Here is a 57,671-nt window from a genome sequence, read left to right as displayed (position 1 = left end):
CCCGTCTTGTCATACTTCACGGCACGGCGCTGGATGCACTCCTGCGCCACATCGAGTGTAATGTGAATCAGCCCATCTCCACTCCGTTCCGTTGTGAGAATACCAAGCTCGATCGCATTGAGCGCCGCGCGCGCGTCTCCGCCTGCCATATCGGCCAGAAAATCCAGAGCCTCGTCCGTCGCCTCCGCGCGATAGCTTCCCATGCCCTTTTCCTTGTCATGGATCGCCCGCTCTAAAAGCTCGCGGATATCCGCATTTTCCAACGGTTTCAGCTCAAAAATACGTGATCGGGAAATCAGCGCCCCGTTGACCTCAAAATACGGATTCTCCGTCGTCGCACCAATGAGCAGAATCGTCCCGTCCTCAACAAACGGCAGAAGATAGTCCTGCTGCCCCTTATTAAAGCGGTGAATCTCGTCAATAAACAGGATCGTGCGCTTTCCGTACATCCCCAGCGCATCCTTGGCATCCTGCACGACCTGTTCCATATCTTTTTTCCCCGCCACCGTCGCGTTGAGCTGCTCAAAACGCGCGCTCGTCGTGTTGGCAATCACGCGCGCCAGCGTCGTTTTGCCCGTTCCGGGCGGTCCATAAAAAATCAGCGATCCGAGCTTATCTGCCTTGATCGCCCGGTACAAAAGCTTATCCTTTCCTATGATATGCTTCTGTCCCACCACCTCGTCAAGCGTGGACGGGCGCAGCCTGGATGCCAGCGGCGCCTCCTGCTCGATCGTATTTTTCCGCATATAATCAAATAAATCCATCGTATCCTCTCAATCAATCAGACATTCTTCTATTGTAACAAAAGTATATCCCTCCGCCGTCAATGTGTCAATCGTCTCAAGCGCAGCATCGACCGAAGTCTGATATGCATCATGCATCAGCACCACCGTGTGAACCGCCGCATTTTTGCAGATATGCTTCACAATCCGCGCCGTATTCCGGTTTTTCCAGTCCAGCGTATCGACGTCCCAGAACACCGGCGTCATCGACACTCTCTCCTGAAGCTCCGTACTCCATGAACCATACGGCGGACGTATGTATTCCGGACGTTTTCCCGTGACCGCCTCGATCCAATCGGCCGTCTCCCGAATCTCCTCCACGCTCTTTTCAATCGGCTGGCGCGCCAGATCCACATGTGCCATGCAGTGAACCCCGATGAGATGACCGTCTTTAGCCATCTGTTGCACCAGTTCCTCATTACCCGGAATATTTTCCCCGACCAGAAAAAAAGAGGCTTTCACGCCCCTCTCGCGCAAGCCGTCCAGCAGCTTTTTCGTGTACACCCTGTGCGGTCCGTCGTCGAAGGTCAGCGCCAGCTCCCCGCCGGAAAAGCATTCCGGGGAGGAAACCGTCTGGTCCGTCTGGTCCGCCTGCTCCACTTCCGCCAAATCTTCCCACTGCATCCCCACTGCCAGCCTGCACACGATTCCTAAGAAACACAGATCCAGCAGCACTGCCGTGCACAGGCAGAGCAGTTTTTTCCTCATGGAACCCTTATTTTGAATGATCCGATTTACCATTTTAGACGTGTCAGCCCTGAACTGTGACAGGGCATCCCCTTTATATTTGCGTTTCCGCTTCCATGTATTATATGAACGCAAAAAAGGATCCAGACCTCCGCATTTCTGTCAGGTCTGAATCCTCTTTTTCTATTTAATGTGCTCTCAGAATCTTTCCGCCAGCCGCAAAAGCAAGTGTAGGAAAGACTCCGAGCGTACATTTTAACCTACTAGCGCCGAAATACCAAAGTAGGACAGCACCACGATACCAAGCACAATCCGATAATATCCGAAAAACTTGAAATCATGCTTGCGGACATATCCCATCAGGAACTTGATCGAGTACACAGACACGCCAAATGCGACCACCATACCAAGAACCAGATAAATGAACTCCGCGAAAGAAAATCCGCCGCCCTGAATGAAAAATTTCACAATCTTTAAAAAACTCGCACCGAACATAACCGGAATCCCAAGGAAGAATGAAAATTCTGCCGCCGCCGGACGTGAACAGCCGATCAGCATCGCGCCCAGAATCGTCGCGCCCGAACGGGAAGTACCCGGAATCATCGCCAGCACCTGGAAACAGCCGATCAGTGCCGCTGTCTGGAACGAAATCTGCGTCACGCGCTCAATCGGAAAATGACGGTGTACGTTTCGATTTTCCAGTACGATAAACAAAACGCCGTAGAGAATCAGCATCGCTGCTACGACATAGCCGTTCATCAGTTTATCCATGAAATGGTCAAGCGGAAGCCCAATCACCGCTGCCGGAATGCAGGCTATAATAATTTTTATCCACAAACGAATTGTACCGCGCTTCTGCGCCATCGATTTGTGCGGTGAAAACGGATTCAATTTATTGAAATACAGCACCATAACCGCCAGAATCGCACCCAGCTGGATGACAACCATAAACACTTCCCGGTACGCCTCGCTGACATCCAGATGGATGATCTCATCCACCAGAATCATATGCCCGGTACTGCTGATCGGAAGCCATTCCGTGAAACCTTCCACGATTCCCAGTACAATTACCTTTAAAATCTCAACAAAACTCATGTCTGCTCCTTCCTACACGTTTTCTATCTGCCAGTCGATCGGGGCAACACCATGTTCTTTTAAAAATTCATTGGTCTTGCTGAATGGCCGGCTGCCGAAAAATCCGCGGTACGCAGACAGCGGGCTCGGATGCGGTGCTTCGAGAATCAGATGCTTTGGATTATTAAGCATCGATTTCTTCGCTTGTGCCGGACGTCCCCACAGAATAAATACCATCGGACGGTCCTGCTCATTTAAGATCTTGATCGCAGCGTCCGTAAACTCCTCCCAGCCGATTCCACGGTGGGAATTTGCCTGATGCGCGCGAACGGTCAGAACAGTGTTCAGCAGCATGACTCCCTGCTTCGCCCATTTCGTCAGATAGCCATTGTTCGGGATGTAGCAGCCGAGATCATCGTGCAATTCCTGATAAATATTCACCAGGGACGGCGGGATTTCCACATCCGGCTTTACCGAAAAGCAAAGCCCATGCGCCTGTCCCGGACCATGGTAGGGATCCTGACCTAAAATAACCACCTTTACCTCGGAAAGAGGGGTAAAATCAAATGCATTGAAAATATCATTCGCATCCGGATATACAACATGCGTCTCATATTCCCGTTTCACAGTATCGTATAACTTTCTGTAATATGGCTTTTTAAACTCTCCGCTGAGCGGAGCCAGCCAGTCATTACTGATTGCTCCCATTGCCCTATCCTCTCGTCCATGTCATTTTCTGTCGTTTTCTGTCAAACGATGGTTCCATTTTAGCACAATCGAAGCGGTTTCTCAAGTTTTGCTTCCCAAATGTCCCCTCCGCAGATAAGTGGACGTTACTGTTCACGCATACGTGCCCAGTAACTAAGTGGACTCTCAATCGCAGGAAGGAAAATTGCGGATAAAGCCGACCGAATTCTGCGGAATCGATACGGTCCTCTCCTGAATATCTCCGACAATCTGGTAAAACTTCTGGTTTATCCGATACATATGCGATTTGCGGTTAAAAAAGACCGTCTTTTCAAAGGGCCAGCGGATGACGGTCGGCGTCTTGAAATCCACTCCCAGCTCGAGAATCAGAAGCGCATGGTTTAAGGTTCCAGCCAGCCATTCCCGGTAGAGATTCCAGCTTTTCAAATAACCTTCCTCGATATACGGATTCGCCAGAACTGTGTTTTCTGTCAGCGGCGCCCCACAGTGCGGGCAGATACCATCCGCCACCTCGCCGCGCTCCCAGATATCCTTCGTACAGCCTTTCGAACACTGAAGCCAGTTCACATTACCGCACGGCGCCGTGATTTTCGCTTCATCCAACGAACTTTCAAAGATGCGCGCATCCTTTGCGGTTGTCACGATAAAATAATCCTTCCCCTCTGTCATCGATGCCAGCGCCCGGTATGCCTCCTGTACCTCCGCGCCTCCCGCCTTCTCCCATTCGCTTCCAAGCCCAATCAGCAGAAATTCGCACGCCTTAAGCCGTTCCCGAAGCGTTTTAAGTTCCTCATCTGCTGCCGTTTCATTTCTTGTCTTCTCTGCCATCTTGATTTGATTCCCCCGTTTAAAAAAGAGTCTGCATCTTCGCGGAGCGTTTTTTTATTTCATAGGACGCAATTTCCCATGAAATAAAAAGAGCCCGGCATGCGCTCACGCACACGCCAGACTCTCCATCTGTAATGCAATTAGCTCTATGCGAAATTACTTAAATTACTTTAAGGTAACTTTAGCGCCTTCAGCCTCTAATTTAGTCTTGATGTCCTCAGCCTCTTCCTTGGAAGCGCCAGCCTTAACTACCTTCGGAGCACCGTCAACTACTTCCTTAGCCTCTTTCAGACCAAGACCTGTAGCTTCACGAACTACCTTGATAACTTTAACTTTGTTCGGGCCAACCTCTGTCAGCTCTACGTCGAACTCAGTCTTCTCTTCTGCTGCCTCAGCTGCACCTGCTGCTGCTACAACAACGCCTGCTGCTGCGGATACACCGAACTCTTCCTCGCAAGCTTTTACTAAATCGTTTAACTCTAATACGGATAATTCTTTGATTGCCTCAATGAACTCAGCTGTTGTTAACTTTGCCATTTTAATATTCCTCCTGTGATTGAATTTTAAATCGACCTTATGCGGCCTCTTGCTTTACTATGCGGCTCTCACGCACCTTACACCCTGCTTTGCAGGTAAGGGTCTTATGCCTCCTGCTGCTCTGCGATCTGTTTGATAACACGAGCGAAGTTTGTGATCGGAGACTGCATGCTTCCAAGAAGTTTTCCAAGAAGAACTTCTCTGGACGGGATGGTTGCGATAACCTGCATGCCCTTTGCATCGTAGTAAGTATCCTCTACAACGCCGCCCTTGATCTCAAGCTTGTCTGCTTTTTTAGCGAACTCAGCTAAAATTCTTGCCGGAGCTGTAGCATCCTCTTTGGATACAGCCAGAGCGGTCGGACCCTCCAGATTCGGCTCCAGAGCCTCGAACGCGGTACCCTTAGCAGCGAAACGAATCATGGTGTTCTTATATACTTTATAAGTAACACCAGCTTCTCTTAACTGCTTACGGAGCTGTGTGTCCTGCTCAACTGTCAGTCCACGGTAGTCAACTACTACTGCGCCCTTAGCGCCGTTGAATAATTCTGCGATTTCAGCAACAACCGGCTGCTTTAATTCAACTTTTGCCATGATTGGTTTACCTCCTGTTTTATTTCTATAACCGCCTGGTAAACGTTTTCTGTAAAATAAAATCCCTCCGTCACTCGCAGGACAGGGGGATAGAAATATACAACGATATCAGTTCCCTCGGCAGGCGTATTAACCTTATGCCTTTCGGCACCTGCTGTCTTCGGCAGTTAAACACGATAAGTACTATAACATAGAAGTCAAGGGTTGTCAATAGACCTATTAACTTTTTTTATTTTGTAAAAATGCAGCCGCAACCTCCATATCCTCCGGCGTTGTCACCTTGATATTCCGGTAAGAACCTTCGGTCAGGCGCACCTTGTGATCGGTCATCGTCTCGACCACCATCGCATCATCCGTCACTCCCTGCTGGTACTCTTCCCGACTCATCATCTTGTCATACGCCGCGCGGATCAGCGGGTAAGTAAATCCCTGCGGTGTCTGAATCATCCAGACATGCGCCCGTTCCGGCGTCACAGAGGCAAATCCGTCCGCATCCACCAGCTTGACCGTATCCTTTGACGGCATGCCTGCCACTGCTGCGCTATAACTTCGTATATCTGATACGATACGTTCAATCATCGGCTCGTCCACAAACGGACGCGCCCCGTCATGAATCAGGACGCAGTCCCCCTCCCCATAGGAAAGCTGGCTGCCGAGCGCCTTTAAACCCTCGTAGACCGAATGGTAGCGCTCTTTTCCGCCCGCAACGATAGCGCGCACCTTGGAAAATCCATATTTTCCTACAATCTCGTCCCGGCAGTACGCGATCTCATCCGCCCCGGTCACCAGAATCACATCATCGACCCGGCTCTCCTCAAACGCGTGAAGTGCATACCAGATGACCGGCTTTTCCTCCAGAAGGAGAAACTGCTTCTGAATCTTGCTTTTCATCCGTTTTCCCTGTCCGGCTGCCAGAACGATAGCGGCGGTGCGGGTCGGATGCGGTGTAATTTTCTCTTTCCCAAATTGATCCAATGTATGTTCCATCTCGTTTCTCCTCCATGCCAGAACGATCTCTTAAAACACTCTTTTTCCACTTTTTGTCAAATCAATATTTTAAAAAAACTAACCGCAAAACAATTCTTCCTGAAAAAATTTGTATTATCTCTCGCCCAGCTTCAAATTCGGCACCGCATTCAGATCCCAGCCTGCGCGCGCGCCCTTCTTATATTCATAGTACGCCGCCGCGCCGATCATCGCCGCATTGTCCGTACAGAAGATCGGTGACGGATGGAAAAACTGGATGCCCGCCTCTTTACAGGCCTTCTCCATGCCCGCCCGGAGAGCGGAGTTAGATGCCACACCACCGGCGATCGCCACGCGCTTATAGCCATGCTGTTTCGCCGCCTCGATCGTGCGCGATACCAACACTTCCACAACCGCATTCTGGAACGAAGCCGCCAGATCCGGCACATTAATCTCCTCGCACATCATTTTCGCATGGTTAATATAATTTAAGACCGCCGATTTTAAGCCGCTGAAGCTGAAATCATATGGATTGTCGCCCACTTTTGCCCGTGGAAACTCAATCGCATGTGGATTCCCCTCTTTTGCCGCCTTATCGACCTTCGGGCCGCCCGGATAACCGAGCCCGACCGCGCGTGCCACCTTGTCAAACGCCTCGCCTGCTGCATCGTCTCGGGTGCGTCCCAGAATCTCAAATTCGCCATAATCTTTCACAATCACCAGATGTGTATGTCCGCCTGACACGATCAGGCACATGAACGGCGGTTCCAGATCCGGATTTTCGATGAAATTTGCCGATACGTGCCCCTCGATATGGTGTACGCCGACCAGCGGCTTCTTCGCCGCATACGCGAGTGCTTTGGCTTCCGCCACACCGACCAAAAGCGCGCCAACCAGCCCCGGACCGTAGGTAACTGCAATCGCCGTCATCTCCTCCAGACTCATATGTGCCTCTGTCAGCGCCTCTTCAATAACCTGGTTTATCTTCTCGATATGCTTTCTCGACGCAATCTCCGGCACAACGCCGCCAAACAGCGTGTGAAGATCGATCTGGGAAGATATGATATTGGAAAGAACGGTACGTCCGTTTTTCACGACTGAAGCTGCCGTCTCATCACAGGAACTCTCGATTGCAAGAATGTAAACATCTTCTGATGAGTGTCCGTTTTCTGTATCATGCACGGAAATCTCTGCCCCCGATACCGGAGCTTTCCCTGGTCCCTGTTCCAATGCTTCTGAAACTGGCATTTCCATCCGTTCTTCCTTCTTTTCTTCTATATTCTCTCTCTTTTCTTCCGTCTGCATCGCCCTTACTCCTCATCAAATCCCAGCTCTGCCGTCCAGCCATCGCGGGCGGCTTTCGCTCTCGGGAATATCTCACGCACTTTATCCATATAATCATCCGGACGGATGAGCGACGGGCTGTAATGAGTCAGCCACATTTCCTTCGGCTGGGCCTCCTTCGCCAGATGCGCCGCCTCCTGGAATGTCATATGCTTGTATTCTCTCGCCTTGGCTTCTTTCCCGTCCTCGCCGTACATGCCTTCACAGATAAACAGATCCGCATCCTTCGCGTACTCCGCAATTACCGGAAGCGGTCTCGTATCGGTACAGTATGACACCTTGATTCCCTTCCGGTCACCTCCGAGCACCATATCCGGTGTCAGCGTTCTGCCTTCCTCCTCGATCGTCTCCCCCTTCTGCAGGCGGCTCCAGAACTTCTGCGGAATCTCCTGCGCCCGCGCGCGTTCCACATCGAACCGTCCCTTTCTCGGAATCGAAATCGAGTACCCATAACAGGTCACATTATGGTTGACCCGATACGCATCGATCACATACGGTCCAATTTGAAGCTGCTGTCTCGGCTCCGTCAGCTCGATAAACTCAAGCGGAAACGGCAATTCCGGCGCGATCGTCCGCAGTGCCGTCACCACGCGTTCCAGTCCCTTCGGTCCAATCATCGTGATCGGCTCCGTCCGCTCCGCATTTCCCATCGTCAACAAAAGTCCCGGCAGACCGCTGATATGATCCGCGTGATAATGTGTAAAACAAATCACATCCACCGGCTTCGGGCTCCAGCCCTTTTCTTTCAACGCAATCTGCGTGCCTTCCCCGCAGTCTATCAGCAAATTGCTGCCCGAGCAGCGGACCATCAAAGCCGTCAGCCACCGATACGGCAGCGGCATCATCCCGCCCGTTCCCAGCAAACATACATCTAACATGAAACATCCTCTTTTCTATTAAATAAATGATTCATAATAAATCTTTTTAATTAAAAGTCATGCAAAAAGCTGTCAAAACAGCTTTCCCCCTAACTCCCATATCATTTAATAATATCATAAAGAAATACTATGTTGCAAGCCAGAAATTCAGCAATCCAATTCACTGGAGAGACGCAGATGGCGCACCGCCTGTCCCGCGTTTCTCCGTTCCCCTCACGACTCTACAATAGTTCCGTCCTCTCCTCCTTATCTGCCTCAATCAGAAATTCCCGCGTCACTCCATCATAGCACTCCTCGCACAGATCAAAATGATGCACCTCCCCATCTTTCTCCGAAAAATAGTCCCATGCCACATCAAAATGCGCCGCTCCTTCGCGCAGAATGCCATCTTTCACCGCCAGCTTCTTTCCGCACCGGTTGCAGACAACCGACAGAAGAATGCCGCTCTCTCCATATTTTCTCATGCTCTCCTCGCCTTTCTCTTCTATATACGCAAAATGGAGAAGCCATGTCCTCCACAGCTTCTCCATCATTATACTGTTTTTTATACCGGTTTTTAAGCGGAAAGTGCTGGAAATACTTACAGTACCTTATATCCCTTCGATGTCAGGCAGATGCTGACCTCCCTCACATCGTCCGTGTGAAGCACCATAACCGGCTTGCCAGAATCACGATTGAAGGAGAGATACAGGTAATCTACATTGATATTGCTCTCTTCGAGGGAAATTAACAGACGGTTGAGTGCTCCGACCTCGTCATCCAGTTCGACGCCAAGCACCTCTGTCAGACGGCAGAGATAACCAGCTTCCGCCAGCACTTTCTCCGCGTGCTCTGGATTAGAAACAACCATACGGATAATACCGTACTCCGCACTGTCATTCGTGATCGAACCCCAGATGTTAATATTCTCCTTCTGAAGAAGGGATGTAATATTCTGTAAACGTCCTTTCTTATTCTCTGCAAAAATAGATACCTGACTCAGCATATGAACCTCCTACCGTTCTTTTCTTTTAATTTAACGCTGTAAAGTGTTACGCTTTTATCTGTTAAACAGTATACTCATTTCCATTTCATCTGTCAATGCTTTTTCCGCTTCTTTTCCAATAAATCAGCGCATCTTCCGTCGGCCCGCTGTAATAATTCTTCCGAACCGCCTCTTTCTGAAAGCCATACGCCTCATACAGCGCAATCGCCGGGGCATTGGATGCACGCACCTCCAAGGTGATATCCTCGACGTTTTCTTCCTCTGCTTCCCTTAACAGCCGTTCCATCAGAAGCCGCCCATAGCCGCGCCCCCGGCACGCGCCGTGAACCGCGATCCGCATCAGCTCGCCTTCCCCGGCAATGACGCGGAAATTGCTGTAGCCACAGACGGTTTCATCCTCTTTCAGCACCCAGGCTTTATCCCAGCTGCTCGTCAGCAGATCCTGTAAAAGCTTCTCCGACCATGCATCCGAAAAGCATTCCAGTTCCAGTGCCCGGACCGCAGGAAGATCCCCCGGCTGTAAATCCACTATCTGAACACGAAGCTCTTTTTGCGTTCCCGTTCCTGCCGCCATTATTTCTTCTCCACGACCACAATACCGGCTGCCAGCTTATCCATCTCGCCCTGGCGCTCTGCGACCTCGCGCTCGCGCTCCGCCTGCGATTTCCGCAGATAATCCGGCTTGTGCTCGGCTGCCGTCTCGGTCTTTCCCTCTGCCAGATACACTGCGCCAAGCGCTGCCACCGCCGAAGCTCGCTGACGGCTCGCCTGTGCCGGTGCAAACGAATACGGCACCTTCATCTCTTCCTCGATCACCGCCCGGTTGACCGGCACACCGTCCCCCAGGAAAATCACGCGCTCGCCGCGCTCATTTAACTCGGCAATCAACGCATGGATATCCGTAATGCACTGTTCTTTCACAATCTCAAACTTCTCTTCATACCGATAGAGCCCCGTGTACACCTGCTGCCGTCTCGCATCCAGCATCGGGCAGATGAGCGCCGAAGCCCCGTACAGACAATATCCCATCGCATCCATCGTCGGCACATGGATCAGCGGCTTCCCAAGCGCCAGTCCCAGCCCCTTCGCTGTCGCAGAGCCAATCCGAAGCCCCGTAAAAGATCCCGGACCGCCGGATACTGCGATTGCATCGATGCTTTCCAACGGCACCTCCAGCATTTTCACAATCTCATCAATCATCGGAAGAAGTGTCTGCGAATGCGTTTTTTTCAGATTCACCGTATATTCCGCCGTGATCACATCATCCGTAACAATAGCAACCGATGCCACCAGGGATGCGCTTTCGATTCCCAAAATTCTCATTTTCTCTTTCCTCCTGTCGCCGGCTACTGCTCGTTTACTGAAATTTTCCGGTAATCAAAGCCCTTTTCCAGATCCTTTTCAATCGTGATCTGGATCGGATGTTCCGGCAGGATCTCGCGGATGCGCTCCGACCATTCGATCAGGCAGATGCCCTCGCCGTAGAAATAGTCCTCATAGCCAATCTCATCCATCTCGTCCACATCGCCGAGACGATATACATCAAAATGGTAGAGCGGCAGGCGCCCATCGTCGTACTCCTGCACGATCGTGAAAGTCGGGCTGTTGACCGGTTCCTGAATTCCAAGTCCCGCGGCAAACCCCTGGGTAAAGACCGTCTTTCCTACGCCCAGATCACCATTCAAACAATACACCTGCCCTGCCTGGGCTTCCATTCCAAGCTTTTTTCCAAACGCATACGTCTCTTCCGGGCTGTTTGTTTCTATCATCATGCTCGAATTCCTCTTCTCTTTTCCTGCGGCAGATTTCTTGTGAGCATACTGAGAAAAATCTGCTCCTCCGAACCTCTGAACACGCGCTTCGGCATCAGGTATGCCTTGTCCCGATCCAGGTAAAGCACATAGATTCCCGCGATCTTTTTCACTTTTACCAGCTTATCCCAGCTGATCTCGCCCTTGCTGTTCGCCTGGCGGGTACGGATGCCCTCGTCTCCAATATGAAATACAATCTCAGCGCCCTTTTTCGCATCCCCGGCGGTGTGCTCTGCCTGTTTCCAGATTGCAAAAATCTGAAAGCCTGTCAAGGCAATCACACCCAGAATCACCAGGTTCGTCACCTGCGTTCCCAGACGTTCCTCGCTGGCTGCCGCCGCAATAATGACGAGCACCGTCAGTATGATGCTTCCGATTCCACGCATTCCCGCCCAGAAATTGTACATCGAATAAATAAAAATCTCTTTTGGCTGTATTTTTACACGTAAGTCCATTTTATCTTCTCCCTAATTTTCTATGCCTTATCCGCCGCCCCATTCCAGTCAGCGCTCCTGCATCCTATACCAACGGCTGAATCTGCCGTGGTTTACTTCGTCTCCCGGATTTTCATCGTCAGCGAAATGCGCTTCTTCGCCACATCAACCGCCAGCACCTTGACCTCCACGATGTCCCCGACGCTGACCGCCTCCAGCGGATGCTTGATATAGCGGTCTGTCATCTGGGACACGTGAACCAGACCATCCTGATGCACGCCGATATCCACAAACGCACCGAAATCAATGACATTCCGCACGGTTCCTTTTAAAATCATGCCCGGCTTCAAATCCTTCATTTCCAGCACATCCGTGCGGAGAATCGGCTTCGGCATCTCCTCACGCGGGTCGCGCGCCGGTTTTTCCAACTCGCTCACGATATCGAGTAAGGTCGGCTCGCCGATCGAAAGCTCTTTTGCCAGCTTTGCCGTATCCGCGATCTCCTTGCGGATATTGCGGATGCCGCCCGCCGCGATCTCCTTCGGATCATGTCCAAGCTGCTTTAAAAGTGCCTCCGCTGCTTTATAGCTCTCCGGGTGCACACTCGTCGCATCGAGCGGATTCCTGCCGCCCTGGATCCGCATAAATCCGGCGCACTGTTCATACGCCTTCGGTCCCAGCTTCGCCACCTTCAAAAGCTCACGGCGCGTTGAAAATGCGCCATTCTCCTCCCGATATGCCACGATATTTTTCGCAATCGTCTTGTTAATGCCGGAAATATAGGCGAGCAGCGGCGCCGATGCCGTATTCAGATCCACGCCGACCTTATTTACGCACGTTTCCACCACGCCCTGCAGCGCCTCGCTTAAATTTTTCTGGTTCATATCATGCTGGTACTGACCGACTCCAATGGATTTCGGATCAATTTTTACCAGCTCCGCCAGCGGATCCTGCAGGCGTCTCGCGATCGATGCCGCACTTCTCTGTCCGACGTCAAACTGCGGAAATTCCTCCGTCGCCAGCTTGCTCGCCGAATAAACCGACGCGCCCGCCTCATTGACGATAACATACTGAACCTTCTCCGGAATTTCTTTTAAGAGTTCCACGATGATCTGCTCAGATTCTCGGCTTGCCGTACCATTCCCCACTGAGATCAGGGAAATGCCGTACTTGCGGATCAGCTTTTTCACGATCTCCTTCGACTCTTCCACGCGGTTCTGCGGCGCAGTCGGGTAAATGACCGTCGTATCGAGCACTTTTCCCGTCTCATCCACAACTGCCAGCTTGCAGCCCGTCCGGAATGCCGGATCCCAGCCGAGCACCACGCATCCTGCGATCGGCGGCTGCATCAGGAGCTGTTCCAGGTTCTTGCCAAATACCTGAATCGCGCCGTTCTCTGCCGTTTCTGTCAGCCCCGCGCGGATCTCGCGCTCGATGGCCGGTCCGATCAGGCGGCGGTAGCTGTCCAGAATCACTTCTTCCATCACGCGCGCCGCATCCCCATCCGGGCGGATAATCAGCTGTTTCTCCATATACCGGACAATCTGCTCCTCCGGCGCTATAAGCTTCACGCTCAGAATCTTCTCTTTCTCACCGCGGTTGATCGCCAGCACACGGTGTCCCGCCAGCTTTTTGACTGGTTCGGAGAAATGATAGTACATCTCGTACACCGACTGTATCTTCTCATCCTTTGCGGATGCCTCCAAAAGACCGTCCTGCATCGTCTTTTTACGTGCGTAGTTGCGGTATTTTGCCATCTCGCTGATCTGCTCAGCCAGAATATCACGCGCGCCGTCTATTGCCTCTGAAACATCTGCAACACCCTTTTCTTCCGACACATACTTCGCCGCCTCCGCCTCCAGGCTGCCGCCCGCTTCCTGCTTGTAAATCCAGACTGCTAACGGTTCCAGCCCTTTCTCACGGGCAATTCCGGCACGGGTGCGCCGTTTCGGGCGGTACGGAAGATAAAGATCTTCCACCGCAACCAGCGTCACCGCATCGCGGATCTGTTTCTCCAGCGCCGGAGTCAGCTTCTCCTGGGCGCGGATCGCACCGATCACCTGCTCCTTTTTATCCTCCAGATTCCGAAGATAGCGCAGTCGCTCATCTAGCTGGCGCAGCACCTCATCATTCAGGGAACCGGTCGCCTCCTTGCGGTAGCGCGCGATGAACGGGATCGTGTTTCCCTCATCGATCAGCTTTACCGCCGCTTCGACCTGATTTCTCCCTATCTGAAGCTCTTCTTTCAATGCCTGTATAATATCCATGCAAAAACTCTCCTTCAATATCAATACGCTGTTTAATCATACCATTCCAGCGCATATTTCGCAAGTCAATGCCTAACTGGACAAGCGGCTTTATTCATGATACACTTTTATCGGATTCAATCCGCCAGATGGGCATAGATTTTGTTTTGCCCTATTCAGCGGCTGTCTCTAATTTTCAGAAAAGGATGTAGCTGTTTTCTTTTTTCACAGTTATGAAAGGATTAGATATACGATGAGTTATTACGATGAAACACCTTCTCCGAAGGAACATTCAGATACAAATGAAACCCGGCGCAATCGTTCGCGCCGCTATGCCACGATGTCAATGATGTGCGGCATCTTCGCATTTTTCTCCCTGTTTTTGAGTTTTTCCGCCGCGATTCTGCTCGGAATGTCGGCGAATGTACTGTTTGTCCTATCCAAGGAGGAAGGACAGCCGCGGCGCGGCAGCGCAGTGGTCGGGCTGATACTGGGAGTTATGTCTACCATCTTTGGAGTAGTTGAGTTTTTCTGCCTGATCCAGGTGTACCATATGATTACGGATCCGCAATATGCGCCGTTTTTTGATCAGGCAATGGAGTTGTATGAGAGTTTGATTGGTCCGTTACAATAAAATGATTGGCAAGGGGACCTTTTTCTGTGTATTTCTTGCGTTAAAAAGCACACCGCGTCATGAATGACTTTGGCGTGCTTTTTACTTTATATCCTATTTTGTATAGCGAATCGTCTGGCGGATATCTTCCTCGAATGCCGCTGCCAGTTTCCGGAAGCGTGCTTCGGTCATTTCTCCGGTTACGACCGCAAATTCGTCCATCTCCGGGAGTTCGATGGTTTCTGCCTCACCGAAGGCTGCACGCACATCGGCAAGTTTGTCGGCTGATTTGCCTGCCAGTCGGAGGAAGTAGCTGAAGGTTACTTCGCCCATCGGTGCAACTGGCTGTTTTTCGTCGGTCCAGCCGGTCGGGATGTTGTCTTCCATGTGTCCGGCGATCTCTACGATGTCGCTGACGACTGCGCTGGCGGTCGGGAGTTTTCCGGCGCCGCTGCCGTAGAACATGACGGTTCCAAGTGTATTGCCGCGAACCATGACTGCATTGTATACGTCATTGACTGCAAAGAGCGGATGATCCGGTCCGATCATCATCGGGCATACATAGACGCTGGCTTTATTGCCTTCCATGCGGCTGGTTCCAAACAGTTTAATCGAAGTTCCCAGCTTTGCCGCATATTTGAAATCAGTATCGGTAATCTTTGTGACGCCCTCGGTCGGCACATCTTCGTAATTTACTTCTTTTCCAGTTGCCAGTGAGGTAAGAATCGTGATCTTGCGGCAGGTATCGTAGCCTTCTACGTCTGCCTCCGGGTTGCGCTCTGCATATCCGAGTTCCTGCGCTTTCTTCAGGGCTTCCTCAAAGGTCTGACCTTCTCTTGCCATCTTGGTAAGGATGTAATTGGTTGTACCGTTTAAGATACCGCTGATTTCCTCGATCTTCTCGCCTGCAAGAGACTGGGTCAGCGGACGCAGAAGCGGGATGCCGCCGCCTACGCTGGCTTCAAAGAGGAAGTTTAAGTTCTTCTCGCGTGCAATCGCCAGAAGCTCGGTGCCGTGTGCCGCTACAAGTGCCTTGTTGGAGGTCACAACGTGCTTACCGGCTAACAGGCACGCTTTTGCAAACTTGTATGCCGGATTGACGCCGCCCATCGCCTCCACAACAATCTCTACTTCTTCGTCTTTTTCAATGATCTCAAAATCATGAACAATCTGCGCTTCGTGCGGATCACCCGGAAATTCACGCAGATCCAGAATATATTTTACTGCAATCTCTTTGCCGGTTTTTTCTGTGATTTTGTCTTTGTTGGTTTCTAATACTTCTACGACTCCGGAACCAATTGTTCCATAGCCCATCACTGCTACCTGAATCATAATCTTTACTCCCTGGCTATAATTTTTACGTTGTGTACTCCCGAATTTTCTTCCATCTCTTCGACCATATGCGATATATTTCCGGTATCCGAACGGACTTCCACGCTGAGTGTCAGCGTCGCCACATTGTTGACCGGAATACTCTGATGAATCGTCAGAATATTTGCCTTGTAAATCGCTACGATATGAAGAAGATCCGATAAAAGTCCCTGTTCATCATCCATCTGCAGCACCATGGTAATCGTCTTGCCCTTGGCGTTGTCATAAAATGGAAAAATATCGTCCTTATACTTGTAAAAGGAACTCCGGCTGATCCCCAGCTGGTCGGTCGCCTCCTGAATCGTCATCGCTTTTTCTGACGCAATGAGCTTCTTCGCTTCCGCCACCTTCAAAAGGACTTCCGGCACTGCTTTCTGCTTTAACAGATAATACTTTGTTTTTTCTTCCATTCCATCTCCGCTTGTGTACGCACCAGAAATACATTTGTGTTTACCAGAAAGATATTATCACATTTATTGACACTCTGCAATCTATTTTTTTCATAATAATCGAATTGTATCTGTAAAAAAACAGCCTGAACTGACGGCACTCGACAGAGTGTTTTCTTCTCTGTCAAACTTTTGTGCCGCCAATCCAGGCTGATTTATCTTCTTTTACGCCTCTTCTGTCTTCTGGTTTTTCAGGCTGATCCACTTTAAATACGCACTGATAAACAGATCAATATCTCCATCCATCACCGCGTTCACATTGCCATTTTCAGCGTTCGTCCGGTGATCCTTGACGAGCGTGTACGGCTGCATAACGTAGGAACGGATCTGGTTTCCGAAGTTGATGTCCTTGACATCGCCGCGGATGTCGGACAACTTCTCGGCATTTTCCTGTTGTTTGAGCAGGTACAGCTTTGCCTTTAACATCTGCATCGCCTTGTCCTTGTTCTGGAACTGGGAACGCTCATTCTGGCACTGTACGACGATACCGGTCGGCAGATGCGTGATACGGATCGCGGAGGACGTCTTGTTGATATGCTGTCCACCGGCACCACTCGAGCGATAAGTATCGATCCGCAGATCGTCCGGATTAATCTCCACATCCAGATCTTCTTCAATATCCGGCATGACATCACAGGAAACGAATGAGGTCTGACGCTTGCCAGCCGCGTTGAACGGGGAAATACGGACCAGACGATGGACGCCTTTCTCCGATTTCAGGTAGCCGTAGGCATTTTCGCCGTTGACCTGCAGTGTGATGGACTTAAGTCCCGCCTCGTCGCCATCCAGGAAATCAAGCACCTCGGTCGTAAAGCCCTTTTTGTCCGCCCAGCGCTGGTACATACGATACAGCATACTGCACCAGTCCATCGCCTCGGTACCACCCGCGCCCGCGTTCAGCTTGAGGATCGCGTTGCAGCCGTCGTACTCGCCGGACAGGAGTGTCTTTGTGCGGAGTTCTTCCAGCTCTTTGACGAACTCATCTAACATCTCCTGAATCTCCGGAATCATCGCCGGGTCATTTTCCTCATAGCCCATCTCAATCATGACCTGGATATCCTCATACTGCTGTTCAAGGTGCTTGTAGCCATCCACGGTATCTTTGAGATTTTTCGCCTCACGGACCGTCTTGGTCGAGCGCTCCGGATCATCCCAGAAGCCCGGTTCTTCCATTGATTTGTCAAGCTCCGTGATGCGGCGCTCCTTATTTTCCAGATCCAGGGAATCCTTGACCTCTTTCAGCGTCTCATCGTAGGTTGATAATGTATACTTAAACTGATCTAATTCAACCATGCTCTCACCTTCTCCATTCTCATCTATCTGCTGCCATTTTCCTCAACGGTTCAGCATTCTTTCAGTTATATTTTGTTACGGATCACACACATATAGACCGTAACTCTTTTTTATATTTGGAAAAATTCCCGGAACCAGGTATTTCGCCATAGTTTCGGGAATTTTCTGCACAGACTGCTGTAAAATCACGGCAGCCTGCCTTCTTTCATCTATTAATTCTTCGCGTACAGCTTCCGTCCACAACACTGTTTGTACTTCTTGCCGGAACCGCATGGGCACGGATCGTTCGGGTAAATCTTCTTCTCCTCACGCTTCTTCGGTGCCTGCACGGTGCTGTCGTCACGGTTGGTTCCCGTTACCTTGGCAGCCGGTTCACGCTCGACCTTCTGCTCTGCACGGATGTGGAACAGAATACGGACGGTATCCTCACGGATCGCTGCCGTCATGCTGTCGAACATCTCATAGCCGCTCATCTTATACTCAACCAGCGGGTCTCTCTGACCATATGCCTGCAGACCGATGCCTTCGCGCAGCTGATCCATATCGTCGATATGAGCCATCCACTTTGCATCAACCACTTTCAGAAGGATCACGCGCTCCATCTCGCGTACCTGTTCCGCGCTTGTAAACTCTGCCTCGCGTGTCTCATAAAGCTTCGTTGCCGCCTCTTTGAGCATATGTTTCAGCTCATTTTTCTTCATATGCTGCTGATCTTCCGTCAGCTGAATCGGCTCTAACGGGATAACCGGAAGCAGCAGGGAATTTAACTCGGACAGATCCCACTCAGCCGGTTCCTGCTCATCAGAGATGGACATATCTACGGCGTTTTCTACGATATCCGTGATCATCTTCATGATAACGGAACGCATATTCTCGCCATCCAGTACACGGCGGCGCTCTGCGTAGATTGCCTCACGCTGCTCGTTCATAACCTCGTCGTATTTTAACAGGTTCTCGCGGATACCGTAGTTGTTGGTCTCAATCTTCATCTGTGCCTTCTCAATCGCCTTGGAAAGCATCTTGTGCTCGATCTGCTCATTCTCCGGTACGCCCATGGCGTTGAACATATTCATCAGACGCTCTGAACCGAAGAGACGCATCAGATCATCCTCCAGGGACAGGTAGAAACGTGATTCACCCGGATCGCCCTGACGTCCGGCACGACCGCGCAGCTGGTTATCAATACGTCTGGACTCATGACGCTCTGTACCGATAATCTTTAAGCCGCCCAGTTCTCTGGAAATCTCATCCAGCTTGATATCCGTACCACGGCCTGCCATATTAGTCGCGATCGTAACGGCACCGTGGATACCTGCATCTGCTACGATCTCAGCCTCCAGCTCATGGAACTTCGCATTTAATACCTTATGCGGAATGCCGCGTCTTGTCAGCATCTTGCTCAGAAGCTCGGAAGTCTCGATCGTAATGGTACCAACCAGAACCGGCTGTCCCTTTTCATGGGCTGCTGCCACTTCCTCGACAACCGCATGGAATTTCTCTTTTTTCGTCTTATAAACCGCATCCTCGTAATCAATACGCTGTACCGGGCGGTTCGTCGGGATGGAGATAACGTCCATCTGGTAAATGTTACGGAACTCCTTCTCCTCAGTCTGTGCCGTACCGGTCATACCTGCTTTCTTATTGAACTTATTAAAGAAGTTCTGGAACGTAATGGTAGCCAGTGTGCGGCTCTCACGGCGCACATGTACGTGTTCTTTTGCCTCAATCGCCTGATGGAGACCATCGGAATAACGGCGTCCCGGCATGATACGTCCGGTAAACTCATCGACAATCAGAACCTCGTCATCTTTTACCACGTAGTCTTTATCGCGGAACATCAGGTAGTTGGCACGCAGTGCCAGAATGATGTTGTGCTGGATCTCCAGGTTCTCCGGATCCGCCAGGTTTTCGATGTGGAAGAAATCTTCGACCTTCTTCACACCAGCCTCGGTCAGGTTGACTACTTTATCTTTCTCATTGACTACAAAATCGCCTGTCTCCTCGATCTCCTCGCCCATGATGGCTGCCATCTTGGAAAATTCCGCTGATTCCTCGCCCTTTTCCAGCTGACGTGCCAGAATATCGCACACCTCATAGAGCTTCGTGGACTTGCCGCTCTGTCCGGAAATGATAAGCGGAGTTCTCGCCTCATCGATCAGGACGGAATCGACCTCATCGATAATCGCATAGTCCAGATTCCGCATAACCATCTGCTCTTTGTAGATCGCCATGTTGTCACGCAGATAATCGAAACCAAGCTCATTGTTGGTAACGTAGGTAATATCACAGTTGTAAGCTTCCCGGCGCTCGTCGGAATTCATCGAGTTTAAAACCACGCCGACCGTCAGACCGAGGAATCTGTGAACCTCGCCCATCCACTCTGCATCTCGTTTTGCCAGATAGTCGTTGACGGTAACGATGAATACACCCTTTCCAGCCAGCGCATTTAAGTACGCCGGTGCGGTGGAAACCAAGGTTTTACCCTCACCAGTACGCATCTCTGCGATACGTCCCTGATGCAGGACGATACCACCGATCAGCTGAACCGGGTAATGCTCCATATTTAATACTCGTCTCGCCGCCTCACGCACGGTTGCAAATGCCTCCGGCAGAAGGTCGTCCAGCGTCTCGCCGTTCGCAAGGCGCTCTTTGAACTTGCGCGTATTGTCACGCAGTTCATCATCCGATAAGGCAGTCATCTGCTCGCGCATACCTAGAATCTTATCCACGATCGGGCGGATCAGCTTCAGCTCGCGTTCGCTGTGGGTACCAAACACTTTCTCTATCAGATTCATGCTTTTCTCTCCTATTTCTTACATTCTAAATCTAGTTATTTTATTTCATTCCATCATAAATGATATGTTTTAATACATAAAGATCATATAGGCATAGTTATACAATCTTATTTATTCTAACACTAACGGGGATTTTATTCAATGATTTCATTATTTTTTTACATTTACGCTGCGCTCGCGCCCGGCTGAGATAACCCGAACCTGCCGTATCCGGAAAATCCCAGCCATAAAATAAGCCCCTCCATACACGAACAAAAGGACCTGCTTACCTCGCTTCCAGCATGGTAAACAAATCCCTGTTTCTATGAAATATATCCCCCGAAAATACCTATTTATTATTTTGCTTTTTTCAGTTCCTCAATCCCGCCGCCTGCTTCCAGAATCCGGGAAAATTCTTCTTCTTTTGCCGCGGACTTCTCCGCTTTTTCAAGCACTTCCTCGACAAGCTCATTCGGAACAATGCAGACACCCGAACCGTCTGCCACGATCAGGTCGCCCGGCATGACAAGGCAGCCGCAGAGGCTGACCGGTCCGTTCACTTCTGCACACTCCATGCGGTATTTTCCGGTCATCGGCGTCACGCCGCAGGAAAAGACCGGGAAATCCATCCGGCTGATCTCCTCCGTATCGCGGCAGCTTCCATAGGCGATGCAGCCAGCAAATCCCCGCACTTTTGCCAGATGGCAGCTCTGTCCGCCGATGTTGGAATATTCCAGATTTCCGCCGAAATCCGACACCAGCACATCGCCCGCCTCGCCCAGATAGAAAATATCCTTCGTGGACATCAAAATCTTATCTTTGTCTCGCTGTCCCTGCGTCGCCGTCTTGCGGGACGGGATGCTGCGGACCGTGACAGCTGTTCCCACCAGGCGTGAGCCTGCCTTGACTGGCTTTAAGCAGGTGTTTGGAACAGCACCGTGAATGCCGTAAGTATCCAGAATGTCCGATACAGCCGTACTCATATCTTCCAGCGCATAGTAGCGGTCAATCACCTCTTTGCTGGTACGTGGAATCTGAATCTGCACAATCTTTTCGCGCGGAACTGTGCCCCAGATGCGCCCTTCTGCCTTATATTTTTCATAATCAGCGTCTCTCTGCGCCTGCATTTCTTCTATATTCATAGACTCTCTTTCCCTTTCTTTTAAACTATTTCTCACGTTTTGGCTGTTTCAATCTTTCGCGACTGATTATACGCCCGCAGTCCCCGCCCCATCGGGCATCCGGGATTCCGGGCGTACAGACAGGATTCAGCGTCTACTCACAATACTCACAAGCAACCGCCCGATTCCCATTTTTATTTTGTGTTTTTGTAAAAGTTAATCAAGCTTCCCGCCAGCAGAACTTCCTTCTCCGCCTCGGTCACATCCTTGAGAGCCAGCATAAGCTTCCGGCTGCTGCCGTCTGTTCCGATAACGGTTGCTTCAAATTCCTTTGCACCCTTTTCAACTGCTTCACGGATACCCGGCAGATATACATACTCGCCAGCTTCCAGATTAATTTCCGCCTCATCACAGGTAAATGGAAGGATACCCCAGTTGACGCAGTTGCTGCGGTAACGCTTGGTTGCGTACTCGATACAGATGTCAGCCAGACCGCCAAGCACCTTCTGACAGCTTGCTGCATACTCACGGGCAGAACCATCACCCGGACGTTTTGCATACAGTACGGACCCAATACCGGTTGTCTGCATCAGCTCCTCAAGCGATGTTGTAACGCCAGCTGCCTGCAGTACCTGATAAAATTCACCAGCCTTAGCGCTGTCACCAGCCAGACGAGCCTTCTCATACTCCTGTGCCGCTTTCGCACGGCCAACATACTTCGGATCCTTACGAATCAGGGTAAATTCTGAAATCTTGTACGGATTAGAACGATAGGAGGCTGTCTCACCGGACGGAATCAGTTCGTCTGTGGTTGTCACTTCGTCACGGATTACGCTGGCTACCTGTAATAACAGATTTTCTTTTAACGGCTCCATCTCCGGCCAGTCCTTGATGGACGGTCCATAAACGATCTCTGTCTCCGGTTTTGCTTTTCCAAATCCATTGTATACAATGTTCTCGTAAATGTGCTCATTGAATTCATAGGATGGTGTTTCAAATACAACCGGGCAGTTCTCTGCAGAGGTTAAATAGCCGCCATTAAATGCAGTTGCCGCGATTGACTTGGAATCCATCAGTGCAACCGATGCGATCTGACCGGTTGCCGGGTTGCTTCCCTCACGGTTCGGGAAGTTACGAGTGCTATGACGGATACAGAAATCATTGTTTCCAGGTGCATCCGATGCGCCGAAGCACGGTCCGCAGAATGCTGTCTTCACACGCACCCCATATCCCATCAGGTCATTTAAGACACCGATTTTGTTTAACTCATACATAATCGGCTGAGATGCCGGATAAATATTGAATGGGAAGGTTCCCAGTCCTTTGTCCATCTTCTTCGCGATCTGGTCAACCGCATAGATATTTTCGAAGGAACCGGCTGCACAGCCTGCGATCGCCGCCTGATCAACCTTGATCTTGCCGTCATGAATCTTAGAGCAGAGATCCAGATGAATATCCTTGTTATTCTCGAAAACACGCTCTGCCTCTTTTTCTACCATCTTTAAATATTTCTCCGGTTCAGCGATGACATCCGCTAACGGATATGCATTGCTTGGATGGAACGGAAGCGCAATCATCGGAACGATCGTATCCAGATTTACCTCTACTACGCCGTCATAGAGTGCTGCATTGCCCGGAACCATCTCCTTGAAGCCCTGCGGACGTTTGTGAATCTCGAAATACTCTTTTACCTTGTCATCGGTCTCCCATACAGAAGACAGGCAGGCAGACTCGGTTGTCATCGTATCAATACCGTTTCTGAAATCCATTGAGAGGCTGTGTACGCCCGGTCCAATGAACTCAAGGACTTTATTCTTCACAAAATTATTCTTAAATACCTTGCCGATGATGCTCAAAGCCACATCCATCGGACCAACCCACGGCTTCGGGGTACCGGTTAAAAGAACGGCAATCACACCCGGATAGTCGATCTCATAGTATTTTCCCAGCATTGCCTTTGCAAGCTCCGGACCGCCTTCGCCGATGGAGACAGAACCCTGTGTACCATAACGGGTGTGGGAATCGGATACAATCGACATATCGCCGGAGTTAACGATCATCTCACGCATGTACTGATGGATGACTGCCTCATGCGGCGGAACGAAGATACCACCGGATTTGCGGCAGGCAGATTCTGCATATTTGTGGACATCGGTGTTAATAGTACCTCCGACTGCACACAGACAGTTATGGCAGTTTGTAAATACACACGGCATCGGGAACTCTTTCAGACCGCTTGCGTAAGCTGTCTGGAGAATGCCGACGTAGGTATTGTCATACACACCCATAGAATCAAACTGGATTTCCAGATGTTCCATATTGTCTGAGTGATTGTGTTTTGAAAGCACCTGCCAGGTCAGTGTTTCTTTCTTTGCTGCTTCTTCAGAAAGCTTTGCAGCTTCCTCTGCACTTGCAATGTGATCGTTATTTATAATGAATTGTTTTCCCTCATGTAAGGTTACCATATATGTACTCCTTTCGTTACGATTCGTGCCAATCGAATCATTCTCATTTTTCTGCTAAAAATCGGCTTTTCAATTCAAAAATATCTCGGCTTTTTTCTCTACCGGGTCTTAAATACTATGCAGACGGGGCTCTCCGTTTCTACTACCACCGGATTTTCCTGTAAACTTCCATTCTCATTTCTCTTGAAGCATACAATGGTGTCTGTTACCTCATTGGCTGCAGCAACCCACTCTCCATCCGGACTGACAGTCAAAAATCTTGGCTGTTCACCGCCGGTCTTAATGTTCTGCATCCAGCTCATCCGGCCTGTCTCAGCGTCAAGATGGTACACGCTCACGCTGTCATGCTTGCGGTTCGATACGTACAGGGTCTTTCCCTCTGCATCCATATCGATAGCGCTCGCCCAGCCGTCTCCAGCATAGTCCTCCGGCAGACTCGTCAAAATCTGCATCGGCTCCAGCGTTCCCTCGTTCTCATCAAACCGGTACGCCGCTACCGTACTGTCTTTCTCATTCACGCAATAGCAGAAACGGTTGCTCGGTGCAAATACGCAGTGTCTCGGCTCTGCCCCTGTGCGTCCCTTGATGGCAAAATGCTCTCTCAGTGTTCCTTCTGTTCCGTTTGTTTCAAATAATGTAATTTTTCCGACACCCTGAAGCCGTCCCTGGGATGGAACTGCCAGCCAGCGTCCGCTCCGATCAAGCATCGTCTGATGCGGATGGGAAATATAACCCGGACCGCCGTTACCGGAAATGAAATACAATTCCTTGATTTTTCCAAGACTTCCATCCTCCAGCACCGGAATCAATGAAACTGCACCGGTCTGTAAATTTGCCACATACAGCCATTTTCCGCTTCTATCAAGCACCAGATGCACCGGATTCGTTCCGTGTGTGCCCACTGTATTGCAGTAGACAAGATTTCCATCCGGCTGGATTCGATAAGCGCTGACTTCGCTGTAATCACCATGAATGGTATACAGCATGTCCTGTGCTTCATTCAGACAAAAATAGGACGGATTAACCGGACCTTCTAAAAGTCCAACCGGTTTCCAGGTTCCATTTTCTATCTCAAAAATACGGATGCCTTTGCCGCGGGCGTTACGCTCCTTGGTGGTGCGGCATCCTACATATGCGAACTGTTTCATGATAGATTCTCCCTATCCTTTCCTTAAACTTCCACTTAACGTTTGTTCAGAAACCAGCCTGTTCCATTTTCAAAACCAAATCCATTCAAAATGGCATTCCGTTTTCTGAACTTCCGCTTTCTCCTCTTGGCTCTGTCAATTATCCAACAAAACTTGTCACTCCGATAAAGGTCAGTACACACACAATCACAACGACTGTCGCGGACAGTGCGAACAGAGTACCGAACATCTTCTGCTGCTCCTTATCGCTGCAGTCCGTCTCCTGTGCATAGCTTGCCAGAATCAGGCTGCCGCCGGTTGAAAGCGGGCTGATACCTGCAACAGTTGCGCTGCACACGATTGCAGTGATAATCTGCATGACGGATGCACCACCTACCTGGGATGCGATATCCGGAACCGTCGGAATCAGAGTCGGGAATACAACGCCGTTTGCACTGGAAAACCAGGACATTAAGCCTGCCGTAAAGCCCATGATCGAACCAGCCGTCCGCTTCGTCATAAAGGATGCCAGGATGGAGGAAAGCAGGTCGATGCCGCCCATTGTCTGGGTAATATTCATCAGAACATTGACGCCTGCAATCAGAATCAGAACACTCCACGGAATCGCCTTGATCGCTTTTTTCTCATCTGCTGTTCCAAGTAAAATCAGAATCATTGCCAGTGTGAAGCAGAGAAGTCCTACATCATAGGAGAAGCCGACAACCAGCACAACCATGATTACCAGAGCAATCAGGCTGAGCCACTGATTCCGCGTAAATTTCTCCACCTTTTTCTCGCCGCTCTCTGCATTTCCGCGCAGCTTGTAGCCGCCTAAAAGGATATACATCGCAACTGCACAGACAAAGTTGCTGACGCTGACACCGATGAAAATATTGTTGATGGAACCTTCAATTCCCATCTCTGTCATCATATCACCTACGATAATACCTGTCAGGGCAATCGGGGAAGCCGTTCCGCCGACCGCACCGAGAATCGCCATGACACCCATCAGAATCGGACTTACCTTCATCTGTACTGCCAATGCGACTGCAAAAAGGACGGTAACCGACTGCACGCTGATCGCGCCCGGTCCAGCTGCAGATAAACCAAAACTAACTACATAAATGATAATCGGTACTAAAAATAAATGTTTCCCGCAAAGTCCTATCAGACGATCCGATATCTTTTCCAGAGTTCCATTCTGCTGTAAGAGGCTGAAAAACAGCATCGTTCCGAGCAGGGTTGCAAACAGCTTAAATGGAAATCCTTTATAGATATCTGACGCACCTATGCCGCCAATTTTTCCCAGTATCAAAGCCAGACCGAAGCAGACCAGACCTACATTTGTTTTCTTCACAAATCCAAGTACAATCGCCCCAATCAGGCATCCAAGTGCTACTACCTGAAGTCCCATAATCATTCTCCCTCTTCTATCTTGTGTTTGTTGCCAGGTTACCTTTATTCTTTTACGACGTCCATTGCAATGTGGCAAAGCTTGCTTTTTTACTTTTCCAGCTATCTTCCATTTTCATTTCTTGCATTAGTCTCTCACATACACCCAGCCGTCCATGATACGTCTCGCCGTCCGTGTCACGCCGCCCTTGATGACTTTTTCGCCGTCCATCTTAACATCCACTTCGGTCACGCCACTCGCATGTCCCAGACGGATAATATCCTGATCCGGCGCCGGGTTGACAATCTCATTGACGATTGTGCCTGAAATCCGTGCTGCTGCGCCTGTTCCGACTGCTACAGTCATCGGGTACGCCTTGTGAAGTGCGCCGACCGAGATCGCCCGGCAGCAGAGATCCATCGTATCCGCTTTTACTTCATTTCCATCCATATTGATGTAGTCTTGCGGAGCAGAGACGATGGAAACCTTCGGAGCCGACGTCGATTTCGTCCGCGCGTCCTCCCAGTTCTCCACGAAACCGCATTTCACTGCCGCCATGCCGCGGATACGCTCGATGTGTTCCATCACATCTTTATTTTGATTCAGTTCCGTAAGCTCGGATCCCTTAATTCCCAGATCCGATGCTTTGATAAATACCATCGGGTTCGAACAATCAAGTACAGTCACTTCCGCCGGACCATATCCCGGTACATCGAATACCTCTTTTTTCTGACCGGTCGGGAACAGCTTTCCTGTCTTGGAACCAGCCGGGTCCTCAAAATACATATCGATGCGGGAACCCGTTCCCGGAACCCCCTGAATCACCTCGTCGCCGTGTACCATCGCATGACCGTCCTCAACGCGGACATGTTCCTCAATGATCTTATTGGTGTTCGTATTTAACACGCGCACCACCGTGATCGGCTCAACCGCCGGAACCAGACCTTCATCAATCGCAAACGGACCAACCGCCGATGAGATGTTTCCGCAGTTTGCCCTTCCGTCCACTCTCGGAATCACGATATCCACCTGACGGAATGTGTATTCCACATCCACGCCCGGCTTGTCGGACGGTGCAATGATCGCAATCTTGCTGGTCGAAGAAACCGTTCCTCCCATGCCGTCAATCTGCTTCACATCCGGGGTACCCATGACTTTCAGGAAAATATCATCCCAAAGACTCTTATCCTCCGGCAGATCCTTCTCGTGGAAAAATACCGCTTTGCTGGTACCTCCTCTCATGTAGACACATGGATATTTTTTCATGTACATAATTCTCCTCCTTCTCCTATAATGCTTATTTTCATTGAACCTTCTTTTTTGTTTCACTGCTTCTATGTTGTGTTTTTACTTTCACATCTGCAGCTGCCCTTGTGCTGTGTTTTGAACGGAGTTTTCCTTGGCTCCTGCCCTGTATCGCACGAAATTTTCAGTTCAGAAAATCCCCACCTGTGAACAGTTACAAATTCCTGCTGCCACCACGTTTTCTTACGGCACTTTCGGTTCCAAAAGTGCCTACCTGTGAACAGCAACCAACTTACTATTAATTTTTTCTTATACATACTATAACTCATTGCCCCATCCGCTGTAAAATGGTATGATCTTATCAAACTTCATAACGATTTGGAATGATAAGGAGTTCGATATGGATAAACGTAACTATGAACTGCTGCTGGCGCTCGACCAGCACAAAAATATAACAAAGGCGGCGCAGTCTCTCTATATGACACAGCCTGCCATCACCAAGCGGATTCAGAAGATGGAAGAAGAACTGCACTGTCCGCTGCTCATCCGCTCCAAGCGCGGCGTGCTCCTCACCCCGGCAGCCGAAAGCCTGCTGCCCTGCGCCCGCACGATCCTAAAAAATATGGAGCAGATGGAAGAACTCGCTGCCGCCAGCCAGGACTATATCTGCGGCACGCTGCGACTCGGCTGTTCTCTGAACTACGCCCACTACCGCCTCCCGGCAATCCTCAAGGACTACACAGACCGCTATCCCAAAGTAGAGGTGCATATCACGACCGAGCAGAGCCGCCAGCTCTACAAGATGCTTTGCAAAGAAGAAATCTCCCTCGCCATCCTGCGCGGCGAATATAACTGGGACGGCAAAAAGATTCTTCTCGCCTCCGAACCCATGTGCCTGATCTGCAGCCGCGAGGACGCAGGGCGTCCTCTGACCGACTATCCGTACATCAGCCACAACACCGACTCCGGCTTAAATTCCCAGCTTTTCTCCTGGTTCGAAGCGCGTGGACTGACCGGCATCCGACGGAATTTCCAGATCGACAGCATCGATACCTGCAAGGAAATGGTGCGGTATGGGCTTGGCTGGAGTATCCTGCCGTCCATCTGCCTGAATAATTTTGACGGCTACACCGAGGCGCTTTTCTGGCAGGATGGCACACCCTTTGTCCGCAATACGTATCTGCTCTGCCAGCCCACCAGTGATCGACTTCCGCAGGTCAAGAAGTTTCTGGAACTTCTCTAAAATGCCACCCTGCTTCGATCCCGTTCAGGGTGCCTGCTGCAAAACGCCGCCTCCCTGCCTATCCAGGTAAAACGTTTTTTCTTCTGCCAGCCCGCCAACTTTATGGTAAACCAGACAAGTTGCACAAAATGTATGTTCGGCTTTCTTGTTGTCCACATTATCCACATTTTGTCCCCAGTTTTGTGGATAAGTTTTGCACACCCATTTTTTCCCTTTTTTAGGGAAAATGGAGTTTTGCACCGACTTATCCACATTATCCACAATTTCCGTCTGTTCACGAAGCCCCCGTTTTCCCCGGCGCATTTTGATTTCTTTTTTGTTCAGATCTCATAAACTTGCATATTTCTTCCAAAAATACAAGCAGATCTATTGACAAATGAAGAACCCTCGCATTGCCTCCAAACCCCCGTTTTTCCTAGCTTTTTCGACCTTTTTTTGTTGCAAAAACACACCCATTCTGCCCTATCCTGCAAGACTCTTTTTTAATATTTCATTGTCCGCCGCACAAACCGCGCGCAACTCCCTTATAAAACAACAGCAATTCGTGAAAAATCAAACGACACAGTATTTCGACCTGTTTTTCAATTAATTGTGTTGACAATTTTGCGAAAAAGGTTGAATTTAACATCCAAAAGTGGTATACTATAGCCATCCCAATAAAAAGGAGCGATGATTATGCGTTATAAGATTACTGGAAGAAATATCAATGTTACCCCGGGGTTAAAAGCAGCTGTAGAGGAGAAGATCGGAAAGTTAGAGCGATACTTCAATCAGGACACCGAAGTGAATATCACACTTACGGTTGAGAAAGATCGTCAGAAGATCGAGGTTACCATCCCTGTCAAAGGCACCATCATCCGTGCAGAGCAGGAAAGCAACGATATGTATGTATCGATTGATTTGGTAGAAGAAATCATCGAGCGTCAGCTCAAAAAATATAAGAATAAAATCGTAGACAAGAAACAGGCAGCCGTTGCATTCTCTGACCTCTTCATAAACGAAGAGTATGATTCCAACGACGAAGTAGATATCGTCAAAGTAAAGAAATTCGCTATGAAGCCGATGGATCCGGAAGAGGCTTGTGTACAGATGGAACTCTTAGGACATAGTTTCTATGTATTCCTGAATTCCGAGACCGAGCAGGTCAATGTTGTTTACAAACGTAAAGGCAACACCTACGGATTGATTGAACCAGAATTTTAATTCATCGCTTCGTACTATAAGTAGACAAGTTTCCTGGCAAAAAGGGGAGCTGCCATGTGGCAGTTCCCCTTTTTGCGTTGTGTTAAGTTCCATTCATATTCTATTTCTTTTCGTAACTGTTCAGTACCTTCACAGTCACGCGCAGTAAATGCGCAGACCTACTGAACAGTTACTTCTTTTTTTAGAACAGACCCGTGATCCGTCCATTCTCATCGACATCGATCTTCTCTGCCGCTGGCATCTTCGGAAGTCCTGGCATCGTCATGATGTCGCCGGTCAACGCTACGATGAATCCTGCGCCCGCGGATACTTTCAGGTTGCGGACAGTTACTATAAAGTTCTTCGGTGCGCCGAGCAGCTTCGCATTGTCCGAAAAGCTGTACTGCGTCTTCGCCATACAGATCGGATAGTTACCAAATCCAAGCTCAGTCAGGCGTTTTGCCTGCTTCTTTGCTGCATCCGTGAGTACAACGCCATCGCCGTGGTAGATCTTCTTCACGATCGCATCCAGCTTCTCCTCGATCGTTGTATCGGTCTCGTAGCAGTAGTGGAAATCGCTCTCAGTCTCGCACAGGCGGATGACTTCTTTTGCCAGCTCCTCGCCGCCTTCTCCGCCTTTCGCCCATACCTCGGACAGAGCTACATTGACACCGACCTCATGGCACTTGTCCTCGATCAGCTTTAATTCTGCCTCGGTATCCATTGGGAAGCGGTTGATCGCTACGACACACGGAAGTCCATATACCTTGGTAATATTTTCTACATGCTGCATCAGGTTCGGAAGTCCCTTCTCCAGTGCTTCCAGATTCTCTGCGTTTAAGTCAGCCTTCGCCACGCCGCCGTGATGCTTCAGGGCACGTACTGTCGCTACTACAACGACCGCCGACGGTTTCAGCTCTGCCATCCGGCACTTGATATCCAGGAATTTCTCCGCACCCAGGTCAGCGCCGAAGCCAGCCTCTGTGATCGTGTAATCACCCAGCTTTAATGCCATCTTTGTCGCAATGACGGAGTTACATCCATGCGCGATGTTCGCGAACGGACCGCCGTGGATAAATGCCGGTGTATGCTCTAAGGTCTGTACCAGATTTGGTTTCAGGGCATCCTTTAAAAGAGCCGTCATCGCGCCCGCTGCTTTCAGATCACCGGCAGTGACCGGTTCCTCGTCATAGGTATAACCTACGATAATCTTGGAAAGGCGTTCTTTCAGATCCGTAATATTGCGTGCCAGGCACAGAACTGCCATGATCTCGCTGGCAACCGTGATGTCATATCCGTCCTCACGGGTCACGCCATCCACGCGGCGTCCCAGACCATCTACGATGTTGCGGAGCTGACGGTCATTCATATCGACAACACGCTTCCAGGTAATACGCTTCGGATCGATGCGGAGTGCATTGCCCTGATAGATATGATTGTCCAGCATCGCTGCCAGCAGGTTGTTTGCTGCGCCGATCGCGTGGAAATCACCGGTAAAATGGAGGTTGATATCCTCCATTGGAATGACCTGTGCATATCCGCCGCCAGCTGCACCACCTTTGACACCAAAGACCGGTCCCAACGACGGCTCACGAAGCGCTACGGTTACCTTTTTGCCAAGACGTTTCAATCCGTCTGCCAGACCGACCGTGGTCGTGGTCTTTCCTTCTCCGGCTGGAGTCGGGTTGATCGCGGTCACCAGAATCAGTTTTCCATCCTTGCCCTCGGTCTCTTTCAGAAGACTGTAGTCAACCTTTGCCTTATAATTTCCATACTGCTCCAGATACTTCTCGTCTACGCCTGCTGCCTGTGCAATCTCACCGATTTTCAGTGGATTCGCTGCCTGTGCAATCTCAATATCTGTCATCATTACTCCTGTACCTCCCTGTTTTTGCGGTTTTGCCTGTTACGGAAGTTTTCACACAGTGAATGTTATCTGCTTTATCTTCTGTAAAGAAGATCCCCCCTGTGAATTTCCCGGAAAGGCTGTGAATGTTATCTATTATATACTGTGTCTGACAATTTGGAAAGACACAAAATTGATTTTTCACAAAAAATTGCATCCGATTCCAGTTTTTCTACTCTTTTCTCAAGTTCTGATACATAACTTTCGTCCTTGATCGATGCCAGATTGATCTTCACATTAAAGAGGGCACCCACAACCGCTGTCCGGGCTAACATCGCCGCAATCAGACCGTCGGAAACGGCACCTTTATTGCCCCTCTTTACGACCGCTTCCGCCATCGGAAAAATCTTTGCCGCTGACTCCGCAATCGCAAGCGGCGCTTCGGTCGCCTCTTTTAACCCCTGCTGCAGGGCGGCAGTGCGGATTTTTTTCTCCTCCTCCGTCTCCTTCGGAAGCTTCAGCGCTCTCATATATCCATTGAACGATTCGCTGTCCTTTTTGATCCCCGCCAGCAACTCCTCATGCAGCGCAGCGCCCTCAGCTGCCAGCGCCTGCATTTCCTCCTGCACCCCGGCATATTTTTCCTTTCCGATCGTCAGATTTGCCACCATTTCCATCAATGCCGCGCCCAGCGCCCCCACCATCGCCGACACGCTTCCGCCGCCCGGTACAGACGCCTTCGAAGCAGTTTCTTCTACAAACTGGTTTACGGAAAGTTCTCTTAATTCTGCCATGATTTTTCTCCTTTTTTATAAAAAGAATGTGCCTTGGCACATTCTCGCGCCGAGCGCGGTCGCTTGCGACATGTTTCTGCTTCGCGCGAGTGCATACATTTTCCTATGAAAATGAAAAAATACCGCAAAATTACTTGTCTCACCGATCAGAAATCTTCTGCCCCGCTGGCAACGTAATTTTGCGGTATTCCCACCGAGCCCTACGGATATGAAATCGTTCCGTAAGAACCGATATACTCCTTTATCTGCGTTTACTAATTTAAGAATGAAACTGCCTTACACGGTGTTCGGTAGTTGGACGGCGAAATCTTGATGCCGCTCTTTGCCGTACTTGCGTGGATAACCTGTCCATTGCCTATGTAAAGTGCTACGTGATTGATATAATTGCCGCTCGCATAAAAAAGCAGATCGCCCGGCTGTACTGCGCTGACCGCAACCTCCTTGCCCTTTGCCGCCTGATCTCTCGAGCTTCGTCCGGTTGAAATACCGAAATGTGCAAATACACTCATTGTAAATCCGGAACAGTCCGCGCCGTTTGTCAGACTGGTTCCGCCGTATACATACGGATTTCCAAGGAACTGCTTTGCATATGCCACAACCGCAGAACGGGTAGCATTTGTTACTTCATTTCCAGAAGAGGACGTACCGCCTGTGCCTGGTCCGCCGCCCGGTCCAACGCCGCTTGCAGTGGTCGCTTTCGTCGCTGCCGCGGTAGTCGGCGCTTTCGTCTCAGCTGCCTTTGTCGTCTCCTTGGCTGCCGCTGTCGTCCCAGCTGCCTTGCTTTCGCTCGGATTCGCCTCTATTGTTCCGCTGTAGGAAGTCTCCGGTGCTTTGGTCGTCTCTTTGGCAGCTGCCGTGGTTTCCTTCGCTGCTGCCGTGGTTTCCGCTGCCCTCGACTCTTCCTCGGCTTTCTTCTTTACCTGTTCCAGGTTCTCGATCGCCGCATTCGCTTCCTGTTTCAGTTTTTCTTCTTCAGCTTTCTGCTGCTGTTCCTCAGCTACGGAAACTGCCTGTTTAAAGTCTACCTGTGTCGTAATATAATCTTTATACACATATCCGACCAGATCATTATCGACGGAAATCTTGGCAAAATCGCCCTCTTCTCCGATCACCTCATACTCTGCATCGGCAGAAAGAAGATCCAGCGTCTTGCCCTCTAAGCTCGGCGTCTCTCTCAGGCGAAGCGTAGAGGTATTTGTAACCTTCGCGTAGGTTGTGCCGACCTCCCTGGCAATCTTGGACGCCTCCTCGCCAGTCACAAAATACTGTGCTTTAATATAACCGGTCACGGACCCCGACTGGATATGGTACCATTTGCCGCCCTCGCCGTCCACCGTGTCCAGAATCGTCGCCGCACAGTTATTGTAAATCTTTCCGACTACCTCGCTGCTGGTGCTCGCCTGTGCGCGCACATTGACATAATTGGTCACACGGGAAATCGCGATATTATCGTAGATCGACTTAGACATCGCGCGGACAACCGCCTCTGTCTCGCCAGTTGTCTCCTTTGGCTGGGCTTTCGTCTCTGCTGGCACCTGTGCCGGTTTGGCTGTCTGCGCACCGCCTGACACGCCCGTCTGACCGGCTCCCGCCACTGCCAGAACTTCTTTAGAAGCAAATGCCTCCGCCAGCTCTTTTTCCGGGTTCAAGCTGCTCGCATAGTAATTATTGATCGCCACTGACGCACCAGCGACCGGGGCATCCGTCTCCAGATTCATCGCCGCCTGGGCGCTCATCTGTCCCGTCCCTGCCATCACAAGGCACGCTCCTGATGCTATCAGAAATTTCAGCGTTTTTCTCATAAGGACCTCCTACTCTTCTGTCCGTTCTGTTCCGTCGTTTTATCTCAAACTGTAACTGTTCAGTACCTTCACAGTCACGCGCAAAAATCCATTAAAAATTGCCTACGGCAATGGGATTTTTGCCTGCTGCCCCATGTTTTCGTACGGTCAGCGCAGTAAATGCGCAGACCTACTAAACAGTTACTCTGTTTTCTTCTATGTTAAAAATGAGTTATGCCTGAAGATATCGCTCTGCAGATGCCACGCAGTTTGCACCGTCCGATGCCGCTGTCAGAATCTGGCGCAGCGCCTTGGTCCGGACATCTCCGGCTGCAAATACGCCCGGAACGCTCGTCTGACCGCTCTCATCCGCCCGGATATAGCCCTGCTCATCAAGCTCTAACTGACCCGCATACAGCTCACTCTCCGGTGCGATTCCGACCGCAATAAAAACACCATCCACGTCCAGCCGCTTCTCTTCTCCGGTTTTGGTCTGTCTCAGCCGCAATGCCTCCACCTGACCATTTCCTTCAATCGCAGCCGTCTCGCTGTTCCAGACAAATTCAATATTTTCAAGCGCCTGTAAGCGCTCCTGCAGCCGTTTTGCCCCGCGAAGCTTGTCTCTGCGGTGGACGATATATACTTTTTCACACATCCGTGCAAGAAAAATTGCATCTTCCAGCGCCGCGTCGCCGCCGCCCACAACGGCAACCGTCCTTCCCCGGAAAAATGCCCCGTCGCAGGTCGCGCAGTATGAAACGCCTGCCCCGCGAAGTTCCTCTTCTCCCGGCACCTCCAACGTCCTGTGATGTGCTCCGGATGCCAGAATCACACAGCGTGCCTCATACGTCTCTTCCTCGCAGACTACTTTCTTCACATTTCCTGAAAGCTCGACCTGCACGACCTCATCCTGTACAACTCTTGCTCCCAGCTTGTTTGCATGCTCCCGGAACTGTCTGGAAAGCTCAAAGCCGGTCACACCCGGAAATCCCGGATAATTGTCCACCTCCCAGGTATTCAGCACCTGTCCGCCGCTGATTCCATTCTTCTCTATCACAATCGTGTCCAGACATGCCCGCTGTGCATAAATCGCCGCACTCAAGCCAGCTGGTCCGGAACCAATGATTATTATATCATACATGGTATACAGTTCCTTTCTTCCGAATCTGTTCGGTAATTGATCCGCTCTATCGCTGTGTCAGATCCATTTGGTTTTAGTATAACACATTTTGGCACTTTCATACAATGCTGTAAAACACTCAGAACAGCAAAAAATGGATGAAAATTTCTTACGATTTTATGACAGGCGGAAAAATGAAACTATTTCATGAATTTTAAATACATGCTATAATTCAATCAAATATGATGTTGGAGTCAAAAGCTTTTGACCCCTCTGATACCGAATTGCTCTGCACTGCGTGCTCCCGCAATTCTCAAAAACATTCGCATATAAGGAGTTTACTGCCATGAATCATAAAACTATCCTCGTAACCGGCGCTTCCCGCGGAATCGGGAAAGCGATTGCATTAACCTACGCCAGGAATGGCTGGGATGTCGTGATTACCTGCCTGAGGCGGGAAGAAGAATTAAAAAAGACCCAGCGCGAAATCGAAGCGCTGGGCGTTTCCTGCCTTGCCTGGATGGGCGATGCGGGCGATTTTGAGAGCTGTTCCCGCCTGTTTGACGCGATCCGGGAGCGCTTCGGTTCCCTGGATGTCCTCGTCAACAATGCAGGGATTTCCTACATCGGTCTGTTCCAGGATATGACGCCGGACGAGTGGAACCACATTCTCAATACCAACCTGACCTCCGTCTTCAACTGCTGCCGCCTCGCTGTTCCGATGATGGTGTCACGCAAATCGGGACGCATTCTCAATATTTCCTCCGTCTGGGGCGTCTGCGGCGCTTCCTGCGAAGTCGCCTATTCTGCCACCAAAGGCGGCATCAACGCCATGACGCGCGCCCTCGCGAAGGAACTTGCGCCGAGCAGCATCCAGGTCAACGCGATCGCCTGCGGCGCTATTGACACCGAAATGAACCAGTTTCTCGATGAAGAAGAACGGAATGCCCTGCTGGAAGAAATTCCAGCCGGACGTATGGGGCGTGCCGAGGAAGTCGGAAAACTGGCATACCAGCTGGGGAGCGAGAACTCCTATTTAACGGGACAGATAATTCAACTGGACGGCGGCTGGATCTAAAACCTGAAATAAATAAACGGATTATACGTGCTGCTGACGAGATACATGGTACACAAAAACAGCAGCACAGCCATAATCACAATATCCACTGTCTTTGTCACTTCTTTCTCATACAAATGCTCCCGCAGCTTCGGGCATATACTCTGCACGATGCCCGAAAGCAGCACGCCCAGCACCGCAAGAAAAATCACCTTCCGATTCACGAACAGCGACGCCGGATAGATGCCGTTCTCCCAGGTAAACATCTGATGCAGGATCACTTTCGCATCCGCCAGCGTATCGGCGCGGAAGAACACCCAGCCAACCACTACAACCAACGCCGTATAGATGTGATTCAGTCCCCGGAAGCAGTTCTTCTCCAATAGCTTCCCAAGTCCCATGCGTTCCACCACCAGAAACAGCCCATGGTACAATCCCCAGATGATAAAGGTTGCCCCAGCGCCATGCCAGAGCCCGGTCGCAAAAAAGACAATCAGCAGATTAATATACGTCCGCACCTGCCCTTTCCGGTTGCCGCCCAGCGGGATATAAAGATATTCCCTAAACCAGGTCGAGAGTGAAATATGCCAGTGTCTCCAGAACTCGCGGATCGAGGTAGAGATATACGGATAATTGAAGTTCTCCATAAAATCAAATCCAAACATTTTTCCCAATCCGATCGCCATATCCGAATATCCCGAAAAATCAAAATAAATCTGAAGTGTGTACAAAACCGCCAACATCCACGCATTGACCGTTCCCAGCTGTGCCAGCGGTTTCTCCATCATCCAGTCCACCGTCGCCGCAAAGGTATTAGCAAACAACATTTTTTTCGCCAGTCCGTAGGAAAAGCGCTTGATTCCATACGCCATCCCCTCCGCCGTACACTGCCGGTTCCCAATCTGTTCGCAGACATCGTGATACTTGACGATCGGTCCCGCGATGAGCTGCGGAAAGAAAGAAATATAGAGCGCCAGATGAAAGATATTTTTTTGCGCCTGAATCGTCCCCCGGTACACATCCACCACGTAGGAAAGCGCCTGAAACGTGTAGAAGGATATTCCGACCGGAAGAGCAATCTCGCGGAAAGAAAGTGTATGTGCGCCGCCCGCAAAGCGGCTTAACAGAGAATTTGCAATCTCGACTGCGAAGTTAAAATATTTGAAATAGCCCAGAAGAAGGAGGTTTAAAAACACGCAGGTTGTAACAGCAAAGCGCATTCTGTGTTTACTCTGCATCCTCCCAATCCACAATCCAAAGAAATAATTCAGCCCGATCGAAACAAGCATCAGAATCACATACTTCGGCTCGCCCCACGCATAAAAAAAGAGACTGGCAGCCAGAAGGACGCCATTGCGGATATGCAGATTTTTCGTTATAAAATAAAGCAAAAATACCGCTGGCAAAAAATACCATAGGAACACAAGGGAACTAAATAACATAAATCATACCATCCTGTATTTGTTACTGTTCACGCATACGTGCCCAGTAACAGAATTCGCCGTGGTTTCGCATTTAAATACGGCAACTTCCTGCCGCCACCACGTTTTCTTACGGCACTTTCGGTTCCAAAAGTGCCTACCCGTGAACAGTAACCTGTATTTTCTTATATAGCAGATAAATCATATCTATATTCCAGATACTCTATTATACGGGCAATCCACCTTAATCTGTCAAGTGTTTTTGACCAGAATAAAAAATGTGCCTTTTTGTGTAATAGCAAATTCTAAGAAATTTCCTATTACACAAAAAAACCCTGCCTCCCAGGCTCATCACCTCGGAAACAGGGTTCTCTTTACTCGCTGGCATGGGACTGCGGAGTACTGGGTGGATTCAAGTCGAACGTTCGTGAGACTTGGCGCGTGATTCTGGTCAGCGAAGCTGACATATTCCTATCAGAATCACTGCGCATCCTCGCGGAGCGTTTATCTCAGTCTTCTCGACTGAGATAAATCCGTCCAGCCGGCGCTGTCTCATATATTTATCAGAGAAAAACATACAAAACTCTACTGCTATATGCTAAGAAGATTTCTCTTCCTATTTTAATTAGTTGTTCTTAGCTGCTGCTTTAGCTTCTTTGATCTTCTCAGTCAGCATCGGAACGATCTTGTTTAAGTCACCTACTACGCCGTAGTCAGCAACATCGAAGATCGGAGCAGACTCATCTTTGTTGATAGCAACGATGATGTCAGACTCTTCCATACCTGCCAGATGCTGAATAGCACCGGAGATACCGATTGCAAAGTATACGTTCGGGCGAACAGTCTTACCTGTCTGACCTACCTGAAGATCCTTCGGCTTCCAGCCAGCATCTACAACTGCACGAGAGCAGCTTACGGTACCGCCGATAGCCTCTGCCAGATCATCCAGAATCTTGAAGTTCTCCGGGCTTCCTACGCCACGACCGCCGGATACAAGGATCTTAGCATCCATGATATCAACGGTGTTGGATACAGCCTTAACAACTTCCAGAATATCAACATATTTGTTGTTCTTTGTGAATCCCGGATTGAACTCAGTAACAACAGCTTTTTTGCCAGCTTCCTTCGGAGCCTTCTGCATAACACCCGGACGAACGGTTGCCATCTGCGGACGGAAATCCGGGCAAGCGATGGTAGCGATGGTGTTGCCGCCGAATGCCGGACGAGTCATAAGCAGCTGATTGTGCTTTGTCTCTCTACCCGGAACCGGATTCATCGGGAAATCACCGATATCAAGTTTTGTACAGTCTGCAGTCAGACCTGTATGGATTCTAGCGCAAACACGCGGACCAAGGTCACGACCGATTGCAGTAGCACCGATCAGGAAGATTTCCGGTTTGAACTCTTCGATAACAGATGCGATTGCATGTGTGTACGGCTCTGTACGGTACTCTTTTAACTCCGGATCGTCTACAACGATAACCTTGTCTGCACCGTACTCTGCTAACTGATCTGCAAGACCCTTAACGTCAGAACCAACTAAAACAGCGGTTACCTCTACTCCTAAATCTTTTGCTAATTCTTTACCTTTGCCAATCAGCTCAAAAGCGATATTGCTGATAACATTATCCACCTGCTGTGCAAAGACAAATACGCCCTTATATGCTTCTAAGTTGTTCATCTTATTCACCACTCTTTTCTATAAAATAATTAGATAATGTGTTTCTCTGCCAGTTTGCCAACGATATAATCTGCGGAAGCTGCCGGATCCAGTTCTACCTTCTCGCCAGCACCCTTTCTTACCTTATCGGAAGCTTTTGCGATCTGTGTCGGTGAACCCTTCAGACCGAGGTTGGAATCCTCAACCTCTTTCAGATCTTTTCTGCCCCAAACGGTAATCTCTTTTGCGTATGCATCGAAGATTCCGCCCGGAGTCATGTAACGCGGCTCGTTTAACTCTGCAAGAGCGGTTAAAAGACACGGAAGCTGTGCTTTTACTACGTGATATCTATCATCATACTGACGCTCAACTACGATGTATTTCTCAGCTTCGTTTACTTCACGGATGTTCTGAGCGTAGCTGATTACCGGAAGTCCAAGATGCTCGGAGATCTGCGGACCTACCTGAGCGGTATCGCCATCGATAGCCTGACGGCCAGTAATGATTAAGTCATAATCCAGGTTGCGAAGTGCGCCTGCGATTGTCTGGGAAGTAGCCCAGGTATCTGCACCACCAAGTACACGGTCAGTTACAAGAACACCATTGTCTGCGCCCATAGCCATAGCCTCGCGAAGAACCTCTTCAGCCTTCGGAAGACCCATAGTAACTACGGTAACTTCTGCACCATACTGATCTTTTAAGCGAAGCGCTGCCTCCAGACCTGCTTTATCATCTGGGTTCATGATTGCCAGCATTGCGCTTCTGTCAAGAGTACCATCCGGGTTAAATTTAACTCCGCCTTTGGTATCCGGAACCTGTTTTACACAAACTACAATTTTCACGGTATTTTCACTCCTTATTTTTTTCTTTTTTCTCTAGGACTGAGATTGTTCTGATTTCTCTGCAGACTGAATTATTTTAACAGATCAGCGGAGATAACCATTCTCTGAACCTCAGATGTACCCTCGTAGATCTCAGTGATCTTAGCATCACGCATCATACGCTCTACGTCGTACTCTCTCGTGTAGCCATAACCACCGTGAAGCTGTACAGCCTTGGTTGTAACTTCCATAGCAACCTCTGCTGCATACAGTTTAGCCATAGCTGCTTCTACAGAATAGGTTTTCTGTGTCTTCTTAGCAACGGCTGCTCTGTAAACAAGGAGCTGAGCTGCTTTAACTTTGGTAGCCATATCTGCCAGCTGGAACTGAGTGTTCTGGAACTGACCGATAGCACGACCAAACTGTTTTCTCTCTTTTACGTAATCAACAGTTCTCTCAAGAGCGCCCTCTGCAAGACCAAGTGCCTGGGAAGCGATACCGATACGTCCGCCATCCAGGGTATGCATAGCGATGTGGAAACCTTTGCCCTTCTGGCCAAGCAGGTTCTCTTTCGGGATACGGCAATCTGTGAAGATCAGCTCGTATGTAGCAGATCCACGGATACCCATCTTCTTCTCTTTGGTACCGAAGGTGAAGCCCGGAGTTCCTTTCTCTACGATAAATGCAGAGATCTCTTTTTTCTTTCTGCCCTTTACTTCAACAACGCCTGTTACAGCGATGATAACGTAAATGTCAGCCTCTTTACCATTGGTAATGAAAACTTTGGAGCCGTTTAATACCCACTCGTCGCCGTCTAATACAGCCTTGGTCTGCTGACCCTGAGCATCTGTACCAGCACCCGGCTCAGTAAGACCGAAAGCACCAAGCTTCTCGCCCTTAGCAAGCGGAACCAGGTATTTCTGTTTCTGCTCTTCAGTACCGAAGGTCTGGATCGGATCGCAGCACAGAGATGTGTGTGCAGATACGATAACGCCGGTAGTACCACAAACTTTGGAAAGCTCCTCAACGCACATAGCGTATGTTAACGGATCACAGCCCTGTCCGCCATACTCCTTCGGAACCGGGATGCCCATGAAGCCAAGCTTCTGCATCTTTTTAACGGTTCCCTCCGGGAAGTGCTCTGTCTCGTCAACTTCCTGTGCCAAAGGTTTTACTTCGTTCTCGGCGAAGTCATGGAATAACTTTCTCGCCATTTCATGCTCTTTACTTAATGTAAAATCCATGTGTCTATTCCTCCATCATTTTCTTATATACGCTTAAGAGGCGGCTTTAAGTGCCGCCCCGCTGCGGTTCTTAAAAATCTGGTACTCTATTATGTTTTCATCTGGTCAAGAAGCCAGACTTATGTACATATTAGTTGTACTTGTAGAAGCCCTCGCCAGACTTACGGCCAAGCTTGCCGCCGCGAACCATCTTTCTAAGAAGCGGCTGCGGACGGTACTTCGGATCACCCGTCTCAGACTGAAGTACTTCCATGATAGCCAGAACAACGTCCAGACCTACCAGGTCGCCCAGTTCAAGCGGTCCCATCGGATGGTTAGCACCCAGCTTCATAGCGGTATCGATACCCTCTACAGAAGCCTCGCCCTCAGCGTAGATACCGATAGCTTCGTTGATCATCGGGATGAGGATACGGTTTACTACGAAACCAGCGCCCTCTTCTACCTGTACCGGGATCTTGCCGATCTCTTCAGAGATCTTCTTAACTTTGTCAACAATCTCTGCCGGAGTGTTTAAGCCTGCGATAACCTCAACCAGCTTCATAACCGGAGCCGGGTTGAAGAAGTGCATACCGATAACCGGGCGGTCAAGACCTGCACCAATCTCTGTAATGGACAGAGAAGATGTATTGGTAGCAAATACGCAGTCTGCCTTGCAGATAGCGCCCAGCTCTTTGAAGGTCTGTTTTTTGATCTCCATGTTCTCGATTGCTGCCTCAACTACGAGATCGCAGTCGCTGCAGATAGTCTTAACGCCGGTATGGATTCTGGCAAGGATCTTGTCTGCATCCTCTTTTGCCATCTTTCCTTTTGCTACTCTCTTCTCAAAGTTCTTGGTAATTTTCAGTTTGCCGTTGGAAGCAAACTCTTCGTTAATATCACACAGGCATACTTCATATCCATCTACCTGGGCAAATGCCTGAGCGATTCCGGAACCCATGGTTCCTGCACCAATAATACCAACTTTCATGACAAATCCTCCTGAAATTATACAACTATAATTTAACTAACTATCTATTGTTAAACTGCTCCACTTTCCGTTTCTCAAGGAATGCTTGCATACCGTTCTTCTGATCTTCTGTCTCGAAGCATCCGCCAAACAGTTTTTCCTCGATCACGATAGCCTGATCCATATCAGTCTGAAGTCCGTCGTTCATCGCCTTCTTGCTGTTTCTGACAGCGATCGGAGCCATCTTTGCGATAGCGCCTGCCAGCTTCTTCGCAGCCGGCATCAGCTCTTCCTGTGTATAAACAGCATTTACAAGTCCGACACGGTATGCCTCGTCCGCTTTGATGTTGCGGGACGCAAATACCATCTCTTTTGCCTTGCCCGGTCCGATGAGACGTGCGAGTCTCTGTGTACCGCCGAAGCCTGGTGTGATACCAAGACCTACTTCAGGCTGTCCGAATAATGCATTGTCCGAGCAGATACGGATATCACAGCTCATGGCAAGCTCATTGCCGCCGCCGAGTGCGAAACCGTTTACTGCCGCGATAACCGGAATCGGGAAGGTTTCGATCTTGCGGAAAATATCGTTGCCGAATTTACCGAAGTGCTCGCCCTGCTCCTTGGTCATCACGCTCATAGCAGCGATGTCAGCACCAGCTACAAAAGATTTCTCTCCTGCGCCGGTCAGGATAATTGCACGAATTTCGGAAAGGTCTACTGCATCAAATGCAGCTTCAATATCCTTCAGCACATCCTCGTTTAACGCGTTCAGTGCCTTCGGACGATTAATAGTTATGACTGCGACGTGTCCGTCTACCTCATAGTCTACAAATCCCACTTCCAGTTCCTCCTAAAAAGCTCTTGAATTGAAATACGTAAAACCAGAAACAGCCGGAGCGCCGGGGATAAGCCCCGACGACTCCGGTTCTGCGTCAGAGATTAGTCTCTCTCAACGATCGTTGCGCAGCCCATGCCGCCACCGATACACAGAGTAGCCAGACCCTTCTTAGCGTCACGTTTCTGCATCTCGTATAACAGAGTTGTCAGGATACGGCAGCCAGATGCTCCTACCGGATGTCCGATAGCGATTGCACCGCCGTTTACGTTCAGGATGTCTTTGTTGAAGCCAAGGTCACGAGCTACAGCGATAGACTGAGCTGCGAATGCCTCGTTTGCCTCGATCAGATCGAAGTCTTCTACCTTCCAGCCTGTCTTCTTCAGAACTTTCTTGGTAGCTGCAACCGGTCCAATACCCATGATGCTCGGATCTACACCGCCCAGAGCGCCTGCTACCCATGTAGCCATCGGTTTGATACCCAGTTCTTTTGCTTTCTCTTCGCTCATAACAACTACAGCTGCTGCACCATCGTTGATGGAGGAAGCGTTACCAGCTGTTACACGTCCGTCTTTCTTGAATGCCGGACGAAGCTTGCCAAGAACCTCTACAGTGGAACCCGGACGCGGACCCTCATCGGTATCTACGATAACAGTCTCTTTTTTCTTCTTAACTTCGATCGGAACGATCTCGTCTTTGAAACGTCCAGCCTCGATAGCTGCGCAAGCCTTCTGCTGGCTAGCTGCTGCAAACTCATCGAGTTCTTCTCTTGTGATACCCCACTGATCGCAGATATTCTCAGCGGTGATACCCATGTGGTAATCGTTGAATGCATCCCACAGAGCGTCATTTACCATGGTGTCGATCATGGTCGCATTGTTCATACGGTATCCGTAACGAGCCTTCATCAGAGCATACGGAGCTGCGGACATGTTCTCTGCACCACCAGCTACTACGATGTCAGCATCGCCTGCAAGGATCATATCTGCTGCTGCGTTTACAGCATTCAGACCAGAACCGCAAACCACGTTCAGGGTAACTGCCGGAACTTCTACCGGAAGACCAGCTTTCAGAGACATCTGACGTGCTACGTTCTGACCAAGGCCAGCCTGGATAACACATCCCATGTATACGTGATCAACCTGCTCCGGAGCAACGCCTGCTCTCTTCAGAGCCTCCTTGATAACTACGGCACCCATCTCAGCTGCTGGAACAGTACTGAGCTGGCCACCCATAGAACCTACTGCGGTACGGCATGCACTTGCAATTACGACTTTCTTAGACATTGAAAAAATCCTCCTTGAAAATGATCCACCACGTAAATAACACAACTGCAGTAAATAGTAAAATAGTGATAAATATGATAGTGTATTTGTATCTTAACACCCCACGCGGCTCCTGTCAAATAATTATCAATGGATTTATAAAGATTTAAGATTCTCATTTTTCCGCGTACAATCCACTTATTTCTACATCGTTTTGATCTCCTTTAGGCGGAATGCACAATTTTTTTCTTCCGTTTTCTCAATAAAAGTGGTCTTCTCTGGCATTATAACCAACATGGTATTTTGTTTGTGAATTAATAGACAAAGTCATTTCTTTTCTATTTACATACACTTATATCTGTAATTCATAAATATGAATATGTCGTCATTTTCCCCTATTTTGTCCTCCGCCTCTTTCGTTGACAAGGGGTAGTGGAGATGATACACTGATAAACAACGGGGGATGTCCGAATCACGCATTTGTACGGACTTCTTCATATTATTAAAAAGGACAAGGTGAATAAGTATGGATTACAAGAAACTGTATGCAGAAAAGCTGGTTTCCGCTGAAAAAGCTGCTTCCGTCGTTAAATCTGGCGACTGGGTTGACTATGGCTGGACCACCGGCACTCCGGTAGCAGTCGATGCTGCTATCGCAAAACGTCTTCCGGAACTGGAGAATGTAAACTTCCGCGGCGGTATCCTGATGTGGGTACCGGAGATCTTCAAGATCGAAAACCCGGCAGCTCATATGACCTGGAACTCCTGGCACATGAGCGGTATCGAGAGAAAGGCAATCGCACAGGGATTCAGCTTCTATGCTCCGATCCGTTATTCCGAGCTTCCGAGATACTATCGTGAGTCCGCAACCAAACCGGATGTAGCTGTATTCCAGGTCGCTCCGATGGATGAGCACGGTTATTTCAACTTCGGACCAAATGCTTCCCATATGGCAGCCTGCTGCGAGACTTCCAAGGTTGTCATCGTAGAGGTCAATGAAAATATGCCGGTCTGCCTCGGCGGATTTGAGAACGGCGTTCATATCTCCAACGTAGACATGATCGTAGAGGGCAGCAACCCGACCATCGCAGAGATGGGAGGCGCCGCAGCAGCGACTGATGTCGATGAAGCAGTTGCAAAACTGATCGTAGACGAGATCCCGGATGGTGCCTGCTTACAGTTAGGTATCGGCGGTATGCCGAACGCAGTTGGTTCCCTGATTGCGAAATCCGACTTAAAGGATCTGGGTGTTCACACCGAGATGTACGTTGACGCATTCGTTGATATTGCCGCAGCCGGCAAGATCACAGGCGCTCACAAAGCACTGGACAAAGGCCGTCAGGTATACGCATTCGGCGCTGGTACCAAGAAACTGTATGACTACTTAAACAACAACCCGGCCTGCATGAGTGCTCCGGTTGATTACACCAACGACGTCCGCACCATCGCAGCCCTGGACAACTTCATGTCCATCAACAACGCGGTTGACCTCGACCTCTTCGGTCAGGTAAATGCAGAGTCCGCAGGAATCAAGCACATCAGCGGTGCAGGCGGACAGCTTGACTTCGTTCTGGGCGCTTACCTGTCCAAGGGCGGAAAGAGCTTCATCTGCTGCTCCTCCACCTTCAAGAACAAGGCTGGCGAGCTGCAGTCCCGTATTCTCCCGACCTTAAATCAGGGTTCCATCGTAACCGATACACGTGCAAACCTGCACTACCTGGTAACCGAGTACGGTAAAGTAAACTTAAAGGGTCTTGCAACCTGGCAGAAATGCGAGGCTATCATCTCCGTTGCACATCCGCAGTTCCGCGATCAGCTGATTAAGGAAGCTGAGAAGATGCATATCTGGAGACAGAGCAATAAGATCTGATAAGAACTCAAGATCTGATAAAATCGGCAGGATTCGGAGACAAAATCCAGCAAACCATCTATGGTATCTGAGACTCCCGGTTCTCCGATACATCAGATACGTTTATTTTCTAAAAAAAGTGCTTTTCCTCTCAAGAAATTTTCTTCGAGAAGAAAGGCACTTTTTTATTTATACTTTTTTTCTTATAGTTTTTGTTCTACAAGTCTCTGTCTACCATCCGCTACTGTTCCAGAGACTTCCACCGGAAGTTCGGAATCACATCCGACCACTTATTAATTCCGATGATTGATTTTGCAAAATTCGAAGTTTCCAGCGTGTATCTCTTCTGATCAATGTCGTGGAAAACTCTCCAGAGCTTTCGATCCTTTACCGCTACAATCTCATTGCCCTGATTCATATCACAGGACCACAGACCGAAGCTTAAGCCTGCCCTTACCTCTGACGGCGCATCGACCTGACGACTCAGAATGTACGCGTCGATATACGGGTTGCTGTCCACGATATAGTAAGAATATGCAAATGCCGCCGCCTGGATATCCGACACATCGCCGCGCGTCAGACTCTGTGCAGTAAATCCTTCCTCCGTCAGAATGACATGGCGCACCTCGCCAGATGCTGTCTTCATCGAATCCTGATTCAGATAATCGGTCAGTACATGCAGGTTTGCAAAGTTGACAATCGGTGAATCTGCACTCTCGGTTACCAGCCCCGTTGCCGGATCATCCCAGAATTCCGGTTCCGTCATCGGGTACGGATACGGATGGTAGGCAATGCCCCAGTCCATCTGGCCTTCCGTTACTGCCAAGGCGTTAAACGTATCAACAATGCCTTTGCCCGTATAATGCACCTGATCGTTCAGGTTCTCATACGGAGCTCCCCACCAGAAATCAAGTGAAAAATAAACCCGGTCATTCGCACTTGTGCTCTTGATCGCCGTGTAGAACGTGCGGAATGCCTGCTGATACGTGGATACATATGCATTCAAATCTGCCGGTCCCATGTAGTTCCAAATCTGGTTGTTGATCTCATTGCCCAGAATCCAGTTGGAAATCTTCGCATAATTTGAATTATGATTCTTGCCGCTGTAACGATCCGCCAAAAACGCGAAGATCGCACGCGTTGTCTCAAACCCTTCCTGTGTCTTCGTGTTAAACATATAATAATTGGCGCTCGAAGATTTCGCAGTTCCCGCATGAACCAATTCCGGGTGCGCGTCATTCCAGTCATTTAAAACGATCGCCGTCACGGATATATCTTTTCCGATATATGTACTGATCACCTTGTCATAATTTTCAACCACCGACTTATTAAAATGATACGTTTTTCCATCGTACTCATAATCAATGCCACTTCCTAAAAACTGGGAAAATGCGATATTGACTGCCACATGTTTGACGCCCAGTGTAAATGCATCGTTGAGCATATTTAACTGGATATTCAAGCCCTTTTTCGTCAGCGGCGTCTTAAACGCATCCTGATTGGATGCAACCACCTCCGGATTTGTGATATAATGTGCCGCGCCAACTGCCGTAAATGCAGTTCCGTCAAACACTGCCGGAACAAACCGGCTATAAAGGCGGTCCTGGGCAGTTCCCTTGTTTAAAGGAATCGAGACGGTCCTCGTCTCCCCTGCGCCTACGCTGCTGACATAATCAGTCCGGCTTCCAATCTCCGACTCATACGGCCGCAATTCAAACAGATAAATCTTTCCGTCCGTCCCCGTTGTATCACCGTTGCTTGAAAGTAAAATATCCACTGTATTCTGCCCCGAACCAATCAGACAGGAGCCGATCGAAGCGGTTATCTGAAACGTCTGCGCCGCCAGTGCTGTGAACGCAGCCGCCACACTCAGGCAGACCGCTGCAGCCAGGACAAGCGCCGTTTTCATCCATTTTTTCATCCTGTTCCTTCCTTTCCGTCTAATATCCTATGGTATTTGATCATACTTCATTCTTCCGTCAGATTCAATTACTATTTTATTAAGGATTATTACAACTATTTTGGAAATTCTGTATGATTCCCAGCATTTTATCTTTCCCAAGCCTTGATTTCTTTCTTATTCCTATTCTTTTACCACTTGCAAATATTGGTTTTATATATAAATCCCTTAGAGCCGCAAATTTAAAAAGCTACAGTTTCCGGAACCATCAAGTATTCCTTCCGCCATAGCTTTTTGATATTAGCGATTATTTAGTTCTTAATGCCCTCATCGCATTTAAAATTGCAATGACGGAAACACCGACGTCCGCAAACACGGCTTCCCACATATTCGCCACTCCAGCCGCGCCCATCAGAAGCACAACCGCCTTAACCGCCAGAGCAAACACGATATTCTGGTGCGCGATTGCCATTGTCTTGCGTCCGATTTTAACCACACCTGCAATCTTCGCCGGGTTATCATCCATCAGGACAATGTCCGCCGCCTCGATCGCCGCGTCACTTCCCATGCTTCCCATTGCAATACCGACATCTGCGCGGGAGAGAACCGGTGCATCGTTAATGCCGTCGCCGACAAATGCCAGCTTCCGCTTTCCGGTCATCTCCGCCAGCATCTCCTCGACCTTCTGCACCTTATCCGCCGGAAGCAGCTCCGTGTACGCCTGATCGATGCCAACCTTCGCAGCCACCGCCTCTCCGACCGCTTTCCGGTCGCCCGTCAGCATAACAGTACGGCGGATTCCAGCCGCCTTCAGTCCACGGATCGCATCCTCCGTCTCCGGCTTGATCGTATCGGCAATCAGGATACTTCCGGCAAATTTTCCGTCCTTTGCCAGATAAATCACAGTGCCGATGCCGTCGCATTCCTGATACGGTATATTTTTACTCTTCATCAGGCGTCCATTACCCGCCAGAACTATGTGACCGTCGATCGTTGTCTCGATACCATGACCGGAAATCTCGTTGGTTTCACCGATGCGGGTTAAGTCGATCAGGGGTTTGCGTACCACTCCCTGCACACCCTCTTTGGACTGCACCTCTTTTATTGTGTCATTGTCAGCATCCAGAACGATTTCTGCTGTTCCCGCATTCGCCTTTTGAGTTTTTGCTTCTGCCAAACTGCCTTTTCTCTCACGATACGCCTCCCGTATCGATTCCGCGATCGGATGCGTCGAATAATTCTCGGCATACGCCGCCAGCTCCAGAAGCTCATCCTCACTGATTCCCGCCGGATGCAGCTCCGTCACTTTAAACTCGCCCTTCGTCAGGGTGCCTGTCTTATCAAATACAACCGTATCCAGCTCCGAAACTGCCTCCAGATAATTGCTTCCCTTGACTAACACACCGATGCGGGATGCAGCACCAATGCCGCCAAAGAAGCTAAGCGGAACCGAAATCACCAGCGCACACGGGCAGGAAATTACCAGGAAAATACAAGCTCTCTGAATCCACTCGCCAAATTCTCCGCCCAGCACAATCGGCGGCACAAATGCCAAAGCAACCGCCGCGATCACGACCACCGGCGTATAATATCTGGCAAACCGGGTGATAAAGTTCTCCACCTTCGCCTTCTTGCTGCTGGCATTCTCCACCAGCTCCAGAATCCGCGCCACCGTCGAATCATCAAATTCTTTCGTCACGCGCACCCGCAGAAGCCCGCTGCCATTGACACATCCGCTGATGATTTCATCCCCGGCTGCCGCACGGCGCGGTACCGATTCACCAGTCAGCGCCGAGGTATCGATCATCGATTCACCCTCTACCACCACGCCATCCAGCGGAATCCGCTCTCCCGGCTGTACCACGATGATGTCATCCACTTCCACATCATCCGGCTCGACCTGCTCTATCTGTCCATCTTTTTCAATATTGGCATATTCCGGGCAGATATTCATGAGATCGCTGATCGACTGGCGCGAACGGTTAACCGCATAACTCTGAAACAGCTCGCCAACCTGATAGAACAGCATAACCGCAACCGCCTCAGAAAACTCGCCCACACCGAACGCCCCGAACGTCGCTACTGTCATGAGGAAATTCTCATCAAACACCTGACCATTTTTAATCCCCCGGAACGCCTTGTATACAATATCCCATCCAATAATCAGATACGGAATTAAAAATACGACTAACTCTGTCCACCGCTGCGGCATTCCGGCAAATACATTCATTTTTTTCGCTGCTGCCGCCGCGATATATACGATTGCCGCCGCAACGATCCGCTTCAGCATCGTTTTCTGCTTCTGATTCATAAAGCCTCCCTTCATTCTGGAAACACATTCCCAGAAAAAAAGATATAGGAAAATGTGCCGGCACAGCTCATTTGCCTATATCTTTTTACTTTGCCCTTCTGTGCATTACACAATCTGATTTTATTCTTTTAAAAAGCAGCTTTTGACCCGATTATGCCTTTTCCAAGTTTACATATTAATAATGCAGTCCGGTTCCACCTTCTTGCACACTTCTACAACCTCTTTCATGATCTCGTCAAAACGTGCGTCATCCGCATCGATCGTCATTTTCTGCATCATAAAGCTGACACTCGCATCATTGACTCCATCCAGCTTCTTGATCGCATCTTCCATCTTTGCTGCACAGTTTGCACAATCCAGATCAGTTAATTTAAATTTCTTCTTCATGATAATCCTCCTCTTTTTATTGAGTTATAAATTTTTAATGTTTGCTTTTCGAGACCTGCAATTTTTTCTTTACAGATAGCACCGCTTTCACATTCATTCAATCCATTATCATCATTCAAGGAACTTGCTATTCTTTAATATGCTCAAAGCCCTGGTTGATAATCCGGTAAACATGGTCGTCTGCCAGCGAATAGAACACCGACTTTCCGTCCCGTCGGCTCTTGACAAGCTGCGACTGCTTGAGAATCCGAAGCTGATGCGAAATCGCCGACTGCGTCATATTAAGCAGCTGTGCAATGTCGCAGACACACATCTCCGACTCAAACAGCACAAACAAAATCCGGATCCGCGTCGAATCACCAAATACCTTAAACAGCTCCGCCAGATCATACAAATCATCGTCATCCGGCAGCATTCCCCGGACCGACTGCACAACCTCATCGTGAACAGCACACTCCTCACAGCACTCTACATCATGAATTGCCATCCGATTTCTCCCTTCATGCTACGCATTTCTGCCCTGCTTCACTGCTTCTTTCGTGAAAGCAGTTTGCAGGATTTTATCAAGATTTCTTTGAAATATTTTTATTTATATGAATCATTGTTCATATGTTCATTATATGAATGTAACTGGGAAATGTCAAGAAATATTTGTGGGAATTTAAAAGGAGTAAATGAAATATTTTCTCAATTATAAAATGCTGCAAAAAAGACTGTTCATACAGACAAAATCCACTAAGTAATGCGCGTAAATGTGCTTCTTTCTGCCCGGTTTACAGATGATACTCTGTAAACCGGCACAGCTCAAATATCTATTCTCTACATCCTATGCTTTTTTGTCTATTTATGAACAGTCCGTTCTTTTTTATTCATTATTATATATCTTTTGCAGTTTATTTTTTCGACACTGCTTGAGCTATATTATCCATCGTCGGATGATCTTTTGCCTCTTTCTGCAACCCCGACTTAGACTTCTAATAGAATCTCTCCTCGCCCGGAATCGCATCCAAATATTCTTGCCATTTCTCAGCCGGTACATCATGAACCGATACCGTCACAACCTTCGGATCCTTCTTTAATTCTTCTGATACCAGCGTTCTGACCTTCTCAGCCAGCGCTGCCTTCTCTTCCCGGCTCCGTCCCGGGTACATAGATATTGCAATGTGTGGCATGATTTTCCTCCTTTGTACTAATAGCACTCTTCCAAAATATCCAAGATTTCCGCGTGCGTCAGCTGCCGATACCCGCCGTCATTGCGGATACATGAATCAGCAATCGTTTTCAGCAGGCTCTGATCTGTGATTCCCAGTTCCCGCAGCGTCCCCGGCAAACCAATCTCATGAATAAACGCCTGTAATGCGTCAATTCCGCCAAATGCCAGTTCTTCCTCATCGCCGCCATCTGGTGACATTCCCCAGACATTTACAGCAAATTTCACAAATTTCTTGATGCCGTCCCGGCAAATTCGACGATAATACGCCGGATGGATCACGCCAAGTCCCATGCCGTGGTTGCAGTCCGTGTAAGCCCCCATCTGATGTTCAATCATATGCGCCTCAAAATCACACTGTTTTCCTAATTTGATAATGCCAATCTCCGCCATCGTGGATGCCCACATCAGGTTGCTGCGCGCCTCATAATTTTCTGGTTCCCGGATCGCCACTGGCAGGTTCGCAATAATACTCCGCATCAGCGCCTCCGAGATCGCATCCGAAAGATTATCCTCATCCGGTGCGCTGAAATATGTCTCCATCACATGGCTGAGCATATCAAAACCGCCCGCTGCCGTCTGGAGTGGAGAAACCGTGTAGGTATATTTCGGGTCCATCATCGCAAACACCGGATTGCAGCGCGGATAATTCCGGCTCGTCTTAATTTTCTGTTCCTCATGGGTGATTACACCCTCGCCGTTGACCTCGCTTCCAGTGCCGACCACGGTCACAATCACGCCCACCGGAACCGGCTCAAAATCAATCTCGCCCTTTTTGATCCAGTATTCCTCCCAGACGTCCTTGTCCGTCGCAGCCGCCATTGAGATCGCCTTGCTGCAGTCCATGACCGAACCGCCGCCCACTGCCAGAATCAGATCTACCTGATTTTCCTGTACGACTTTTTTCCCTTCCATTACCTTGCTGTAGGTCGGATTCGGCATGATGCCAGAAAATTCTATCACCTGTTTTCCAGCCAGCTTTAAGACATCCATCACTTCCTGATAAATGCCATTCGTCTTGATCGAGCCGCCGCCATATGCCAGCATCACCGTTTCCCCATACGGCTTCACCGCCTCCAGCAGGTGCTCTTTCACACAACCTCCGCCAAAATAAATCTTTGTCGCATTTTCAAATGTAAACGCCCGCATCGTTCCCTGTCCTTTCTGAACCCGTTCCGGCAAATGCTTTTGCATCCGCCTGATGTTCTGCCTTCTTCTTTGTAGATATGTTTTTTTGAATCTTTATTTTGATTATTTTTCTCCTTTATCTCAGATTCATCAAATGTTCATCTATAACCCACACTAAATTTGACAAGTTCTCTGTAAGTGTTCATATTATATCACGATTCGCATCTTCGATGCTTACCGCTGCTGACGCAGCTATCGTGATCGCCATTCGCCGTTCGCCATAAATCTGCAAGCAGCTTTCTGGCTCACTTGCGCTCATTATATCATATTACCTTTTTACATTCTATCTTTTTCAGAAATTTCACGCATATATTTTCATTTTTATGAATAAAATTGCACAAACTTATATCTGCGTGTCATTTTTATTCCCCCATCCACTTCCAAAATATTTTCCGAAATTTATGATTTCTTCACATTCCGAACATACTTTTATCACATTTTTTCGATATAGTAATACGCGTAAAGGCAAAAGACCTTTCATAATATACTTTTTCATACCTACGCCGACAGGAGTCCGTTCCTGTCGGCTCCTCCTATTTTAAGGGATATATCTACTCAAGCGGGCAGTTTCATGATAAAATAAACACACAGATAGAATCATCTCACAAACACAGATTCTATATTAAATTTACAATAAAAATAGCTGCATGAATCACATATATTAGGAGGAACTTCTCATGAAACACGAACTGACGCAGGAAGAAATCCTGGTTGAAATAAAAGACATTCTATCAGAATACGTAGAAATCACCCGCCCGCTGACATCGGCTGACCGCCTGATCGACGATCTGGGGCTGGATTCATTTTTGATCGTATACTTTATCACAGAAATCGAAGACTGCTTCGAGATCGATATTCCGGAAACGGATTTTATCGAGCTTGTCACGGTCAAGGATCTCTGCGAACGGATTCAGCTGGAAATAAAAAAGCACTCCACTTATTAATACCAGCGTGTCATCGGCAAGTCATTATCAATTCCTTTTGTAAATAAAATCTGGTGCAGACGTAGATTTTCTACATCCAGGATATAAAATCCATCTGCTGAACCACAAGAAATCATTTCCCAGAGACTTAGAACCATTACGCCCGGGAAAATATATTTTTTAATCCACGAATCGCCCGGATGTTCCTCCAGCACACTGATAAATTGCAACAGAAACAGTCCGTTCCTTCTATCTTAACCTAAAATGAATACTCATCAAACTTTGGGTTATATCTGTCCCTGTTCTTTCAGATATGCCAGAAAACCCACACAGCCCTCCAGAACATCTTCATACGTCGCGTCAAAATCACCCGTATACCACGGATCCGCGATGTCACGGTCTGAACCTGCAAATGTGAGGAATTTATATATTTTCCCCTCTGGATCGCCTTTCAGCATCCGGTTTAAATTTCGGATATTGGCACTGTCCATACCTATGATATAATCAAATTTCTCATAATCCGCCCACGTCACCTGCCGCGCCCGGTGCGGCACCAGAGGAATTCCAACCTTCCTCAGCTTATTCACCGTCCCCCGGTGCGGTGGATTGCCGATTTCTTCGGTGCTTGTGGCGGCGCTGTCGATAAGGAAGTGAGCGGAAAGCCCTTGGGATACGACTTTGTGGGTGAAGACACTTTGGGCTAGGGTGGAACGGCAGATGTTGCCGTGGCAGATGAAGAGCACTCGTATACTCATATAAACTCCTTTCAAAAGGCGCTTTTCTGCTGCCATTTGCAGCATTTTGCGCGGTGTTAATTTTTCTTTATGTATTGGTCATTTCTGTACATAAAATGCAAATCTTAGCAAAATTTTGCAAGATGTGTACAGCAAAAGTAGTAGAAACGGAGTAAAAAGCGGGTGGGGTTACTACTCAATTTTGACAAAAATCTCATATCCTTTTTCCAGTTCAATATCGGTTACTATTCCAACCTCACCATTGTCTACTTGATCTACATCCTTATCATTAAGCTGTATACTTACAATAGAAGTACAAATCCATTTTCCATCTTTTTTTGCATATATCATTTTTCCAACTTCCAATTTAACATTGTTAAGTGTCAATATACCTGCTTTAGGTTTCTTAAAATATTCCTCATAAATCCCCACTCTAATTAAATTCTTTGGAAGTAACGAAATAAGCCCCCATTTATCTAGTGATTCTCTTGTTTCTTTTTTCGTAAATATACCATTTTCTATCAACTTATATTGATTGTAAAGCTGCCATGTAGTAAGAAGACCTCTTTCATCATTTTTAGCATAATCTATTTGATTATCACTAAATGGAGGATTTTGTCTTAATGAAGGCCTTATATACCTTTGATGATTCACAATATAAATTGGCAATATTTCTTTGTCACGATGCTCTTTTTCTCTTCTTCGTCTATGTTTTGCTACCTGTGAACATTCTGCATCTGTAGATGTTCCCCCAATACCTTTAACTTCAATAATAAATAATTTATCATCTTCCAAAATCTGTATATCTTCTCTTAAAATATCTTCATTTCCATCAATTGCTTCTACATTTGCAAAACCAAGCCACTTGAAGTATGTACATACAGCTTGAACTAACTTATCCCCTGTTTCTATCAACAAATCATTCAAAAATTTATACTTCTGGTCAATAGCATTTCTTCTCTCATTCAATGACTTAATTTTCGAATTATATTGTTCTTGAATTAAAGTCCGTTCTTTCTCAAGTTCAAGTATTTCTTTAGGTAAAAAATCTTGTTCTTTTATCCATTCAAACTCTTTTGATTCAGGGAAAAAATCTGGCAATATTTCTGGCAATACAGATGTTACTAACCTTTCAATCAATTCATCCTTCTTTTCACAAAACGGAAGCAACAGTTCATAGCCTGAATTTTCTGAATATCCTATATACGAAACTACCTCTCCATCTTGATTTTTTAACAATGGTAAGAAATTAGGATCTGCAATTGATTTTTGAGAAGTTCTATCCCATTTTGTTGGTAACTCAAAAATTACATTATATCCTTTAACATATTTTGCTATTAAATTTGCAAGATTGCTATTGTCTGATATTATTTTCTTTCCGAATTTTGATGTTGCACTAGCTTGAATAGTTTCATATATATTATGTACTTCTTCACTCGGATAGCTATATTGATTTTGTTTTAACACTTCTATAATATTATATTTTTCCGAATAACTACTTCCCGCAAAAATAATTTTCAGTGCTTTTGTTTTTAACTTGTCTTTCATAATGCTCAAAACAAGAGGACTAGGTCTAAATTCTTTCTGAGGAAAACTCAACTCAAATAAATATGGTATACCATCCGGTTCATCATCCTCTAAACAGTGTCTTGTATCATTCTCATTTTGTAAATCAATTATGACCACACTATATTCATGCAAATTACTTATCATACTATATTCTAGGTCAACATATCTCTTATTCACATATTCTTCGTACTCAACAGTTTTAACCACTCCCAGATCACCAGTTGCAACAATATAATTCTGACTCAACCTTTCTGTTATTTCTCTGTTATTAACTATATATATTTGTGGTTCTTTATACTTTTCCATTTATCTTTCATCTCCAATCATAAGAAAGTATTATTCACATTCGTTTGTCTCTTTATGTTTTAATCTAAGCAAATACAACATTGCATAAGCACGATTATACAAGTATTCGATAAACAGTGAATCATTTAACGCCTCTCTCTTTTCTTTTGCCGCATTCAAATAATCATTGTGTCTTACATCAAAATACTCATTAGACAATTTCATTAATTCTTCCAACTCTTTTTTTACAACAGCATAAACTTTGCCATCCATATTATCACTCACACTCAAAGCCAATGTTTTATACTGCTCATTTCTACTGTCTCCTTGAGTAGATATAAGATATTGCAGTGCATCAATAATAAAATCTAACGCA

At 48.5% G+C, this 57,671-nt stretch carries 53 protein-coding genes, 1 pseudogene and 1 other annotated feature (2 of these 55 cut by a window edge); of the genes and pseudogenes, 6 read left to right on the top strand and 48 right to left on the bottom strand.

Going from position 1 to position 57,671, the window contains the following annotated elements; translation table 11 throughout:
* The 17 genes from DXB70_RS09375 to DXB70_RS09295 form a co-directional block, all read right to left on the bottom strand.
* Positions 1-764 carry the 5' portion of a replication-associated recombination protein A gene (locus DXB70_RS09375; protein WP_118492413.1) on the bottom strand. Its footprint begins 559 nt before the window's first position, so only the first 764 of its 1,323 coding nucleotides appear in the window; the start codon lies at positions 762-764; its stop codon lies beyond the left edge, outside the window.
* Positions 765-773: 9 nt separating this feature from the next.
* Positions 774-1,490 carry a polysaccharide deacetylase family protein gene (locus DXB70_RS09370; RefSeq protein WP_181357236.1) on the bottom strand — a complete coding sequence of 239 codons (717 nt, stop codon included), beginning with the start codon at positions 1,488-1,490 and terminating at the stop codon, positions 774-776.
* A 234-nt stretch (positions 1,491-1,724) separates the two neighbouring features.
* Positions 1,725-2,564, bottom strand: a complete 840-nt coding sequence (locus DXB70_RS09365; RefSeq protein WP_022360611.1) for an undecaprenyl-diphosphate phosphatase — start codon at positions 2,562-2,564, stop codon at positions 1,725-1,727.
* Between the two features lie 12 nt (positions 2,565-2,576).
* On the bottom strand, positions 2,577-3,251 hold the full coding sequence (locus DXB70_RS09360; RefSeq protein ID WP_022360612.1) for a uracil-DNA glycosylase: 675 nt from the start codon (positions 3,249-3,251) through the stop codon (positions 2,577-2,579).
* A gap of 165 nt (positions 3,252-3,416) precedes the next feature.
* On the bottom strand, positions 3,417-4,079 hold the full coding sequence (locus tag DXB70_RS09355) for a hypothetical protein (RefSeq protein WP_118293362.1): 663 nt from the start codon (positions 4,077-4,079) through the stop codon (positions 3,417-3,419).
* 165 nt (positions 4,080-4,244) lie between these two features.
* Complete coding sequence (gene rplL, locus DXB70_RS09350; protein WP_107001383.1) at positions 4,245-4,616, bottom strand: 50S ribosomal protein L7/L12; 372 nt, start codon at positions 4,614-4,616, stop codon at positions 4,245-4,247.
* Positions 4,617-4,720: 104 nt separating this feature from the next.
* Positions 4,721-5,209, bottom strand: coding sequence for a 50S ribosomal protein L10 (rplJ, locus tag DXB70_RS09345; RefSeq protein WP_022360614.1), 489 nt, complete (start codon positions 5,207-5,209; stop codon positions 4,721-4,723).
* A 47-nt stretch (positions 5,210-5,256) separates the two neighbouring features.
* Positions 5,257-5,391, bottom strand: a sequence feature (ribosomal protein L10 leader region).
* 37 nt (positions 5,392-5,428) lie between these two features.
* Entirely contained in the window at positions 5,429-6,196 is a 768-nt protein-coding gene (ispD, locus tag DXB70_RS09340; protein ID WP_118293361.1) for a 2-C-methyl-D-erythritol 4-phosphate cytidylyltransferase, read from the bottom strand.
* Between the two features lie 114 nt (positions 6,197-6,310).
* A complete protein-coding gene (gene tsaD, locus DXB70_RS09335; protein WP_243017071.1) occupies positions 6,311-7,480 on the bottom strand; it encodes a tRNA (adenosine(37)-N6)-threonylcarbamoyltransferase complex transferase subunit TsaD in 1,170 nt (389 codons plus the stop codon).
* A gap of 5 nt (positions 7,481-7,485) precedes the next feature.
* Positions 7,486-8,397, bottom strand: coding sequence for a ribonuclease Z (locus DXB70_RS09330; RefSeq protein WP_118293360.1), 912 nt, complete (start codon positions 8,395-8,397; stop codon positions 7,486-7,488).
* A gap of 221 nt (positions 8,398-8,618) precedes the next feature.
* Positions 8,619-8,861 (bottom strand): hypothetical protein, encoded by a 243-nt coding sequence (locus tag DXB70_RS09325; RefSeq protein ID WP_182427980.1) that lies wholly within the window; start codon positions 8,859-8,861, stop codon positions 8,619-8,621.
* A 116-nt stretch (positions 8,862-8,977) separates the two neighbouring features.
* A complete protein-coding gene (locus DXB70_RS09320) occupies positions 8,978-9,382 on the bottom strand; it encodes an ACT domain protein (RefSeq protein ID WP_022360619.1) in 405 nt (134 codons plus the stop codon).
* 85 nt (positions 9,383-9,467) lie between these two features.
* The gene (rimI, locus tag DXB70_RS09315) at positions 9,468-9,956 is read right to left on the bottom strand and encodes a ribosomal protein S18-alanine N-acetyltransferase (RefSeq protein WP_118538571.1); all 489 of its coding nucleotides are present in this window, start codon (positions 9,954-9,956) and stop codon (positions 9,468-9,470) included.
* Positions 9,956-10,705 carry a tRNA (adenosine(37)-N6)-threonylcarbamoyltransferase complex dimerization subunit type 1 TsaB gene (gene tsaB, locus DXB70_RS09310; protein WP_117796084.1) on the bottom strand — a complete coding sequence of 250 codons (750 nt, stop codon included), beginning with the start codon at positions 10,703-10,705 and terminating at the stop codon, positions 9,956-9,958. The genes rimI and tsaB overlap by 1 nt, the downstream gene beginning before the upstream one ends.
* A 23-nt stretch (positions 10,706-10,728) precedes the next feature.
* Positions 10,729-11,154 carry a tRNA (adenosine(37)-N6)-threonylcarbamoyltransferase complex ATPase subunit type 1 TsaE gene (gene tsaE / locus DXB70_RS09305; RefSeq protein WP_022360622.1) on the bottom strand — a complete coding sequence of 142 codons (426 nt, stop codon included), beginning with the start codon at positions 11,152-11,154 and terminating at the stop codon, positions 10,729-10,731.
* Complete coding sequence (locus DXB70_RS09300; protein WP_118629322.1) at positions 11,151-11,648, bottom strand: YcxB family protein; 498 nt, start codon at positions 11,646-11,648, stop codon at positions 11,151-11,153. Before DXB70_RS09300 ends, tsaE begins: the two co-directional genes overlap by 4 nt.
* A 92-nt stretch (positions 11,649-11,740) precedes the next feature.
* Positions 11,741-13,894: a Tex family protein gene (locus tag DXB70_RS09295; RefSeq protein WP_118673180.1), complete on the bottom strand. Its 2,154-nt coding sequence runs from the start codon at positions 13,892-13,894 to the stop codon at positions 11,741-11,743.
* A gap of 232 nt (positions 13,895-14,126) precedes the next feature.
* Between DXB70_RS09295 and DXB70_RS09290 the strand changes: the two genes are divergently transcribed.
* Complete coding sequence (locus tag DXB70_RS09290; RefSeq protein ID WP_118492426.1) at positions 14,127-14,507, top strand: hypothetical protein; 381 nt, start codon at positions 14,127-14,129, stop codon at positions 14,505-14,507.
* Between the two features lie 93 nt (positions 14,508-14,600).
* Here the strand turns inward: DXB70_RS09290 and DXB70_RS09285 are convergent, their stop codons facing one another.
* From DXB70_RS09285 to DXB70_RS09245, 9 genes are all read right to left on the bottom strand, one after another.
* Positions 14,601-15,818 carry a homoserine dehydrogenase gene (locus tag DXB70_RS09285; protein ID WP_118673179.1) on the bottom strand — a complete coding sequence of 406 codons (1,218 nt, stop codon included), beginning with the start codon at positions 15,816-15,818 and terminating at the stop codon, positions 14,601-14,603.
* A 5-nt stretch (positions 15,819-15,823) separates the two neighbouring features.
* Positions 15,824-16,267: an ACT domain-containing protein gene (locus DXB70_RS09280; protein ID WP_107001373.1), complete on the bottom strand. Its 444-nt coding sequence runs from the start codon at positions 16,265-16,267 to the stop codon at positions 15,824-15,826.
* Positions 16,268-16,471: 204 nt separating this feature from the next.
* Positions 16,472-17,599 (bottom strand): peptide chain release factor 2, encoded by a 1,128-nt coding sequence (prfB, locus tag DXB70_RS09275; protein ID WP_117796089.1) that lies wholly within the window; start codon positions 17,597-17,599, stop codon positions 16,472-16,474.
* A gap of 212 nt (positions 17,600-17,811) precedes the next feature.
* Positions 17,812-20,394 (bottom strand): preprotein translocase subunit SecA, encoded by a 2,583-nt coding sequence (gene secA / locus DXB70_RS09270; protein WP_117796090.1) that lies wholly within the window; start codon positions 20,392-20,394, stop codon positions 17,812-17,814.
* Between the two features lie 335 nt (positions 20,395-20,729).
* Complete coding sequence (locus DXB70_RS09265; protein WP_207661054.1) at positions 20,730-21,515, bottom strand: RraA family protein; 786 nt, start codon at positions 21,513-21,515, stop codon at positions 20,730-20,732.
* A 173-nt stretch (positions 21,516-21,688) separates the two neighbouring features.
* Positions 21,689-23,959, bottom strand: a complete 2,271-nt coding sequence (locus DXB70_RS09260; protein ID WP_118673178.1) for a hydratase — start codon at positions 23,957-23,959, stop codon at positions 21,689-21,691.
* 98 nt (positions 23,960-24,057) lie between these two features.
* Positions 24,058-25,107, bottom strand: a complete 1,050-nt coding sequence (locus DXB70_RS09255; RefSeq protein ID WP_118673177.1) for a lactonase family protein — start codon at positions 25,105-25,107, stop codon at positions 24,058-24,060.
* 139 nt (positions 25,108-25,246) lie between these two features.
* Complete coding sequence (locus DXB70_RS09250) at positions 25,247-26,500, bottom strand: SLC13 family permease (RefSeq protein ID WP_118468422.1); 1,254 nt, start codon at positions 26,498-26,500, stop codon at positions 25,247-25,249.
* Between the two features lie 126 nt (positions 26,501-26,626).
* Positions 26,627-27,745, bottom strand: coding sequence for a PrpF domain-containing protein (locus DXB70_RS09245; RefSeq protein WP_207665601.1), 1,119 nt, complete (start codon positions 27,743-27,745; stop codon positions 26,627-26,629).
* Positions 27,746-28,124: 379 nt separating this feature from the next.
* On the opposite strand from DXB70_RS09245, the gene DXB70_RS09240 reads away from it, so the two are divergent.
* The gene (locus tag DXB70_RS09240) at positions 28,125-28,967 is read left to right on the top strand and encodes a LysR family transcriptional regulator (protein WP_118673175.1); all 843 of its coding nucleotides are present in this window, start codon (positions 28,125-28,127) and stop codon (positions 28,965-28,967) included.
* Positions 28,968-28,991: 24 nt separating this feature from the next.
* Here the strand turns inward: DXB70_RS09240 and DXB70_RS09235 are convergent, their stop codons facing one another.
* Positions 28,992-29,270, bottom strand: a complete 279-nt coding sequence (locus DXB70_RS09235) for a hypothetical protein (RefSeq protein WP_118673174.1) — start codon at positions 29,268-29,270, stop codon at positions 28,992-28,994.
* 372 nt (positions 29,271-29,642) lie between these two features.
* Here DXB70_RS09235 and raiA point away from each other — a divergent pair, with 372 nt between their 5' ends.
* Positions 29,643-30,170, top strand: a complete 528-nt coding sequence (raiA, locus tag DXB70_RS09230; RefSeq protein ID WP_022360630.1) for a ribosome-associated translation inhibitor RaiA — start codon at positions 29,643-29,645, stop codon at positions 30,168-30,170.
* Between the two features lie 181 nt (positions 30,171-30,351).
* On the opposite strand, the gene DXB70_RS09225 is transcribed toward raiA, so the two are convergent.
* The 4 genes from DXB70_RS09225 to trxB all read right to left on the bottom strand — a co-directional run bounded on the left by DXB70_RS09225 (position 30,352) and on the right by trxB (position 35,720).
* Positions 30,352-32,019: a formate--tetrahydrofolate ligase gene (locus DXB70_RS09225; protein ID WP_118673173.1), complete on the bottom strand. Its 1,668-nt coding sequence runs from the start codon at positions 32,017-32,019 to the stop codon at positions 30,352-30,354.
* A 125-nt stretch (positions 32,020-32,144) separates the two neighbouring features.
* Positions 32,145-32,789 carry a cyclodeaminase/cyclohydrolase family protein gene (locus tag DXB70_RS09220; RefSeq protein WP_118468430.1) on the bottom strand — a complete coding sequence of 215 codons (645 nt, stop codon included), beginning with the start codon at positions 32,787-32,789 and terminating at the stop codon, positions 32,145-32,147.
* Positions 32,790-33,043: 254 nt separating this feature from the next.
* Positions 33,044-34,591 (bottom strand): SH3 domain-containing C40 family peptidase, encoded by a 1,548-nt coding sequence (locus tag DXB70_RS09215; RefSeq protein ID WP_118638302.1) that lies wholly within the window; start codon positions 34,589-34,591, stop codon positions 33,044-33,046.
* Positions 34,592-34,802: 211 nt separating this feature from the next.
* On the bottom strand, positions 34,803-35,720 hold the full coding sequence (trxB, locus tag DXB70_RS09210) for a thioredoxin-disulfide reductase (protein WP_118468434.1): 918 nt from the start codon (positions 35,718-35,720) through the stop codon (positions 34,803-34,805).
* Positions 35,721-36,036: 316 nt separating this feature from the next.
* On the opposite strand from trxB, the gene DXB70_RS09205 reads away from it, so the two are divergent.
* Positions 36,037-36,768: an SDR family oxidoreductase gene (locus tag DXB70_RS09205; RefSeq protein WP_118638303.1), complete on the top strand. Its 732-nt coding sequence runs from the start codon at positions 36,037-36,039 to the stop codon at positions 36,766-36,768.
* Here DXB70_RS09205 and DXB70_RS09200 read toward each other — a convergent pair.
* The 7 genes from DXB70_RS09200 to DXB70_RS09170 all read right to left on the bottom strand — a co-directional run bounded on the left by DXB70_RS09200 (position 36,765) and on the right by DXB70_RS09170 (position 44,960).
* Positions 36,765-38,138, bottom strand: coding sequence for an MBOAT family protein (locus DXB70_RS09200; RefSeq protein WP_347559610.1), 1,374 nt, complete (start codon positions 38,136-38,138; stop codon positions 36,765-36,767). The two genes, DXB70_RS09205 and DXB70_RS09200, sit on opposite strands and share 4 nt — an antisense overlap.
* A 655-nt stretch (positions 38,139-38,793) precedes the next feature.
* Complete coding sequence (locus DXB70_RS09195) at positions 38,794-39,849, bottom strand: electron transfer flavoprotein subunit alpha/FixB family protein (protein ID WP_117796101.1); 1,056 nt, start codon at positions 39,847-39,849, stop codon at positions 38,794-38,796.
* Positions 39,850-39,878: 29 nt separating this feature from the next.
* A complete protein-coding gene (locus tag DXB70_RS09190) occupies positions 39,879-40,670 on the bottom strand; it encodes an electron transfer flavoprotein subunit beta/FixA family protein (protein ID WP_118629344.1) in 792 nt (263 codons plus the stop codon).
* 71 nt (positions 40,671-40,741) lie between these two features.
* The gene (locus tag DXB70_RS09185; RefSeq protein ID WP_118638305.1) at positions 40,742-41,893 is read right to left on the bottom strand and encodes an acyl-CoA dehydrogenase; all 1,152 of its coding nucleotides are present in this window, start codon (positions 41,891-41,893) and stop codon (positions 40,742-40,744) included.
* A gap of 130 nt (positions 41,894-42,023) precedes the next feature.
* Positions 42,024-42,860, bottom strand: coding sequence for a 3-hydroxyacyl-CoA dehydrogenase NAD-binding domain-containing protein (locus tag DXB70_RS09180; RefSeq protein ID WP_118638306.1), 837 nt, complete (start codon positions 42,858-42,860; stop codon positions 42,024-42,026).
* Positions 42,861-42,900: 40 nt separating this feature from the next.
* Positions 42,901-43,677, bottom strand: coding sequence for an enoyl-CoA hydratase-related protein (locus DXB70_RS09175; RefSeq protein WP_118638307.1), 777 nt, complete (start codon positions 43,675-43,677; stop codon positions 42,901-42,903).
* Between the two features lie 101 nt (positions 43,678-43,778).
* Positions 43,779-44,960 carry an acetyl-CoA C-acetyltransferase gene (locus DXB70_RS09170; RefSeq protein WP_107001360.1) on the bottom strand — a complete coding sequence of 394 codons (1,182 nt, stop codon included), beginning with the start codon at positions 44,958-44,960 and terminating at the stop codon, positions 43,779-43,781.
* Positions 44,961-45,465: 505 nt separating this feature from the next.
* Between DXB70_RS09170 and DXB70_RS09165 the strand changes: the two genes are divergently transcribed.
* Entirely contained in the window at positions 45,466-46,809 is a 1,344-nt protein-coding gene (locus DXB70_RS09165) for a butyryl-CoA:acetate CoA-transferase (protein WP_107001359.1), read from the top strand.
* 220 nt (positions 46,810-47,029) lie between these two features.
* Here DXB70_RS09165 and DXB70_RS09160 read toward each other — a convergent pair whose 3' ends face one another.
* The 6 genes from DXB70_RS09160 to DXB70_RS09135 all read right to left on the bottom strand — a co-directional run bounded on the left by DXB70_RS09160 (position 47,030) and on the right by DXB70_RS09135 (position 53,745).
* A complete protein-coding gene (locus tag DXB70_RS09160) occupies positions 47,030-48,709 on the bottom strand; it encodes a DUF5722 domain-containing protein (RefSeq protein ID WP_118638308.1) in 1,680 nt (559 codons plus the stop codon).
* A 286-nt stretch (positions 48,710-48,995) separates the two neighbouring features.
* Positions 48,996-50,999, bottom strand: a complete 2,004-nt coding sequence (locus DXB70_RS09155) for a heavy metal translocating P-type ATPase (protein ID WP_118638309.1) — start codon at positions 50,997-50,999, stop codon at positions 48,996-48,998.
* 168 nt (positions 51,000-51,167) lie between these two features.
* Positions 51,168-51,386 carry a cation transporter gene (locus DXB70_RS09150; protein ID WP_022358590.1) on the bottom strand — a complete coding sequence of 73 codons (219 nt, stop codon included), beginning with the start codon at positions 51,384-51,386 and terminating at the stop codon, positions 51,168-51,170.
* A 127-nt stretch (positions 51,387-51,513) separates the two neighbouring features.
* Positions 51,514-51,873, bottom strand: coding sequence for a metalloregulator ArsR/SmtB family transcription factor (locus tag DXB70_RS09145; protein WP_022358591.1), 360 nt, complete (start codon positions 51,871-51,873; stop codon positions 51,514-51,516).
* Between the two features lie 487 nt (positions 51,874-52,360).
* Positions 52,361-52,558: a tautomerase family protein gene (locus DXB70_RS09140; protein ID WP_107001356.1), complete on the bottom strand. Its 198-nt coding sequence runs from the start codon at positions 52,556-52,558 to the stop codon at positions 52,361-52,363.
* A 17-nt stretch (positions 52,559-52,575) separates the two neighbouring features.
* Entirely contained in the window at positions 52,576-53,745 is a 1,170-nt protein-coding gene (locus DXB70_RS09135; RefSeq protein ID WP_107001505.1) for an iron-containing alcohol dehydrogenase, read from the bottom strand.
* A 716-nt stretch (positions 53,746-54,461) separates the two neighbouring features.
* Here DXB70_RS09135 and DXB70_RS09130 point away from each other — a divergent pair.
* Positions 54,462-54,728, top strand: coding sequence for a phosphopantetheine-binding protein (locus DXB70_RS09130; RefSeq protein ID WP_107001355.1), 267 nt, complete (start codon positions 54,462-54,464; stop codon positions 54,726-54,728).
* Here DXB70_RS09130 and DXB70_RS09125 read toward each other — a convergent pair.
* The 4 genes and pseudogenes from DXB70_RS09125 to DXB70_RS09110 form a co-directional block, all read right to left on the bottom strand.
* Positions 54,725-54,949: pseudogene (locus DXB70_RS09125) on the bottom strand (SAM-dependent methyltransferase); the annotation flags it as partial. The gene DXB70_RS09130 and the pseudogene DXB70_RS09125 overlap by 4 nt on opposite strands.
* 45 nt (positions 54,950-54,994) lie before the next feature.
* Entirely contained in the window at positions 54,995-55,462 is a 468-nt protein-coding gene (locus DXB70_RS09120) for a low molecular weight protein-tyrosine-phosphatase (RefSeq protein ID WP_107001353.1), read from the bottom strand.
* A 171-nt stretch (positions 55,463-55,633) separates the two neighbouring features.
* Positions 55,634-57,316 (bottom strand): hypothetical protein, encoded by a 1,683-nt coding sequence (locus tag DXB70_RS09115; protein ID WP_118673172.1) that lies wholly within the window; start codon positions 57,314-57,316, stop codon positions 55,634-55,636.
* Positions 57,317-57,346: 30 nt separating this feature from the next.
* Positions 57,347-57,671, bottom strand: partial view of a hypothetical protein gene (locus tag DXB70_RS09110; RefSeq protein WP_243099938.1) — the final stretch only. 755 nt of this gene lie beyond the right edge of the window; only the last 325 of its 1,080 coding nucleotides appear in the window; its start codon lies beyond the right edge, outside the window; its stop codon occupies positions 57,347-57,349.

It is taken from the genome of Clostridium sp. OM05-5BH, assembly GCF_003481505.1.
GTDB classification, from domain to species: Bacteria; Bacillota; Clostridia; order Lachnospirales; family Lachnospiraceae; genus Otoolea; species Otoolea fessa.
The sequence above is the reverse complement of the archived record's forward strand: the minus strand, read 5'-3'. Positions and strand labels throughout refer to the sequence as shown.

Coding starts and splice junctions, on each gene's coding strand:
- DXB70_RS09120 (WP_107001353.1), bottom strand. CDS start 55,462: ATGAGTATACGAGTGCTCTTCATCTGCCACGGCAACATCTGCCGTTCC.
- DXB70_RS09300 (WP_118629322.1), bottom strand. CDS start 11,648: ATGGACTTACGTGTAAAAATACAGCCAAAAGAGATTTTTATTTATTCG.
- DXB70_RS09160 (WP_118638308.1), bottom strand. CDS start 48,709: ATGAAAAAATGGATGAAAACGGCGCTTGTCCTGGCTGCAGCGGTCTGC.
- DXB70_RS09265 (WP_207661054.1), bottom strand. CDS start 21,515: ATGAATATAGAAGAAATGCAGGCGCAGAGAGACGCTGATTATGAAAAA.
- DXB70_RS09145 (WP_022358591.1), bottom strand. CDS start 51,873: ATGGCAATTCATGATGTAGAGTGCTGTGAGGAGTGTGCTGTTCACGAT.
- DXB70_RS09330 (WP_118293360.1), bottom strand. CDS start 8,397: ATGTTAGATGTATGTTTGCTGGGAACGGGCGGGATGATGCCGCTGCCG.
- raiA (WP_022360630.1), top strand. CDS start 29,643: ATGCGTTATAAGATTACTGGAAGAAATATCAATGTTACCCCGGGGTTA.
- DXB70_RS09185 (WP_118638305.1), bottom strand. CDS start 41,893: ATGGATTTTACATTAAGTAAAGAGCATGAAATGGCGAGAAAGTTATTC.
- DXB70_RS09240 (WP_118673175.1), top strand. CDS start 28,125: ATGGATAAACGTAACTATGAACTGCTGCTGGCGCTCGACCAGCACAAA.
- DXB70_RS09180 (WP_118638306.1), bottom strand. CDS start 42,860: ATGAAAGTTGGTATTATTGGTGCAGGAACCATGGGTTCCGGAATCGCT.
- DXB70_RS09130 (WP_107001355.1), top strand. CDS start 54,462: ATGAAACACGAACTGACGCAGGAAGAAATCCTGGTTGAAATAAAAGAC.
- DXB70_RS09365 (WP_022360611.1), bottom strand. CDS start 2,564: ATGAGTTTTGTTGAGATTTTAAAGGTAATTGTACTGGGAATCGTGGAA.
- DXB70_RS09320 (WP_022360619.1), bottom strand. CDS start 9,382: ATGCTGAGTCAGGTATCTATTTTTGCAGAGAATAAGAAAGGACGTTTA.
- tsaE (WP_022360622.1), bottom strand. CDS start 11,154: ATGATGATAGAAACAAACAGCCCGGAAGAGACGTATGCGTTTGGAAAA.
- DXB70_RS09290 (WP_118492426.1), top strand. CDS start 14,127: ATGAGTTATTACGATGAAACACCTTCTCCGAAGGAACATTCAGATACA.
- DXB70_RS09170 (WP_107001360.1), bottom strand. CDS start 44,960: ATGTCTAAGAAAGTCGTAATTGCAAGTGCATGCCGTACCGCAGTAGGT.
- ispD (WP_118293361.1), bottom strand. CDS start 6,196: ATGGAACATACATTGGATCAATTTGGGAAAGAGAAAATTACACCGCAT.
- DXB70_RS09150 (WP_022358590.1), bottom strand. CDS start 51,386: ATGAAGAAGAAATTTAAATTAACTGATCTGGATTGTGCAAACTGTGCA.
- DXB70_RS09360 (WP_022360612.1), bottom strand. CDS start 3,251: ATGGGAGCAATCAGTAATGACTGGCTGGCTCCGCTCAGCGGAGAGTTT.
- DXB70_RS09195 (WP_117796101.1), bottom strand. CDS start 39,849: ATGAACAACTTAGAAGCATATAAGGGCGTATTTGTCTTTGCACAGCAG.
- rplL (WP_107001383.1), bottom strand. CDS start 4,616: ATGGCAAAGTTAACAACAGCTGAGTTCATTGAGGCAATCAAAGAATTA.
- DXB70_RS09295 (WP_118673180.1), bottom strand. CDS start 13,894: ATGGATATTATACAGGCATTGAAAGAAGAGCTTCAGATAGGGAGAAAT.
- DXB70_RS09370 (WP_181357236.1), bottom strand. CDS start 1,490: ATGAGGAAAAAACTGCTCTGCCTGTGCACGGCAGTGCTGCTGGATCTG.
- tsaB (WP_117796084.1), bottom strand. CDS start 10,705: ATGAGAATTTTGGGAATCGAAAGCGCATCCCTGGTGGCATCGGTTGCT.
- DXB70_RS09165 (WP_107001359.1), top strand. CDS start 45,466: ATGGATTACAAGAAACTGTATGCAGAAAAGCTGGTTTCCGCTGAAAAA.
- DXB70_RS09205 (WP_118638303.1), top strand. CDS start 36,037: ATGAATCATAAAACTATCCTCGTAACCGGCGCTTCCCGCGGAATCGGG.
- prfB (WP_117796089.1), bottom strand. CDS start 17,599: ATGGTTGAATTAGATCAGTTTAAGTATACATTATCAACCTACGATGAG.
- DXB70_RS09235 (WP_118673174.1), bottom strand. CDS start 29,270: ATGCGCCGGGGAAAACGGGGGCTTCGTGAACAGACGGAAATTGTGGAT.
- DXB70_RS09285 (WP_118673179.1), bottom strand. CDS start 15,818: ATGATTCAGGTAGCAGTGATGGGCTATGGAACAATTGGTTCCGGAGTC.
- DXB70_RS09115 (WP_118673172.1), bottom strand. CDS start 57,316: ATGGAAAAGTATAAAGAACCACAAATATATATAGTTAATAACAGAGAA.
- secA (WP_117796090.1), bottom strand. CDS start 20,394: ATGAATCTGATAGAGAAAGTGTTTGGTACCCACAGCGAACGCGAGCTG.
- rplJ (WP_022360614.1), bottom strand. CDS start 5,209: ATGGCAAAAGTTGAATTAAAGCAGCCGGTTGTTGCTGAAATCGCAGAA.
- DXB70_RS09215 (WP_118638302.1), bottom strand. CDS start 34,591: ATGAGAAAAACGCTGAAATTTCTGATAGCATCAGGAGCGTGCCTTGTG.
- DXB70_RS09135 (WP_107001505.1), bottom strand. CDS start 53,745: ATGCGGGCGTTTACATTTGAAAATGCGACAAAGATTTATTTTGGCGGA.
- DXB70_RS09355 (WP_118293362.1), bottom strand. CDS start 4,079: ATGGCAGAGAAGACAAGAAATGAAACGGCAGCAGATGAGGAACTTAAA.
- DXB70_RS09220 (WP_118468430.1), bottom strand. CDS start 32,789: ATGGCAGAATTAAGAGAACTTTCCGTAAACCAGTTTGTAGAAGAAACT.
- DXB70_RS09155 (WP_118638309.1), bottom strand. CDS start 50,999: ATGAATCAGAAGCAGAAAACGATGCTGAAGCGGATCGTTGCGGCGGCA.
- DXB70_RS09250 (WP_118468422.1), bottom strand. CDS start 26,500: ATGGGACTTCAGGTAGTAGCACTTGGATGCCTGATTGGGGCGATTGTA.
- rimI (WP_118538571.1), bottom strand. CDS start 9,956: ATGGCGGCAGGAACGGGAACGCAAAAAGAGCTTCGTGTTCAGATAGTG.
- tsaD (WP_243017071.1), bottom strand. CDS start 7,480: ATGCAGACGGAAGAAAAGAGAGAGAATATAGAAGAAAAGAAGGAAGAA.
- DXB70_RS09325 (WP_182427980.1), bottom strand. CDS start 8,861: ATGAGAAAATATGGAGAGAGCGGCATTCTTCTGTCGGTTGTCTGCAAC.
- DXB70_RS09280 (WP_107001373.1), bottom strand. CDS start 16,267: ATGGAAGAAAAAACAAAGTATTATCTGTTAAAGCAGAAAGCAGTGCCG.
- DXB70_RS09260 (WP_118673178.1), bottom strand. CDS start 23,959: ATGGTAACCTTACATGAGGGAAAACAATTCATTATAAATAACGATCAC.
- DXB70_RS09245 (WP_207665601.1), bottom strand. CDS start 27,745: ATGAAAAAATATCCATGTGTCTACATGAGAGGAGGTACCAGCAAAGCG.
- DXB70_RS09225 (WP_118673173.1), bottom strand. CDS start 32,019: ATGATGACAGATATTGAGATTGCACAGGCAGCGAATCCACTGAAAATC.
- DXB70_RS09255 (WP_118673177.1), bottom strand. CDS start 25,107: ATGAAACAGTTCGCATATGTAGGATGCCGCACCACCAAGGAGCGTAAC.
- DXB70_RS09140 (WP_107001356.1), bottom strand. CDS start 52,558: ATGCCACACATTGCAATATCTATGTACCCGGGACGGAGCCGGGAAGAG.